Below are 57,671 nucleotides of genomic sequence, written 5' to 3' on the forward strand. Positions count from 1 at the left end.
ACTTAAAGTTGCAACCCTTTAAACTGCCAAAAAAGAAAATATACTCTCTAAGGAAGTTGTTTTTTAACATAGAAGGGGATCCTCTCTCTGTAGCAAAAAGATTGCATTCAGATCCCCGGAGGGGATCCTCTCTCTGTAGCAAAAAGATTGCATTCAGATCCCCGGAGGGGATCTTCTGTCTGTAGCAAAAAAATTGAAAATATATCGATCGTCATATTGCACGTCGGCGTCTTTGAGCATTTCAACATATTCTTCCCGGAAAGTCCGTTTTCGATGATGCTCTTCCTGATTTTCAATGTATCTCGCCAAATGGGGCAATGCCTCTCTTGAATAAGAGAACGCCGCATAACCCTCTTGCCATGAAAAGTGCCCTCGTACAAGGCGCCGTTCGTTTATCCAGCGTGAGGATACTTTCTTTATGTCCTGCACCAAAGCAGAAATTGACTGTGCGGGATTTACTCCGACCAGGATGTGGACATGATCCTCGACACCGTTGACACACAATGGCTTGTGTCCATTTTTTTTGATGATCCCGGTCATGTACTTATGAAGTTCGGACCTCCAGTGTTTCGCGATAACTCCTTCCCGATATTTTACAGCAAAGACCAATTGGACAATCAGCTGCGTGTATGTGTCTGCCATAATTAAAAAATATATATCTGAAATTAAGGCTTCCTGTGCGCTGATTGCAATCTGGAAATCCTTATCATTCTCGTTAGCGGATGCGTGCATTGATGCTGATTAAAACGTGCTTGCAATTGCGTGCGGGGAACGAATAATCGTTTTAACAAGACGTTGCAGACGCACGCCGCGCTTAAGAACGTTCAATGCTACACATGGAAGATCCCTCCGGGGATCTAAAGGCAATCATCAATTAAGAGCTACCCCAGAAGATCCGCTCCGCGGGGCTAATGCAATCTCTTCAATTACGTTTAAATTGATGCATGAACTGGAAGGACAAACTCTACGAAGTCATCTTCGAAGCCGACACGCCGGCGGGCAGAACATTCGACATCATGCTACTGATTGCCATCGTGCTCAGCACCATCATCATCATGTTGGAGTCCGTTCCCTCAATTGCCGCCGCAAACCGCGACACGTTTGTCGTCGTCGAATGGGTGTTCACCATCCTGTTTACTTCTGAATACGTGCTGCGGATCATTGCTGCCAGGCGAAAAGCGAAATATTTGTTGAGCTTCCTCGGCATCATCGACCTGTTGTCCATCCTGCCGACCTATCTGGCTATCTTCCTTAGCGGCGCGCAGATATTTCTCGTGATCCGTGTTGTGCGTCTGTTCCGCGTGTTCCGGATCCTCAAGCTTGCTCACCTGCTTGGCGCTGGAAATACGCTTCGTGCCGCTCTCATCGCCAGCCGGCATAAGATCAGCGTGTTCCTGTTTTCCGTCGTGCTCATCGTGATACTTTCAGGCGCGTTAATGTATGTGATAGAAGGATCCGAACATGGCTTCACCAGCATACCGCGAAGTGTGTACTGGGCTGTCGTCACGCTCACAACGGTAGGCTATGGTGACATCGCTCCTCAAACATTCCTCGGGCAATTCATTGCTTCGGTGATCATGATCCTTGGCTACGGCATCCTGGCTGTTCCAACGGGTATTGTTTCGTCGGAGATGATAAATCTGAAAAGCAAAGAAAAAATCAGCTCGCAGGTTTGCCCTCACTGCATGCGCGACGGGCACGACTCGGATGCAGTGTTTTGCAAGTACTGTAGTTTCAAGCTCAACGACCATACGGTATCTTAGATCGAACCGTTGCCGTGAAGCAATAAGTCCATTAGGCAATGGACGGGTACGTTCGTTATGAGCCGCTCGCTGCCGTGGTCGGTGCCATACTGACCTTCCTCACACCATGCTGATTCAATATCCTGCCAACTTCATTAACCAGGTATATTGATGCCTCGATTTCATTGGCCTTCGTCGCAACACTTTCAATATTGAATCCAAACGGCAACGACCTGCTCGCGCAGTGGGCTGCAAGCTCTGATGCGATATTGAGGCAAACATTCACCGACCGTTCAAGCATGTTATCTGAAGTCTTGAACTCCGTCTTAAGATCATCGGGAACATGAATGCCAAGCCAGTCCATAAAGTCGAGCGTCTTTTCTGACCCGCATACAGTCAGCGTAAAGACGAGCGTCGGGAACTTTATGCCGGTACGGGAACAGGTGCGTTCAAGATCGTCGATGACAGTCTTCGCGAAAGACAAATTGAACACGCACTGGGAAATGAAGTATGAAACACCGCAGCTTACCTTGTCAAGGATCCTTTGGTCTTCGTCTTTAAGAACTTCATGTCGTTCCGGAATTGTCACCGCTCCGATGACAGAAGTTTCCTTGTATTGGCTCCACAGTTGATACGCCTCTGGCAAGCTTGTTTTGACCGGATGATTCGGAGCCGGCAGCCCGACGAATACCGGATAGAAATTGTGCTTGTTAAGATCGTCGAGCCAGCGCTGCAGTTCGCTTGGTGAAAACATGCCCGCGGGTCTGTAAATAATTTTCGGAACCTTTAAGTCTTGCAGATGTCCGCTTGCAAACTCAAACGGGTCCTGTGCCTGAAGAAACGGAAATGGCCGCTCCGTAGCAGTGCGGGCAGATTCATCCTGTACATCGTAAACGATTAGGGCATCGATGTCCAGCGGCAGAAGTCTTTCGATAGTCTTTCTTGCTATTTCCGCTGTACGTTCAGGAGTAGTTCCCGACTTTGGAGGGGTAATGCCATAAGTTAGAATACCCGAATCTCCGGCCTTGATCTTATTGATAAACATTGAAACTGTTTGCTTGCTTGTTTTGTGGTTTCCTGGTAGTGATCAGCTTTTGCTTTCCCTGCATACTGCTCTTTGCCGATGCTGAAGGACAAGCCTGTGTGCTCATACCGATGTTTTTGACTTAGAGTTAACTTACAAAGCGCAATAATATGAAAAGATTTTGAAGCTTAAGTATTTTATGCAGCCATTGCTCGTGCTACTGTCCTGACTCCATTTATCAGGCTGATCTTCCAACGGGATGTCGAAGCTTTATCACTGCGAAAGCTCGCTTCTTATGAGCTTCATTTTGAATGTAAACATAGATCCCGGACATTTGCCTGGCGATATAATAACCTGTTTAATCTTCAACCTGAATAAATTCGACTTAAGCCATGATCAATAAACCTGTTTGCCTCTTACTCATTATCTCTCTTTTCCTTGTCAAATGCGGAAGCAAAGAAGATCCCAACAAAGAGGAGTGGATCAATCTCTTCAACGGGGTTGATATGAAGGACTGGAAACCAAAGATTCGCCACTACGCCCTGAACGACAACTTCGGCAACACGTTTCGTGTTGAGGACAGTGTATTGAAGGTGTCTTATGAGAAGTATGATTCGTTCCGCATGCGGTATGGGCATATATTCTACAAGGATAAGTTCTCTCATTATCTGATCAATGTTGAATATCGGTTTACCGGCAATCAGGCAACCGGAGGCGAGGGATGGGCACGGCGCAACAGTGGCGTCATGGTTCACGGGCAGTCTCCCGAAAGCATGGCCGTCGATCAGGACTTTCCAATTTCAATTGAGGTACAACTGTTGGGCGGCCTTGGAGAAGGCGAGAGAACCACGGCGAATCTTTGCACGCCGGGAACAAACGTGGTGATGCACGATTCACTACTGACCGAGCACTGCGTAAACTCAACGTCTAAAACTTACGATGGTGATCAGTGGGTGAGCGTGAGCATACTTGTTCTTGGTGACTCGCTCATTGCGCATATCGTTGAGGGCGACACGGTCTTACGGTATTCGAAACCTCAGGTGGGAGGGGGAGTCGTAAATGATTATGACAGTGCAGTTAAGATTGATGGCACCCCTCTTACCGAAGGATACATCTCTTTGCAAAGCGAGAGCCATCCTGTCGAATTCAGAAAGGTGAAGTTACTCAATTTGAAAGGCTGCAAAGATCCTAAGGCGACGAACTACAAGTCGTACTATGTGGCAGCAGACAATTCGGGCTGCGTTTACAAGTAACATCAGATAGTTTCAGCGGCGGACTGGCGGAGTGATTGTGTACTTCATGGCTGGATTGCAGAAGCGGCGCCCTGACGTGACCCGTTTTCTGATGCTATTCGACAGCACTAAGTATCAAGACTGCCGACTGTCCTTTCCACGGCGAAGTATACATCCCAAAGCCACCGCCCTTGCCGGTTACAACAGGCGTTGTGTCTCCGGAGAAGATGTTGAACCACGATGACATTACCTGTCCTGACTTTGGCGTTGGAATGTTAGTATATACGTTGTAGTTGTATCCAGGCACGTAGAAGAGATACAATCCCTTATCGTCCGACAGTGCATAACCGCTGAATGCGAGATTGTCATTGCCGGGATTCGAGTTAGTCGTAAGCTTGGGTTTGTGCGGATTTAGTTTGGTATAGTCGTAAGCGGTGAATAGCTTCTGCATGTGTTTGTAATAATCAAAGCGCGGCTTCTGTATCGTCTGACCCTGCCGCATAATATCGTAAATGACGATGTCCCACGAAGTATTCTGCCAGTAGTACGAACCGTACACCCCGGCAAACAGGCACGCGTAGGTGCGCTCAAGGCATACTTCCGCATTGGTATAGTTGCCGGTGAATGTTGAATACGGGCCCTCTTCATAACCGCCATGTTCTATGTTCATCACAGGCTTATCAGAATGCCTGAGGTAAGCCTCCAGGCTGAGCGAGTATAAGTCTGGCCGCCAGTTTTGAATGGAAATGAAGTCAACCTTATCGGGCTCACGGGAGCAGTACTCATAATCGTGCACGGTGATCAGGTGATTGTAGGTGTCGAGTCTTCGCGTGCGTTCAATTCTCTCGTTGATGTATGGGATGTCACATCGGCCATAGTCGAGCGCTTCCTTCGAAACATCCCAGATCACATTCGGATATGACTGGTAGCGTTTGATGATATAATCATAGTACCGGTTGTCGTCAGCGCTGTACATCGCGGGCCAGTTCACCTTCTTGTTCCAAACGTATATCATCATATGTGCCGCTATTCCACGTTCGTGCAAATGCTGGATCACGCGGTCGAAGTGTTTAAAGAACGGAACATTAAGTTTGTCGAACTGCGGCTTTTCGTTCGAACCCATGAACACCGAATAGGATGGATCTTTGAAACTGTATTGCTTAGGTACAGTGGCGTCCGTCTTCCACAAAGTTTCAAACGCATAAACATTCAGCACAATCTGGTTGAAGCCGTTCGCGCGGGCGGCGTCTACGATCTCCGTTGTTTTAGGAATGCCCGACTTGTTGTCGATGTCCAGGGCAAACAGCCAGTCCAGTTCAAAGGCAAGTGAAAAATAGGGAGTGCCATCCTGGTAAATGAATTTTTGACGATGTGATGACGCGACCTTCACCTGTCCGTGAATGTCGGGATTGGCGTTGGGCGATGCCGTAATCACACCGTTCAATGCAGAAAGCTTGTTCACTGCAGAGAAAGTTTGAAAGCGATATTCGCCTTCAGCCTCGGGAGAAAACCGTAATACATATTCCATATCGCCATTGTAGAATCCATGTATCGTATACGACTTACCGGAACTGTGTGTAACCAGCGCGCCAAATATGATATCGAACGGATTACCCGCAGGAAGTTTTGCTACTGTAAAAACGATATCGACCGGCTGATACACAGACGTCGTGATGTTTTTACCTGTTGTGTATGGAGATCGCTTTTGCGCTACCGATACCGTTGCCAGTGCCGACAAGAAAAGAATTGAAAGTACGGCAATGCTCTTATTCATAGAGAATGTGTATTACAGACACATACTACACATTTTTTTACAAATCATCCACGCCGAAGCAGCCGGGCAAATAACTGTCAATTTCTGCTCGCCGCCAGCTTCCGCCAGTCGAAATATCCAAAGCAGGCAACGATAAAAAGGAATAAAGTCAGCACAGCCAACAGAGGGAGTTGCTTCATCATAAGCAGTGGTATGGCAAAGATGTTGGAAACATTCAGCAACAACCAGTTCTCCACTTTTCGTCGCGTCAGCAGCCACGTGCCCGCCCATGCGGTTGCCGTTACCCACGAGTCCCACGCGGGGACGTTCGACGAAGTAAATGTAATCAGGCTCGCATAAAGAATGGCCCAGCTTACCAGCACGATGAAAATGGCAACAATCCACTCCCTGCGGCTTGTAAACGTAACCTGCACGACCGGCCGGTTCTTTTTCTTAACCCAGAACCACCAGCCGTAAATGCTCATTACGACGTAATACATTCCAAGCACACATTCGGCGTACAGTTGCACGGAATATAAACTGTAAATTGATAGAAGGCTTGAAACAAGGCCAGCTGCATACAACGCCACGTGATTAGCCCGCGCCAGTAAGACTTCAGCAACGCCCGTGATCAAAACAATCCATTGAATAGCATCAGTCTGCCTGAGTTGATCCTCAAATAAATAGTACCAGTCTGTTACACGCATAATATGAGTGATACATTTTCCGTCGCCAGGGTTATGCGCAGACATATACGAAATGTACCGGTTCCCTACGCTGGTATTACCCAGATCAGGTGCATGAATATCTGCAGTTGTCCTGCAGCAATATTCAATGGGTATGATCTCAGCCTTTATTCAGCTGTTCGATTGTTTATCGTTCAGCAAGGCACCCCGTTTAGTATCAGGCTTAAAAATACAAGTACATTCTGTACTATCACAACAAGTCCGGTTATAAGACGTACTTACTTTTACATTTTACATCTAGAGTTTTACATTTTGCGGTTAAAATTCTAAACTGCATTGCAGCTTACAAATGCACCTTAACTGATAACCCATGTACAAAAAGGTCACCCAAAATACATTGCTGTTGCTTTCATGCACCATTTTCCTGGCTGCACTGTTAGGATTCACGCTGCAGCAGGAGCCCTGGCGCAACGATCAGTTACTTAGTCCTGCCGATCTTGCAGCTACGATAAAGGACAGCGCAAAGGAACAACCACTGATTATCAGTGTTGGGCCGTCGGCAGTTATTCCTAAGTCTGTTGAGATCGGAGCAGCACATGAAGGCAATAACATTAAGACACTTGAAAATCGTCTTTCTAAAGTGTCGAAGGAAAAAGAAATAGTGCTCTACTGTGGATGCTGCCCATTTAACAAATGTCCTAACATCAGGCCTGCGTTTACACTACTTACCACGATGGGATTTAAGAATCACAAACTGCTGAACCTTCCGCGCAATGTGAAGGCCGATTGGATCGATGCAGGTTATCCGGTGGCTGATTAGGAGACGCTCTCTCTAATTCCATTTAACAAGCATCAAAAGCCCTTAAAAAGGGGCCTTTTTCGCTGCCTCACTTGAGGCCAGGAGCTTCCTTTTACTTCTGTACGGTTTGCTTTTATTTTCTAATGATTTCGAATATTTACGAAAATCTGCTATTATTGGTTGATTTTAATACCCATGCTGGCAAATCATCGAAGAGACAAGATTCTGGAACTCCTTCAGGAAGACGGCTCAGCCAAAGTGCTGGACCTGGCTAAGTTGTTCAAAGTCACAGAAGTTACGATCCGGCAAGACCTGGAAAAGCTGGAAAAGGAGGGACTCATAACCCGCGAACACGGCGGGGCTTTCATGAAAGGCGTGCCGGGGCAGGTGAAAGATTTTACGCTTACCCATCAGGAGCATCTCGACAAGAAGGAACTCATCGCCAGAAAGGCGCTCGAGTTTATTGAGCGCGGTGATACCATCATTCTCGATTCAGGTTCTACTACTACTGAGATCGCCAAGAAGCTGAAGGGCTTCAAGCCGCTTACGGTAATCACCAACGCACTCAATATTGCACTTATCCTCGGCGCTGAGCCTGGAATAGATGTCATCGTTACCGGCGGCGAATTCAAACCTCCAACGCTGTCGCTAACAGGACAGAAGGCCGCCGACTTCTTTAAAGGCCTAAACGTTCAGAAATTGTTTCTCGCTACTGCCGGCATCTCATTGAAGGCTGGCTTAACCTATCCGAGCATTAGCGACATCGTTGTGAAAAGGGCAATGATCGAAGCAGCTGAAACTACTTACCTCGTTGCCGACTCAACCAAAATTGGTAAGACGGCCCTGGCAAGTCTCGGTGCGCTGGCACTCATTGATTACATCATCACCGATCCGGATATCGAAGAGAAACATCGCCAGGTGTTTCGCGATCATGAAATTGAACTGATTATCGCTACGAATCAAAATGAAAAATAACCAACGGGAAGTTACGCTTGGAGTCATCATTGGGAACAGAGATTTCTTTCCCGATAAGCTGGTGGGTGAATGCCGTGCCGATCTGCTTGTTGCCTTCGAAAAAGCAAAGGTCAGGCCTATCATGCTTACAGAGGCCGACACCAAGCTCGGTGGCGTAGAAACTTTTCAGGACGCCCGGAAGTGTGCAGCACTCTTCAGGCAATTTGCTGATGAGATCATGGGCATCGTCGTTGTCCTGCCGAACTTTGGAGACGAAAAGGGAGTGGCCGAAACGATAAAGCTCTCGGGACTGGATGTTCCTGTTTTGATTCAGGCATACCCCGATGATCTGAACAAAATGGATGTCGCTCGCCGGAGAGATGCATGGTGCGGAAAGATCTCCGTTTGCAATAACCTGCATCAGTACGGAATCAAATACACGCTGACGACAAAGCACGTCGTTCATCCTTCGGATAAAACCTTTACGCAGGACCTCAATGATTTCATCGCTACGTGCAGAGTTGTTAAAGGATTGCGCACCGTGCGCATCGGCGCCGTTGGTGCAAGGCCGGGCGCGTTCAATACAGTAAGGTACAGTGAGAAGATCCTTCAGCGCAACGGTATCTCTGTGGTGACAACGGACCTTTCTGCTATTCTTGGTCATGCGAATCGGCTGACTCCGCAGGACCAGAGTGTAAAGGATCGCATCGACGCCATAAAGTCGTACACACCAACGGGGCGAACTCCCGAAGACAAACTGTTGCAGATCGCGAAACTCGATGTCGCGCTCAACTCGTTCATGTCAGAACATGCGCTCGACGCCACCGCCATTCAATGCTGGACTTCGTTGCAGCAGAACTACGGATGTAACGTCTGCACAAGCATGAGCATGATGAGCGAGAACATGCTTCCGAGCGCGTGTGAAGTCGATGTCACCGGAACGTTGAGTATGTATGCCATGCAGCTGGCTTCAGGCTCTCCAAGTGCATTGGTGGATTGGAACAACAACTATTCTGACGATGATGAAAAGGTCGTGCTGTTTCACTGCGGTAACTGGGCGAAGTCGTTCCTGCCGGACGTTGAAATCGCGACAGCACCAATCCTGGGAACTTCAGTGGGAGAGGAGAATACTTACGGCGCATTGGCTGGGCGCACTCCAGCCTCTCCGTTGACATTCGGTCGCATAAGTACCGACGATACGAGAGGAGTGATGAAAGCTTATGTAGGTGAAGGCGTGCTGACCGATGACCCGCTGCACACATTCGGAACCCGCGCGGTGGCACAGATCTCAGATCTTCAGAAGCTCATGCATTACGTTTGCCGGAACGGGTTCGAGCACCACGTAGTCATGAACGCTTCAAAGACGGCGGCCATACTTAAAGAGGCAATGGGTAACTATATGGGATGGGAGATCCATCATCACAACGAGAAATAGACCGACACAAGGGAACATTGCAGATGATGGCAGATCATAACTTAAAAAAGAAGTCGATCGAATATCGGAAGAGCATTGTGCGTTATATCTACCACGCCAATGCCGGCCACACAGGCGGAAGCCTTTCGTGTATCGATGTATTAAACGTTCTGTACAATCATGTGATGAACGTTGGTCCTGATAATTTTCAATCGCCCGATCGCGACCGGTACATCCAAAGTAAGGGCCACTCGGTTGAAGCGCTTTTTGTTGTCCTGGCCGACAAAGGATTCTTTCCGGAGACCGAACTGGACACGCTCTGTAAGTACCGGTCACACTTTATCGGTCACCCTACACGCAAAGTGCCTGGTGTGGAGCAAAACACAGGAGCCCTGGGGCATGGTTTGCCCATCAGCGTTGGCGTTGCCATCGGCGGCAAGATGGATGAGAAACCGTTTCGCGTCTTTACGCTTCTCGGCGACGGCGAACTGCCGGAAGGATCCAACTGGGAAGCCGCGCTCACTGCCTCACACTATGGATTGGATAATCTCTGCGCGATCATCGATAAGAACAACCTGCAGATCACTGGTCCGACTGCCGATGTGTGCAACACAGACCCCATCGATAAGAAGTTTGAGAGCTTTGGTTGGGAAGTTCGAACTGTTGATGGTCATGATATCGATGCGCTGAAAGAATGCTTCGATTCATTGCCCTTTGCGAAGGGAAGGCCAAGCCTGGTCATAGCGAATACGGTGAAGGGAAAGGGCATCAGCTTCATGGAGAATCAGTTGAAATGGCACCACGGTGTGCCTGATGAGAAACAGTATCAGGTGGCCCTGTCCGAGCTGGATGTTGCCAACACCACCGTTCCGGATGACTTCTGAATCGGGCGATGTGATTGTGACATGAACTTGATATCTGAACGATATTGAAGGTGTACGAAGAGAAAGTGAATTGAATTACTCAAAATAAGTGAAACGTGGGAACAGTTGTTGAACAGGGGTCCGGAGTTCTAAACGGCAGAGCTAATCTCGACGTCTTCTCCGAAACACTGCAGGCTCTGGCAGATAAAGACAAATCTGTGGTGGTAGTTACCAGCGACTCCCGCGGTTCCGGAAAACTCACTCCGTTCGGGCAGAAGTTTCCCAGGCAGATAGTTGAGATTGGCATTGCAGAACAAAATCTGGTAGGCGTTGCAGCAGGACTGGCATCAACTGGAAAGAAAGTGTTTGCCGTTTCACCGGCGTGCTTCCTCACCGCACGTGCTCTCGAGCAAATCAAAAATGATGTTGCCTATTCCGACAATCCCGTCAAGTTGATTGGTATCAGTGCGGGCGTGAGCTATGGAGCATTGGGTACTACTCATCACAGTCTGCACGACCTCGCTGTTTTGCGGGCGATTAATAATATCATCATCGTTGCTCCCGCAGACAACTATGAAACTGAGCAGGCAATTCGCAGGGCAGCAGAGCTTCCTCATCCTGTTTACCTTCGTTTTGGTAAGAAGGCAATGCCGCATCTGACGGCCGCGTCGCCCGATGATTTTGAGTTTGGAAAAGCGCGCATTATAAGGGAGGGAGATGATTTAACATTTGTCGCTACCGGAGAAACGGTTCATCCTGCTCTCGCGGCGGCGGAAAAGCTGGCGGGGCAGAACATTCAGGCTGGCGTCGTCAGCATGCATACCATCAAGCCTTTGGATCGCGACCTGCTGTCGTCACTGGGGCGGGCGGGTAGGCCCGTCGTTACGGTGGAGGAACACATGATCAACGGCGGTCTCGGCGAGGCATGTGCTTCATTTATGTTTCAGCAGGGTTTCAGGAATGCCTTCCGCATTGTTGGCATACCCGACGAATACACGGTCACGGGATCACAGGCTGAGATCTTCTCTCATTATGGCATATCGAAAGATGGATTATCTGAAGTCGCTTTGAACCTGCTTAACAAAAGGTTATGATCAGACACATCGCGCGATTGTTATTCCTGACTTCCCTTCTGTTGTGTTTCAACGGGTGTGGTCCATCGTCAGATGACAACACGAAACAAGTGGCCATAGTAATCTCCACACTTAACAATCCGTGGTTTGTATTTCTTGCAGAAACTGCGGCTGCCGAAGTTCGCAGGTTAGGCTATGAGGCGAAAATCTTTGACTCACAAAATAATACAGCTCTCGAGACAGAACATTTTGAAAACGCCTTGGCATCCGGATATGATGCCATTCTTTTCAACCCGACAGATGCCGACGGATCAGTGGCGAATGTCAGGCGGGCAAAGGACGCCAATGTTCCTGTGTTCTGTATGGACCGCGAGGTAAACACTACCGACGGAGCGACATCTCAAATCCTCTCCGACAACTATTCTGGCTGTGTCGCCCTGGGTAAATACTTCGTACAGAAGATGGCCAGGAAAGGAAAGTATGTCGAGTTACTTGGACTGGTTAACGACAACAACACCTGGAACCGTTCCAAAGGCTTTCACAGCGTGGTTGATAACTATCCCGAGCTGCAAATGGTGTCGCAGCAAAGTGCTGAATTCGATCGCAACAAGGCGATGGAGGTGCTTGAGTCCATATTGCAGGCACATCCTGACATCGACGCCGTCTTCTGCGGTAACGACGCTATGGCTAGCGGAGCTTATCAGGCACTGGCGTCAGCAGGGAAGACCAATGTACGCGTATTTGGTTTTGATGGTGCCGGCGATGTTGTAGAGGCCATCCGGAATGGCAAGATCGATGCGACGGGAATGCAGTTTCCCCAGCTCATTGCTGAGCATGCTGCCATCTTCGCCGATCAGTACTTCAAGGGCAAACGCGACTTCGCCAAGAAAGTGCCGGTAGCCGTAGAGTTAATCACGCGAAAAAACGTCGACAATTATCTTGCCTTCGGTGAGCGGGAGAACGATGGCAAAACGGAACAAAAGCAATAAGATTCCATGCGCAACAGGGTTGTTAAATACATTGTTATACTTGGCCTGTTGGCATTCCTTGGTTTCAAGTCCGTGTACTTCAGGAAGCTTGATGAAGTCAATTCGCAATCGGGCGTATCGAATTTTGATGCCGATGCATTTGCACGATCATTTTACAAGGATAAACTTCCGCTGGCGATAGATAGCGCTGTTGATCTGAACACTCTTGTGTCATTGCTTAATAAGGATCCTGAGGCAGCAGTTAAGCGATACGCTCACGCCCTTGCCATAGGTAATATTTGCTACTTTCTCGTAAGAGGTGAAGGCACTGTTGCCAGACTTACAGACACCGGTGTTACTGTAAATGCTACCAACGCGACCTCAAAGCCGGTTGCAACCATTGCCACGGAGTTCATATACGGAAATGCCATTCGCGATGCATCCGGACTTGTGCAGTTAAGTGATTTCAACAATACCGCTGAGCTGAACAGCGTATCAGAATCTGTCAATAAGATCGTAAGGGCGGAAGTCATTCCTCCATTTGTTGCTAAAGCAAAGGAGGGATCTGCTGTGCAATTTGTCGGAGCAGTTGAACTCAATAAAAAGTACCTTGAACTGGACACCATCGAGGTCGTACCTGTTAGACTTAATGTGTTGAATTGACCAGTAATGAGTAAACGAAAATATGTTCAGTAAAATCAGTGTCAGCGAAAAACACAGCACTAAAGACTCAGGACTCAAGACTAAGGACTAAAAATGCTTTTTGTCGAGAACATAACGAAGAAGTTCCCGGGCGTGATTGCGCTCAACAACGTTTCCATGCAGCTGCATAAAGGAAAAGTTACCGCGCTCCTTGGGGAGAACGGTGCGGGTAAATCTACGTTGATGAAGATCCTCTCGGGCGTGTACAGTGACTACGAGGGAAGGATCGCGTATGACGACAGAACATTAAACTTCAGTCATGTTCGCGACGCTCAGAACGCCGGTGTAACAATGATCCATCAGGAACTAAATCTCGTACCTCACCTTAACGTGATGGAGAATATTTTCCTGGGTCGCGAAATTGTAAATGACTGGGGATTTCTGGATAAAAGAGCGATGAATCAGAAGACTACCGAATTGCTGGCCCGTCTTCACCTGAACGTTAGTCCGCATACACCGGTCTCAGAACTGAAGGTGGGCCAGCAGCAGGTCGTCGAGATTGCCAAGGCGTTGCTGAATGACTCCCAGATCATCATAATGGATGAGCCTACTTCGGCAATCAGCGACAAGGAGGTAGATGTGCTGTTCGGTATAATTGACAGCCTTAGACAACAGAATAAGATCATCATCTATATCTCGCACAAACTCGACGAGTTATTTCGCATCGCGGATCATTACATTGTGATGCGTGATGGATGTTTTGTCGAGAATGGTGAAATGGGAAACGCGAATCATCAACACCTCGTCAATAAGATGGTTGGCAGGGAGATTAATCTTTCACGCGCTGCTGAAGTTATAAAACCGCATCAGCAGGAATTGCTGAGGATTGAGAAGCTGTGCCTTAAGAAGCCGCAAAGAAGGGGCGGGGCAGTATTGACCGATGTTTCATTCAGTGTAAAGGGTCACGAGGTTATTGGCCTCTTTGGATTAATGGGTGCCGGTCGTACTGAGCTAATGGAGGCAATCTTTGGCCTTCATCCAACTCTCACAACGGGTGAAATATTCGTAGACGGTAAGCAGGTGTCATTCCGATCGCCCGATGACGCGATCAAAGCCGGGATTGCCCTCGTGCCTGAAGACCGCAAGAAGGACGGACTTGTACTGGGACTCGACGTCACGACAAATATCAGTATCACCACGCTGCATAATCTGCAAAGGGGCATTTTCCTCAACGAGGTGAAGGAGAAAGAGCTTGCAGAAAGATATATCTCGCAACTCAGGATAAAGACTCCATCGGGAAAGGAAACGGTTAGAAACCTGAGCGGCGGTAATCAGCAGAAAGTGGTGATCGGAAAATGGCTTGCGAAACATCCGAAGATCTTCTTGTTGGATGAACCCACGAGGGGCATAGACGTCGGGGCAAAGAACGAGATCTATCGGTTGATACAGGAACTGGCCGCGGCGGGTATGGCTATCGTGGTAGTCTCATCGGAGTTGCCCGAGATCCTCGCAGTTTCCGACAGAGTGCTGGTGATGTCTGAAGGACGCCTTACAGCCGACATCCCCATAGCAGAAGCGACGGAGGATTCAATCCTGATGGCAGCCATTCCCAAAAATCTTAACTAATGGAGATAGAAATTCAGGTGAACACGGGTTTAAAGAGATATACCGCTCAGGTGAAGAGATTTCAGTCGTTGATCGCACTGTTTATTTTGTGCGTAACGCTGACACTGCTCACCGACAAGTTCCTCACGGTAGATAATGCCTGGAATGTCATGCGACAGATCTCAGTGAATATTTGCATCGCCACAGGAATGACGCTTGTTGTCCTCACCGCCGGGATTGATCTTTCTGTTGGCTCTGTGCTTGCGCTGTCGGGAGCAGTAGCCGCAGGGTTGTTGAAGAATGGTTTGCCTGTTCCTTCCATAAACCTCTTCGTGGGCTTCACGGTGTTAGGTGCAGTGCTCGCAGGTCTGATGGTTGGTGCTGCACTGGGTTTCTTCAACGGATGGACAATCACAAAATTTAAAGTGCCTCCATTTGTAGCAACACTTGCCATGCTAACTATTGCGAGGGGCTTGACTTTTCTGTGGACGAAAGGTTATCCTATAAGCAATCTTGGCAACGATTTCGATTACATCGGAATGGGGTGGTTTCTGGGAGTTCCATTGCCAGTTTGGATATCAATCATCGTCGTTGTCGTTGCCGTTTTGCTGACGCGGCAAACAAGATTGGGCCGCTACGTCTACGCTATCGGAGGAAATGAAAGCGCGGCCAGGCTCTCTGGTATCAACATCAACAAAGTAAAACTTGTTGTGTATGCTATTGCCGGTGGCCTCGCTGCTGTAGGAGGGATCATGATTACGTCACGACTGGATTCTGCACAACCGAATGCCGGTATCAGCTATGAGCTCGACGCAATTGCGGCAGTTGTAATTGGAGGTACGTCGCTCTCCGGCGGCAAAGGAAGTATACTGGGAACGGTATTGGGCGCCGTCATCATTGGTGTGCTGAATAACGGATTGGTTCTGCTGGATGTGTCGCCCTTCTGGCAACAGGTTGTGAAGGGAGCAGTTATTCTGCTAGCAGTAATTATAGACAGATCAGGTTCAAAGGCTGATGCATAGCAAACCAGAGAAATGAAATACATCTTAGCCATTGATCAGGGAACCAGCAGCACTAAAACCATTCTGTTTGATGAAAACGGAAGAGCCTTTGCCAAAGGAACAGAACCGCTGAAGACAAATTACCTGCCCAATGGATTTGTGGAACAGGACCCTGAAGAGATCTTTAAAAACGTATTGACTTCAGTTGAGCAGTGCCTTGCTGATTTTAAATCCAGGGGTGGCAACGCAGCGGATATCCGCACCTGTGGCATATCCAATCAGCGAGAAACGTTCGTGATCTGGGATGAGCATGGTGTCCCGCTCTGCAATGCGCTGGTGTGGCAATGCAAACGCTCCGTGGCCATTTGCGAACGATTAAAAGCGCAGGGACACGAGCCCGCTATTCGTTCGTCAACGGGACTGCTACTCGATCCATATTTCTCCGGAACCAAGCTTTGCTGGTTGTACGAAAACATTCCCGAAGTGAAGGAAGCCATCAATGCAGGCAAGGCCTACTTCGGAACGGTGGACACCTGGGTGCTGTTTAAGCTGACCCATGGTGCGAATTATTATACGGACTATACGAACGCGTCGCGAACGTTGTTTTTCAATCTGAACAAACTCGCGTGGGATCATGACCTGCTGGACCTTTTCGGCGTTTCCAAACTGAATCTCCCGAAGCCGAAGCCATCGTCGTCGTTATTTGGTGAAAGTGATTTCAATGGATTATTGCCTTCACGGATTGAGATCACAGCACTTATCGGTGATTCTCATGCCGCTGCATTTGGCGAAGGATGTTTCAACGCGGGCACGGCAAAGGCAACGCTTGGAACTGGCTGTTCAGTAATGATGAGTGTGGGCGATAAGGTGACGCGTTCAAACACGGGCATGGTGTCTACGATTTGCTGGAGCACGGAGACTGAGGTTCAGTATGCATTGGAAGGCGTCATTGTTACCTGTGGTGGCACTATAGAATGGTTGAGAAACGAACTCCAGTTGTTCACGGATAGCAAACAGACGGAGGCAATGGCGAAGGCCGTCTCTGACAATGGAGGTGTTTATATCATTCCGGGTTTCAGTGGTCTCGGCGCTCCTCACTGGCAGATGAGCCGGAGGGGTGAGATCAAAGGCCTGACTTTTGGATCCACAAAAAATCACCTCGTTCGGGCCGCGCTCGAATCCATACCTTATCAGATCAAGGATGTAATAGCCGCGATGGAGTCCGACACATCCATAAGTTTGCAGCAGTTGATGATTGATGGCGGCATCAGCTCAAATCAATTCATCGTCAATTTCCTTGCAGAGTTGCTCGGGAAGCCTGTGGTCAATATCGGAATTGCAGATGTTTCTGCATTAGGTGCTGCATACCTCGCTGGCCTGCATTGTAAGATCTTCCGTGATCTGAATCATCTCACTGAACTGAACAGTGAGAAAACAACGGTACGGCCATCCGGTGACCAGAATGTAAAAAAGTGGTATAAAGGATGGCAGCACGCCCTGGCCCACTGAGCGTAATCTTTTCAGACACTGAACGTAATCTTTAATAGCAGTAAACACGACAATCAATGATTAAGTCCACAAAAGGCCTGGTCCACAAGTTCTGCCTCTGCCTGAGCATGGCGGTCACGATTTTCATTCACAACGGCGCCTGGGCGCAGGGTCCAAATGACAGTCCACGCCCAAGAATAGTCATCACCGCCGACCCCGAATTGGACGATAACAACTCATTAATACGCTTCCTACTGTACAGCAGCGATGTACAGGTCGAGGGCCTGATCTATGCCAGCAGTGGATTTCACTGGAAGGGCGATGGTAAAGGCACCAAATGGTTTGTCCCTGGCAGAGAGTATAACCGCTTCGGCCAGGACAAATGTCCGTGTGAATCGTGGCGCTGGGCAAAAGACGAACGATTCATTCACGACATCGTAGAAGCCTACGAGAAAGCTTATCCAAACCTGAAAGTTCACAATGCTAACTATCCGACTCCCGAAGAACTGAAGTCAAAGGTCCGCTACGGCAATATTGATTTTGACGGCGACATCTCTAAAGACACACCCGGCTCAGATCTGATCAGATCATTGATACTCGATGAGAAGCCTGGGCAGCTGTATATAACCGCCTGGGGAGGGCAAAGTACCATAGCCCGGGCGTTGAAGTCAATCCAGGAACAATACGAGTACACAGCACAATGGGAGTCGGTCAGGAATAAGGTTTTGCGCAAAGTCGTGTTGCTTCCGTCGGGAGATCAGGATGACACATATGCAAAATACATCAAGCCTAACTGGAAGGGTATCGACTACCGACAGTTCCGCGAAGGTCCAAACTATGGATATGGAGCACAGCTGAGAGCAACACCTGGGAACGCGAAGTTGCTGACGCCCGCATGGATGAAAGAGAATGTAACAGACCGCGGACCGTTAGGCGCATTATATCGTGTATGGGGTGATGGAAAGCAGATGGTTAAAGGTGATATCATGGACTATTTCGGCATGACGGGTTACACCGATGACCAGTTGAGGAAGATGGGTTACGTTGTTTGGATGCCGGTTCAACCTAAGGGTTCGTGGCTGGGTGAGGGTGACAATCCAACGTTCATGAACATGCTGGGCAATGGCTTGCGCGCTCATGAGTTCGGACCTTACGGCGGTTGGGGCGGTCGGGAGCTGTCTGATCCGGGAGCTGAAAGTTTCTCCTTCAACTTAAGCGACACCTCTCAGCAGGCCATGGCCAATGCACTTGGCTCAGTGGGACAGAACAAGAACGTAAACACCTTTCCCGATTTCTTTGCCACGGCACAGCAGGATTTTGCCGCACGAATGAAGTGGACCACAAAATCTAAATATGCCGACGCAAATCACGAGCCACTGGTTAAGATCGAGGGACCACTTGAAGTGATGGCATCTCCGGGAGAAACTATAAGACTCAATGGCTCGGCGTCAGATCCCGATAACGACAAGATGGCGATCGGCTGGTGGCAATTTAAAGTCGGTACTTATACGAATGATGTTATCCTTTCGAATGCCAATACTTTGCAATGCAGAGTAACGATTCCCAAAGATGCGAAAGCAGGGCAGACCATTCACGTTGTCCTGCAGGCAAGTGACAACGGTACGCCTTCTCTAACCAGATACCAACGTGTGATTGTTACCGTTAGAGCAAAATAGTAAATGATTGCTCAAAAATGACCGCGATCGCTCTCTCTGTCGCTATTGCGGTTGTTAGCGGACCCGTTCTTGATCATATTGATTTCAGCTTTCGCAAGAAATTTGGCGTCTTTTAGGTTATTCGATTGAAGGTAAGAATCAATTCGATCCTCGATCAGCTTGAAATCTTCGCCACATTCCTTTCGTACCTCGTCAATAAAATATGACTTGATGCGGGTCTCGAGTTTTGTCCTTGACTTATAATCCATGGAAGAATCATTTGATAAAAAAAGTGCCTCGAAGGGTAAGTCTAAAGTGCAATACTACGCCATTGAAATTTTACAGGCATCCGTATTTCCCACGATGCCGTTTTCTTTAGGAAAATTCCGGGATTGCCAGATAGAATACCGAGCCATACTTCTCACTGCTTGTAAACCAGATTCGTCCGCCCATCTGGTTCGCGAGTTGTTTACAAATTGATAACCCAATGCCGTGTGAAGGTTCGCCATTCAATCCGGTACGCCCGGCAATCGTATGGCGATCGAAAATATAGGATTGAAGCTCTATCGGTATGCCTATGCCTTTGTCGGCTACTGAGATTACTACACTTTTGTTCTCCGTAAATACGCGGAGGTCTATGGGGTCATCAGGACTGCTAAATTTTATAGCATTAAACACAAAATTGTTAATGACCTGAAGGAGTTTAAATTCATCAACCTCAACGATAATCTCCGGATCCTTGGTATAAAAAGTAAATTGCCTCTGCGGATAAGCTGCAATAATATTTTCCAGGATATATTGAAGTTTCTCAATCAGACTAATCCGTGAAGCTTTGATAGCCACCAGAGGTGACTTGTCGTATTCGTTACGCGTTACGCTGTTAATAATATCCAGACAATGCTGGCTGTTTTGGTTAATCAAGTCGAGAAGATCTCTAAGATTGTCTTTATCAAATATCTCCAGGTTCCGCCCGGCTTCAATGTAAAAATGTTGGGTCAGCGTGATTGCACCGCTTACAAAGTGCAGAACACTGTCTAGCGTCGTGTTTTTCTTCGTCCCAAATTCAACAAGATAATCCTCATGAGCTTTTGCCGTACTGATGTCATCGACATATACTACGATGTATTCGCCATTGAATAGTTGCACGGCAGATATGCACAGGCGACTTGATCTGGTTTCGTTTCTCCAGGCTGTTTCAAATTCTACGTATGCTTTGCCTGATTGTAAAGCTGTCCAGTGTTCCAGCAAAAGTGTTTGATCGTGCGACACCAATGCATTGCGAAGATTCTTAAGTTCAGCGAGATGCATTCCACTTTGAATCCCGGTAATTCGCCCGACTTGTTCCGAAACAAACAGTACTTCGTGTTTGTGCGGATTCACCACCATTGCGTTTGGATGCTTGCGCGCAAGTTCCAGCACGAATTCTTTGGTAACAGACGGTACAGTCTCAAGTGACATGTAATACAGGTATATGGTTAGCGGCGCACAAAACCCTTTGTTACAGCAAAAGCGATCAGTTCTGCAGTATTCTTTACTTCCGCTTTCTCAAGCATATTCTTGCGATGCGTTTCAACAGTCCGTTCAGCAATCCTTAATTTCTCGGCGATCTCTTTTGATGAGTAGCCGGTTGCAATAAGCTCCAGTACTTCCCGTTCTCGCGACGTAAAAATCTCCTCCCTTGCTATAAGAGTATCTTCCAGTCCGGATAGAAATTCATGAAGGTTCTTCAGCTTTCGGGAGGCGTCTTCACAGATGAAGAATTTCTCAGATGCAACTGCCTTTATACCATTTAACAATTGTTCGAATCCCGATTTCTTGGAAACGAAACCCAACGCACCTGCACGGATCACTTTTGCAATTTTTTCAGCGTCGTCATACATCGAATGAGCAAGTACTTTAATCCGTGGATATTGTTGTTTAATTAATCTGCAAATTTCAAATCCGTTGTATTGTGGATTATCGTCATTCGAATCGAGGTAAACGTCCATAATCAGAACATCGACGTCAAGCGATGCTACCCGACTAAAAAGTTGTTTCGCAGTGCTCGCCTCACCCACAAAGGAAATCCGCGAGTCATCGCGAAGGAGTCGCCGGACACCGTCACGCATGATTTGATAGTCTTCAAGACTTTGATTTCATGCTTGTCGGTGATACTCGTCATCTTGGTTTAATTATAAATCCTGGATTATAGCATTATCTGGTAAAGAGGCTTTTTATTATCGGAGCAAACGGCGCGCCGTTAGACGTAAATGATTTTTGTTGAAAAGCCCCATGTAAATGGATTTTGTGAATGCACTTCGATATTGCTGCGGGGTTATTATTCTACATTGATTTGACTTACATCCCCTTTTTACTTTAGAATGGCTTTCGCCATTCCTTGGGTCCGGTCAATCTCGTTATAGCCGGGATCGTCGCGACGGCAGCAATGACACTTTTTACCGAATTGGTTTTTCGGTTATTGAAGCGTAAGTACCACGTCATTAGAGTGCTTGCAAATATGATTCGCTTCGATCGGGTTACGCCCGTCCATACCACGCCTCAGCCACAGATGATTGTCGCTGGCGTAGTTCACTACTTTATTGGGATCATCTTTGCGTTTCTCTATAGTTCATTTATTGTATGGGTGCCGGATTGGAATCCATCGCTGAGAGCTTTGGTTTTGGCGTGATCATTGGGTTGATTGCAGTAGGGGTATGGCGTCTCTTCTTTGACCTGCACCCGGGTCCTCCTGCAATATCACTTCCGGACTACCTGACCGTCATCGCTCTTGGGCACTTTGTGCTAAGCTTTGTACTGGCGGGTATGTATCAATAATGTTTCTATTTATTCGTCCCGCAACACGTCGACCGGATTGGTCAGTGCAGCCTTAAGCGAATGATATAACGTAATGCACAACGCAATTACTACGGTAGCAGTACCGGCACCAATAAATGTCCAGGGCGATGGCGCTATCCTGTATACGAAATCTTTCAGCCAGAGCTGCATGCAGTACCAGGCAACAGGAGCACTGAAGATGAATGCAATGAGGATGAGACGCATATATCCGCGAGTTATCAGCGACAGTATATTGGCGACGGATGCGCCGGATACTTTGCGTATACCGATTTCCTTTGTTCTTTGTTCAAGTGAAAACACCACCATGCCCAGCAATCCTAGCGCAGCGATGACAATTGCAAGTGTCGCCATCACGGTAAGTATTTTTCCAAATTGTCGCTGCGTAGCAAATGTCTCTTCAAAATTCTCATCAACAAACGAGTATTGAAATACAGTGTTTTTTGCGTGAGTTTTCCAGGTACTTTCTATCGATAACAATAGCTTGTTCCATGCTTCCATATCAGACCGGCGTGCCTTGATCACAATGTAGTCTCGGTCGCTGTCCCTGATATACTTGTTACCCATGTTGAACATGGCCATCGGCTCGATAGCATTCTCGATCGACCAGTAATTAAAGTCGGAAACAATCCCGATCACCTCAAATCGCGCAAATCCTGACCCACTGTTTGGATAGGTAACAAACTTGCCAAGTGTTGATTCATCGACACTCCAGCCAATACTGCGAACTGCACTTTCATTGAGAATAACGCGATTCGAATCCGAAGGACTGTCCGGCCTGAAATTTCTCCCAAACTTTAGTCTGATATTGAGCGTAGGTATATAGTTTGCATCGATCATCGCGAAATTCAGTGCCAGTTTCTTATCTCCAATGCCCTCAACCGAAAATGAGTCGCCACCATATAAATCCGGAGGAACTGAAGAACACCACGATGCATTCAATACTCCGGCAGAGGAAATAAGGGCGTTGGTCAGGGTCTCGATGTGTGCGACCGCCTCGGCATGATGTAATACAATCAGATTTTCCTTGTCAAACCCTAGATCCTTTTCAGATACATACCTGAGCTGCTGGAAAACTATCGAGGTACAGATTATCAATACGATCGATACGCTGAACTGAAATACGACCAGTCCATTTCGAAATGCCCTTCCCGTGTTGCCTGCCTTCGACTTACCTCTCAATGCGTTCACGGGATTAAATGATGCAAGGGAAATCGCAGGATAGATGCTTGATACCAATGCCATGAACAGAGCGAGTAGCAACATCACAATGATCAGCGTGGGTTGCTGCCACAGGGACAGCTTCAAATGCTTGCCCGCAACAGCATTGAACGCCGGAAGCAACATCTGTATCAATGCCAGGCTTATGATCAGAGCAATCAGGCAAAAGGCAAGCGCCTCAAAGAAAAAGGTAAGCCTTAATCTGTTTTTGTCCATCCCCAGGATCTTACGGATACCAGCTTCGCGGATGCGCTTCGTAAATTGTGCTGTCGACAAATTCATAAAGTTGATGCACGACAACAGCACTACAAAGACGGCGGCTCCAACAAATGAGTATATCACTTTGACACTGGCAATGTCAGAAAAGGATCCGGCCACCGGCGTTTCGGGGATGTGCAATTTCGTGATAGGCTGAAGAAAGAGGTCCCAGTTCTTGCCGGACTTTATGTATTCATCGTACGAAACACCCATTGCCGCCCTAATACTTTCATCAGCACGTTTGCGGGGAATATCTTTTAGTTTTTCCCGTACCGCCTCTATGTCGGCGTCGGGCCTCAGGAGTACGAACGTCTCCAGCTGCGTCCATACCCAGCTCCAGTAACGATTTTCAATTGCAGGAAAACTCCTGGTTGAAAGTAGAATATCAAAATGTATAGTCGAGTTTTCAGGCACGTCTTCGATCACGCCGGTAACTTCAAACGTCTTTGCCTCACTGCCCCGAAGTCCTCCCAGCGTCACCATTTTGCCTATCGGGTCCGTTGTGCCGAAGTATTTCTTCGCAGCCGAACGCGTCATTACCAGTTGATTGGCCTCTCTGAGTGCCGTCACCTCATTTCCCGCGACAAGCGGAAAGTTCAAAACCTTAAAGAAGTTAGTATCGGCCGCAAGAACCTTGTCTTCTTCAAACGATATCACGTCGCCATCCGGCTCAACATACGATACTATAAAATTGCCAGGAGTATGAATGCTGGTAATTAACTCCACTTCCGGCAGTTCCTCTTTCAGTGCATGAGCCACCCCCGGGCCTGTTCTGGAAAACTGGCTTTCTTCGTTTTGCGCCCAGATGAACGTCTGGTTCACGCGGTACAAACGGTCCGTGTGCTGATGAAATGAGTCGTAGCTTAACTCGTGAGAAACATACAGGTAAATCAACACCGCGCTGGTCATACTGACCGTAATACCCAGTAAGTTAATAACAGAGAAAAGTTTCTGGCGTTGGAGTATACGCAGGAATACGCGGACGTTGCTTAGCATACTATTGACCTATTCCGACCGCAGACTTTTCACAGGCTTCATCATCGCTGCCTTTATTGCCTGGTAGCTTACCGTTGCCAGTGTTATCACGAGCGCACCTGCACTGGCGGCCGCAAATATCCTCCACGATATTTCTGTTCTGTACTCATAATTTTTCAGCCAGCCTGTAATTAAGTAAAAGGCTATCGGACACGATACGACGCACGAGATGATAACAAGCGAGATAAAATCTTTGGACAGCATCTGCCAGAGGCTGAACACAGATGCTCCCACAACCTTACGAATGCCGATTTCCTTGGTGCGCTGCTCTGCTACAAATGAAGCAAGTCCAAACAAACCAAGGCAACTGATAAATATTGCGATTGCAGAGAAAATGGAAGCCAGTTGACCAACGCGTTCTTCAGCGGCAAACTTCAGAGCGTATTCCTCGTCTGCGAACTTATAATCGAACGTCGCTGAAGGAACAACTTTCTTCATCGTCGTTTCAATTAATGGTAAAGCTGCAGCGGCACTCATCTCCGGATTGATCCTTACATTAACCCAGTTCGTGCCGTACTTGCTTATAAAGAAAACAGAAGGCAGTGCAGGTGAATAAGGAGACTGCATCACCATATCTTTCACAATACCAATAATGGTAAAGCTGTTATACTTGCTTCGCCAACCTCCTTGCCAGCGAATGGTTTCGCCAACAGGATGATCAAAACCTAGTAATTTTGCCGCGGCCTCGTTGATAACAAATGCAGCAGAGTCGCTTGCTATGTCTCTTGAGAAATCACGGCCATCGACAAATTGCCATCCAACGGTCTTCCCATACTCAGGCGTAACAGTTAGTGTTGCCCATTGTGGAATGAAGCCTGGATCTTTGCCATTCCAGTCGAAGCCGCCATTCTGCGTCCATACAGCCGTTGGGGGACTTGAAGATTCACTTGCTTCAATCACGGCGCCGGACCGTTTTAATTCCGTGAGCATAGCATCGTACTTGCCGGAAAACTCCGGTGAAGTCATTCGAAGCATCATCAGCCCTTCACGGCTATAGCCAATAGGTCTGTCTTTCGCAAACTGAATCTGCTTATAAACGATGATGGTTCCAATGATCAACGTAACCGATACAGTGAACTGTGTAACCACGAGAACTTTTCTGGGCAATGAAGCCAGTCGCCCGACACGTACAGTGCCTTTCAATACTTTCACTGCATTGAATGATGAAAGGTACAACGCAGGATAGCTGCCCGCAATAAGTCCCGTTACCAGGATAAATGCGGCACTGATCAGCCAGAAGTAAAGATTATTCCACGGCATAGCCATCTGCTTGCCGGATAGTTCATTGAAAGAGTTCAGCGAGGTGGATACGGCAACCAAAGCGCCGGCAAAAGCGAGTCCAACCATAACAAACGACTCGATAAAGAATTGTTGTATCAGTTGTTTTCTCGCGGATCCTACGGCCTTGCGAATACCAACTTCTTTAGAGCGCTTATCGGCGCGGGCCGTACTGAGATTCATGAAGTTGATACAGGCGAGCAGCAGTACAAATCCGCCGACAAAGCCGAAGAGCCACACGATACGAATCGCACCACCGGCAACTACTCCATTCTTCCATTCCGATCTGAGATGCCAGTCCTTCATGGCGTGCAACGTAAGCTGGGGATTAACACTAACATACTGTTTGTTCTCGCGGACATTGTTCAGTATTACATCTTTGATCTGTTCCGCGGCGACAGCAACATTACTTTGATCGGTGAGAGATACATAAACATTCAGGAAGTCATTGGTGAATATGGCATCACGCATCCATGGATTAACAGATTCAGCAAGCTTGTAGGGCGCGTAGAATTGCATCCCATAAAAAGAGCTATTGTAGGGAAAGTCTTCGAAGATGCCTGTGACTTTCACGTCCATACGGTCGTTGTTCGATAACCGGATAACTTTTCCCATGGCAGTCTCATTTCCGAATAAAGCTTTGGCCGCACTTTCAGAAAGCAGAACAGAATGCGGATCATTTAATCCCGATCTTGTACCCTCAATCATGCGAAATGAAAATAGCTCAGGGCCATCTGTTTCGATGTAGCCGCCGTGAAGGGATAATCTTTCATCTCCTGCAGAAACCACGTGGTCGCCATCCAATGCTTCCATCACGACCCGGTCAAAATAATTTCCATATTTCGTACGAAGTTCGTCACCGATGCCAGTTGGAAGAATGGGTGTTGATAATGTCTCACCGTTCATATTGAGATTCCGCATCACACGCGCTATGCGGGCATGGCCATCATGATATTGGTTAAAAGTGAGTTCATCGTTTATCCAAAGACCAATCAGTAAGGCGACAGCCATTCCCATAGCCAGGCCGCCTACATTGATCGCTGAATAACCTTTGTGCTTGAGCACGTTTCGCCAACCACTCCTGAAATAACTTCTGACCATTACTTTCTGTTTAAGGTTGTTTGATAGTCCAATGCCATGCCAGACACGCAGAACCGCCCTGGAAGGCCGTTTTCCCGGTATTTTCTAAATTCTTCGTTCATGTACGGTCGTATCTCGTCCGTAAGCGATCATTTCCATTGCACTCGAAAATAGCGCATTCAGACATCATTTGCCTCACATTTCACATGGCCATCCCCGACTCAAAGTCTCTGAATAAGTGAATCCAGAAAGTCTCCAAAATCATGGTCTTTGTTTGCACCATGAGAATAGTTCCGTCCTTTCGCATTCAACCAGGCCGCTTTGGACTGTGGATTTTACTGATAACGTTGCTGGTGGTGGCGTCGACGATCACACGGGTTGCACTTTTAGTTAAATCGTTTTCAGACGTAGATCTTACATTGACGCACACGGTGGCGATCTTCAGTATTGGCTTTCTATACGATCTTGTAAACGCACTTTACTTTAGTCTGCCATTCGTCCTCTATCTGTGGCTCATGCCCAAAAGATTATTCATGAAGCCAGGACATCGATATGCTCTCTATGCATGGTTCTTTGTGATGACCTCTATAATTGTTTTCAACGGCGTTGCCGAATGGCTGTTCTGGGACGAATTCCATGTGCGTTTCAATTTCATCGCAGTTGATTATCTCGTCTACACAACAGAAGTCATCGGAAATATCACGCAGTCGTATCCGCTCGGTTGGATAATTGCTGCGATCGTGCTGGTGACATGCATCGTTTGCTGGATGATCAGTTCGTGGATTGATTCATCGTCTGCTGATGCCACATCGCTGCAAAGAAGAACTTCTTTCGTTGCCTTCTATGGAGCAGCCTTTGCCATCACACTGTTTATCGTGCGTAGCGAATACCATCACTTCAGTGACAATGCATATGCAAATGAGCTGGCAGGCAACGGTCTTTACGACCTGTTCGCCGCATACCGAAATAATGAGATCAGCTATGACCGGTTCTATGCAGGCATCGAAGATGATTCTGCTTTTGGACGACTGAGAAGATCCGTAATAACGCGTGAAGCCCGGTACATAGGAGACGATGCTCACAGCATCGTGCGAAAAGTTGTAAATGCGGGAGAGGAGAAGCGATTGAACGTAGTACTCATGAGTGTTGAAAGCTTTAGTGCCGACTTTATGAAGACCTTCGGAAACCAGGAAGGGATAACACCTTTTCTCGATTCTCTGGCGAACGAAAGCCTGCTCTTCACCAACCTCTACGCTACAGGTACACGCACGGTGCGCGGACTGGAGGCGCTTTCTCTTTGCGTACCACCGACTCCCGGTCAGTCAATTGTTCGGCGTCCAGGTAATGAAGACTTATTTTCGATAGGCAAAGTATTCCGGGATAAGGGCTATGCTACAGAGTATATCTATGGCGGCTACAGCTACTTCGATAACATGGGCTACTTCTTTTCTCACAATGGTTATAATGTTGTTGATCGTTCCGCCCTTGACGAAGATCAGATCGACTACGAAAACATCTGGGGCGTGGCCGATGAAAACCTTCTGGATCTTGCATTGCGGGAGCTTGATAGTAAAACTTCCAACGGCCCGGTGTTTGCCCACGTTATGACCACCTCCAATCACCGGCCTTTCACGTATCCTGAGGGCAGGATCGACATTCCTTCGCATACAAACCGCAGTGGTGCCGTAAAATATACCGACTACGCTATTGGTCGTTTCATCAAAGAAGCACGAAAGCGCCCGTGGTTTAACAATACCATGTTCATCATCGTGGCCGACCATTGTGCCTCAAGCGCAGGAAAGACGGAACTGCCTGTTAGCCGGTACCACATTCCAATGCTAATTTATTCACCTGCCAACGTCCAGCCGGGCGTGATGAACAGGCTGATGAGTCAGATCGATATCGGGCCAACCTTGCTGGGCATGCTAAACTTTTCTTATACAAGTAACTTCTATGGCTACGACATTTTTAAATTAGAGCCGGGAAGAGAAAGGGCATTCATAAGCACCTATCAGAGCCTGGGTTACTTGCGCGATGGTAAGCTGGCTATTCTCTCACCTCAAAAGAAAGTGCAGTTGTTTCGTCTCTCCAACAGCCAGGAGCCACTCGGACCGATACGGGACCCGGAGTTGGAGAAGGATGCGATTGCCTGGTACCAGTCGGCGAGTTATTCGTTCCGGCACGGATTGATGCGATAACAGAGCGGTGAAACGATGAAGATCCTGATCATTGAGGACGAAAAGGAACTGGTAAAAAGCATGACTCAGTTCCTTAGGCAGGAGAGCTACGTGTGCGAGGTTGCAGAAACGGCAACAGAAGCAGGAGAGAAGATCCTCATGTATGACTACGACTGCATCCTGCTGGATCTCTCGCTTCCGGACGGAAATGGACTTAAAGTTCTGGAAAGCCTCAAGGCCAGTAAGAAGACGGATGGCGTGATCATCATAACAGCAAAGAATTCATTGGAGGATCGTGTGGCAGGCCTTAATCTCGGTGCGGATGACTACCTGTCCAAGCCATTTTACATGCCTGAACTCATGGCCCGTGTGTCCGCAGTTATCAGGCGCAAACGGTTCGACGGCAACAATACCCTGACTTTTCACGAAATTACGATCGATCTCATGGGCAAGATCGTAACGATCAACGGCAAGTCTCTTGAACTCACCAGGAAGGAGTATGACCTGCTTCTTTTTTTGGTATCAAACAAGAACAGGGTCGTGTCCAAGAACGCCATTGCTGAGCATCTCTCTGGTGATGATGCCGAGCTCCTCGATAAATTTGACTTCATCTATTCCCACATGAAAAATCTTAAGAAGAAGATATCAGAGGCGGGCGGAATGGATTACATTAAGACCGTATACGGCCTGGGATATAAATTCACTTCGTGAGACTATTACAAGTCAACTTACGCACACTGTTGCTATGTGTTCTGGTACTCGTTGTTATCAGCATACCGGTGTCATTCTTCGCAATACGGGAGATCATGTACGAAGAGGTTGACGAGTCGCTGGCGGTTCAGAGCGAAAATTTTTTCAAGCACATCAAAACATTTGAGTATCTGGACGATCTCGAAATGGATATCGGGATTTGGGACCAGCTCTCCAATGATATTACAATTACACCGACTTCGGATCACGCAATCGAACGTCATTACAGCAACGTGTCGCTTTTCGATAGTGTTGAGCATGAACTCAAGCCGTATCGGATTCTGTCGACTCCAGTTGAGATCAAGGGCAAGCACTATTTGTTTGCTGTTCGGATGTCTTTGGTTGACAACGATGATCTGGTCATGGTCCTGGCATCTGTTCAGGTAGTCATTGTGGTATTACTTGCCGTTGCCATGCTGTTCGTGAACAAAAGATTGAGTGAGCGACTATGGCGTCCTTTCTATCATACGCTCAACCAACTCAAGGCCTATGAGCTGGATAAAAGCGAATCGATTCAGCCAGCGAATACTGCAATTGTTGAATTCAATGATCTGAATAAAACCGTGGCCCATCTTACCGATCGTAATCGGAAAGTATTCCTCCAGCAGAAGGAATTCATCGAGAACGCTTCGCACGAGCTCCAGACTCCGCTGGCGATATTTCAATCCAAGCTGGATGTGTTGATGCAAAATACAACTCTGAACGAGGACGCAGCGGCCACTATCGGAGAGCTTGAGGAAGCAACGCATCGTATGATGCGACTGAACAGAAACCTGTTGCTGTTAAGCAAGATTGATAATGATCAGTTCACGGAATCGTCAAATGTTGATCTGTCCGTGGTAGCCAGTCGGATTTTGGATAACCTAAGGTCGTTTGCCGAAGTGGGAGGGATCACGTTTAATACGAGTCTTTTTCCGGTAGTGGTGAATGCAAATTCAACGTTGATTGAAATATTGCTGAGCAACCTGTTTCAGAACGCCGTTCGCTACTCGGGGAATAACGGAGTGGTAGAAGTCCTGCTGGCAAACGACGTCCTGACAGTGTCCAACATGGGGCAGCCTCTGAAAATGATCAGCGAAACATTGTTCAACAGGTTCAGCAAGGAAGGCGTGAGCGAAAGCAGTACAGGGCTAGGGCTTGCGATTGTCAAAAGGATATGTGACTTCTATGGTTACAACATCAGATACAGTTATGTTAATGGCAAGCACGTTTTTGACGTAGCCTTCAGACAAGTTGAGGCGTCGCCCGTGGCGTAGACCGCGTTGTCCGCTCTGTTAATTCATTACATCATCAATCATCCTCGCCTTGTAGCCATATTCTGCAACCTTAACGGGTCGTCACTTCAGGTTCTTATGGCGCTCCGATGTACAGGTTCATTAATAAGAAAGCATATAACACGTCCGATTTGCTTAATCGTGTTTTGCAATCGCAGACTGTCTGTTGAATCAGTTGCAACAACCCGGGCCACAGCACGCATCCGGTTTTTCACCGTACACTGTGATGCTAACTATGCCACTTTTTCCGTCTGAATATTCTTCTAATTCTTCGACAGTCAAAAACTGTTGGAGAGTCTCTCCAGGAAGGTCAATTCTTTTTTCAGATTGCACATTTATGTTCTTAAAACCAGCAAGGCGGATGATATCGAGATACTCATTTTTTTCTATGGCTCCAGCTACGCATCCGGCATACATTTCTGCACTCTTTCTGATGCTATCCGGAAGCTTGCCCTTAAAGACAATGTCAGATACGCTAAAGTGTCCACCGCTCTTGAGTATGCGGAAGGTTTCTGCAAACGCCTTCTTCTTGTCCGGCACAAGGTTCAGAACGCAATTGCTTACCACCACATCAGCAATGCCTGACGCCATAGGCAGATTCTCTATGTCCCCAAGCCGGAACTCAACATTGCTGTACTCAAGTTTTTTTGCATTAGTACGTGCCCTTTCAATCATCATCTCGGTCATATCGACGCCTATTACTTTGCCGTGGGCTCCAACGACCGAACGTGCTATAAAAGCGTCGTTACCTGCTCCGGATCCAAGATCCACAACGGTATCACCAGCCTTCAGCATTGCAAATTCAGTTGGTAGCCCGCATCCCAGGCCAAGGTCGGCATCTGGAACATAACCTTTCAAGGCGGAATAGTCGTCTGCCATTGTGAATGTATCAGCAGTGGAGCAGCCACAACTGCTGCCACAACATCCAACTGAACGGTCGGGATTGCCAGCCAGCTGTGAATACTTCTCGTTTACAATTTCTTTGAGGTTGTCTGTGTTTTTCATAATCGTAATATTGCGATGAATTTGTGTAAAAAAATTAACAGCAGCTTTGTCCTTCGTAACTATCCAGCAACGATCCAATTAGCTTCTTTGCCTTGTTCCAGTTTTTTTCGTCAATGCAATAGCATACACTGGGGCCATCGACGTCGCCTTTTATCAAGCCTGCAGTCTTCAATTCTTTGAGATGCTGCGACACTGTAGATTGCGACAGCGGCAATTCATCTACAATATCGCCGCAAACACAAGCCCTTGATTTGATCAGAAATTGAAGAATGGCAATCCGCGCCGGATGCCCCAGCGCCTTTGTAAACAAGGCGAGTTCGTTCTGTGTCTTTGAGAATTCTTCTGTCTTCGTCAGTCCCATATATTACCTTTATCGTAATATTACGATATTTGTTTCGCGGGACGACCTCGAAAGGAAAAGTTTTTTTTATGAGTTTGATTGCTACAGCGGACGGCCGTAGCAACTAGCATGTGGTCCTATGGCTTGGGTCATACTTTAATTCCCAGGCGCTCGTGCCATTGTAGTACTGTCTTATAGACGTCGTCGGATATCTTTATTTGCTCGGCAGTGAGGGGAGACTTCGACGCACGATTAACGACCTGCAAATTAAGTCCCCGTTTGTTGAGCACATACCGTGCATTCAACGAGTAGCCGTTACCAATTACGTCGTCGAGGCGGGTGATTTCCTCCTGAATCCAGCTGACATCGGCGGACCTGGCAGGATTGTTTACGTTCTCGCACAACCATGAAAATATCTCGGGGTATAAATTACCGGCTATGCAGGACAAACCCTTAGCGCCATTCTGCAAAGAGAAAACACCATTGGGGGCGTGGGCATCGTAGAACTGAAGTCCGGTTCCTCTGCAAAGGTCAAGCTTCACTTTAATTTTCGCCTGATCCAGCGTGGTGTCTTTGTGGTAGATAAAGCGCTTACTGTCGATGAGATGTTTGAAAGTGGCAGGAGTTAATATTCGCTTGTATGGCGAAGGACACTCATATGTTCCCAGGGGAATACCTTCAGTCAGGGCAAGGAACTTGTCGATGTTAGTCATCATAACATCATCGCTTTCCTCCCTGGAAGCAAAGTGACTGGTAATGAGGATAACGCCGTCAACACCTGTCTGATGCATTTTCTTTGCGAATTCAGCCTGAGCGGTAAGATTGTTGCCGAATGATCCCGTCGCTACCACGGATACCTTGTGGTTCACATGCTTCACGACGTGCTTCACCAATTCCAGACGCTCTTCGTCAGAGAGATAATACATTTCACTGCTCAGGCAATTGGCGAATAAACCTTTCGCGCCAGACGCCAGGTAAAGATCCGTCAGCGCCGAAAGTCCCTTGTAGTCAATTTTGAGGTCGCTCGTAAAGGGCGTAATCATTACCGGGACAAAGCTCTTCTCGCCGGCAGGTGCGAATAATGTTGATTCCATAGCGCGTGCGTATTGTGGTACCGTTGTGACAGCTGCGCCAAGCGCGGCAAGTTGTCCAAGGAACTGGCGACGGGGATATTTGGAAGCCATAGTTGAATATTTATATAGACCCTTAGAAAATCATGCAACACCTCATGTACGGTATGCACAGTCTTCCCGACAAGTTGTCAAAGGAACGAAATCGTGGCAAAGTCCGGGGAACAAATCCGGTCGGCCAACTCTTACTTTGCGAAAACTTGCTGAGACGGGAAAAGGAAGAGTAACTGGAATCGCTCTTAACTAATTGCGAAAGTCAGGATATGCTCCCTCGTAATAAATTGGGATTTATGAACCTCCCGGTTGCTAAAATTGATAGATGATCTCAGAGGGATTCGATGAACTTGACCAGTGCATCGCGATCGCTCCTGGAAAGCGAGCGAACGTAGTCTTTTGAGTGTGCGGCTTCGCCTCCGTGCCACATGATAGCTTCGATAAGAGTACGCGCACGACCATCGTGCAGAAAGTTTTGATGCCCGTTTACGATACGCGTCAAACCAATGCCCCACAGGGGAGATGTTCGCCATTCCTGACCATTGGCATCAAAGTCGGGGCGGTTATCTGCAAGGTCCGGACCCATGTCGTGCAGTAACAGATCGGTATAAGGATAGATAACCTGGTTGGAAACTTCGCGAAAAGCCACGTCGGTTGCAGTGCGCAATCGGGGTACGTGGCATGCTCCGCATTTTGCGTCGGCAAAGATTTGCTTTCCTGCCAGAACAGCGACGTTGTCCGCTGCGCGCCTCGCAGGAACTGCCAGCGTGCGGATATAGAATTCAACACTGTGCAACAGACTGTCGGATACTTCATATTCGTCAGAAAGGCCATCATATTGTGGTTGGTCCCAGGAGGTCTCCCTCTCAAAAACAAAATTGGTAATGCCCATGTCTTCGTTGTAAGCACCGGCGCTTTGCTGCAAAATTGTGGGATTGTTGGCCTTCCATCCGAAGCGGCCCAGTGTTCTCTTGCCCTCAAGTACGTTCCAAACGTAGTTGGGTTTTCCCGATATGCCATCATCGTTTTTATCGTCGGCATCCGCGAGTGCAACGATGTCACTTTCAGCAACGGCCTGCAGCAGGCCAAGCCCAAATACCGGAGGGGCTATACGCGGTGAGACCATGAGTCCCGGGGGCAGCGATGTGTACGGATTCTGTAATTCGTATGTTGGAAATCGCAGCGAATAGCTTTCACCATCGCCAAACGTATAACTCTTTTCCACGTAGGTAATCTTTACCTGCGCCTCCGCGGTCTTACCATAGACGCTCCGTTGTTGCAGCTGTACGCCAAAGCCGGGAGCTGGGTTTGGACCTCCGTGTGAGTCTTCGCCGGCAATGCTTACCCTGATAAGTAACGACGTGATCTGTTCCGCACCAACTGGTGGTTTGCCTCGCCCGTCATTAATATGGCACGACGTACATGATACGTTGTTGAATATCGGACCCAGTCCAGGATTTACTGGCGAAGGCACTGTGACAAAGGTTTGCTCGAAGGCAACGTCGCCTGCTTCATGCACGGCCTCGTGCGCCTCTGTCATCGAAGGGAAGGCAGTGCTGAATGCGCCCGCACCATTGTCAAAAATAGTCTGCGAGCCCCCGGATAACCATTCGTTATAAGAACCAGGATTGTCGGTGTCAGGATCAACACATGCGTATACAGTGATCAGCGCACCGACCACAATACACGCATGTTTAATGATTCTTCCCACCCGCATCACAAATCCAGCTTCTGTTCAATTAATTGGAGTGTAACTTTACGAAAGGAAGAAGCTCTTCTTCCAGAGTAGCTTGCAGCGCTTTGATCGCGTCAATTGCGTTCTGAACTTGCGTCTTTTGTGTTTTGATCGCTTCTCCGAACGGAACGGTGATCTTGCCTAATGCTTCGATCGCTGTGCTCATTTTCAGCTTCACATCGTTATCCAGACCAAGATTATACGCCCGCACCATGTCCTCAAGTCCACGGCCATCGGCAGCATATTTGCCCAGGTAAACATTCTGAACTCCCTTGATATTGTTTGTAAAGTCGGTGATAGAATTTTTGGCAAACGGCGACTCCTCAAGGGTTGGATCCTGTGCGGCGTATACTTCGCCGATCTTTCCATTGGCCACTTCATCGCATATGCCAGCCATCGCTATTACCAACTCTTCAAAAGCAGCAGCCTGAGTAGGATAAATAGAGTTGCCGCTACCCGCCGTGGTGAAAATAGTGTGATAATTTCCGGAGCTGCTGGGGTCCCACGACTCATCGAGATCTGATGTCAGCGACTTAAGATTAAGCGCCAGTCCCTTCAGATATTCGATGTCGCGCGCCGACAATTGCTCAGCAGTTTTGGCACCGTTCTCACCGAAGATCAGATATTCAATGGGATGAAATCCTTTGAGCGCGTCTTCAAGATCATCAATGTATGCTTCTGTAAATTCGTTGTCGCTGTTGAGCTGAGCGTCAAGGTCAGTGAAGTTCACCGGCCAGGTATCGATACGCGGATCAATGTTGTCGGTAGATACCGGCCCAAACAGAAAGGATTCTGATTGCTCCCAGGCCTGTCGTGCTGACTTCCATGTTGCCCGGCATGCATCCAGCTCAGTGTTCGTTGCTCCGTCTTTTGCCAGCTCGAGCACCTGGCTATAAAGTGTTGTGGTCTTTGCGGCGAGATCATTGTAAGTGGCCTGGGCGATCGCTGCCGAAAAATCGTCGAGCACAGCAGTGTTCAACGTAACGTCTACACTTGAACCATTTTCATTATCATCGTTGCAGGCAGCGAACAACATTAGCGTACTCACCGCAAGAACCTTAGTGTATGTATTTTTCATTAAGCCTGGTATTAAATTAGTTCGTTATGAATTCAGATCTATCGTCACAGAGCCTTCCCCTACAGACGTTGTGAATCGCTTGAGCGGCGCGGGCGCCGGCTCCTTGGTAACATTACCTTCGAGGTCGAACGTGCTGCCGTGTTCGGGACAGTAAAGCCCGGTCTTTGTTGCCGATACAGGATTTTCCCGATGCGTGCATTTCAGGTACAGCGCGTTGTATTCTGTTTCAGATTTTTTCACAACCAGAATGTCGAATGGCGTTTGCATGTCTCTTACGATCACAAGATTTGACTCAGCGAACGACGTAAACGGAACATTCACCGTCTTTGCACCGAGGTTGGTCTTGTATACAGGAAGTGATGAGCAGGCACTGAGTTGTGTCATCAGTAATCCGAGTACAGAAGTACCCGCACAAGCCTTGCAGCTGTCTTTAAGAAAATCTCTTCTGGTTTGCATATGGATCAGAAACTATAGCCAATTCCCACGTTCAGAAATCCGTTTGATGTATAGTAGGGTAACTGTTGTGGGAAGGGAGTCACTATAAGATCTTCATTTCGCTCGTCAGTCTTGCGCAGCACGTAATCAATCTTGACAACTACACCACTCACTGGTTGAAAGGTGACACCTGCTACCGTATAACTGCGATGATTTGTACCGTTCTTAATGCCGTTCGATGGGATCTTATAGTTTAGATCCATGAATTCCTGGCGCGCAAATACTGTAAGATTCTTATGGGCCTCCGGATTGATCAGCTCGTAGAAGTTGTATCCAACCTCAGCATAACCACCGATCATCGTGCTTGGCGTATTGTTGGCATAAGCGCGATTGATCTCAAAGGCATCGGGAATGCTCACTATGCTTGCCAATGCGCGGAATGAAATTCCGTGATCGTGATAAACCGTATTCGCTTCTACAAGTGCAACAGGGGTTCCGAACGGACCGGATTGTAACTGAAGACTATCAGCCTGACGCTTGATTAGTCCCGCACTTCCTCCGTAGTAACCGGAAGCCTGCAGGCGCCACGACTTGATGTAGTATAATAGAGAGCCAGTGATTGCAATGTTAGAAGCAGTGGCCATGCTGCCTTCCTGTTTACCTTCTGCTATGCCAGTGCCATTTACAAAGGCCGACGAGTTCAGTCCATTCATAATGGCCAGCGTATAATTGAGTCCTGGCATAGAACGAACGCGTCCATAGATGCCGACGCCCAGTTCACGCCAGGTTGCAGGGATCAGAAATGTCTCTACGTAAGGACGATCATTTCCATTGAAAGTCGTGGGAAGGTGGTTCTCGTTGATTAACCCGATACGCGGAATGAACAGTCCTGCCTGAAGGTACAGATCACGATTGATGTTAAACTTCAGGAACAACTGTTCCATAGAAATCTCTCCGCCGGGCTTACCGCCTTCGACGCGCGCATTCTCGAGTTCCAGTTCAGAAAAGAAGTAAATCCGGTTCGAGAACTTGTGACCTAAGAACAAAACGTTCCGGGTCAGATTGGCCGTGGCCGTTCTGGTTCGGAAGTCATATTCGACTTTCGCCTGCCCGTAACCCGAAATAACAGTCGTATTATTCGAGCGTATCAGTCCCGCCGAAAGGGAATCCTCCCGGGTCAGAACTTGTGAAAACAGCGAAAATGAACAAAAAACGAAGGTGCCTAGTAAAATACTGCGAAACATATCCTTGTTGAAGGAGCCCGCAAGGTTAGGGGTTATTTGGAATTAATCCAAATAACATTGGGCAATCTTATGCTCACGTTCTGCCATTATAATACCGTGATGCTTCGTGCGCTCAGACCGTTGTGCTTAATCTTGTCTTGTTTTTTGAACTCGCGGGCCAGCTCATTTTGGTTCGTCCGATAACATTTTCAGCCCGTCGTTTTTCTTCAGATATCTGCTACTCGTTTCGCGGACCGTAAGGGGGTAGAGGGTGTCCGTATTCCAACGCCCCAAGATCCGGCGCTTTACCTGTATATTGATCATTGATCGTTGGCAGCATGCAACCTGCATCTATCGCCGCGCTGCCGGGCTTCAATCTGAAGTCGTATCCTTCACGTTGATAAATGTGCCCTTTCTTCGCCGGATCTGGCAATGGCACATTTATAAAAATCTCACTACCCAGCTCGCGGCCATGTACTTCGTATCCGGTTTGTTTGCTGAAGTCTTTGAGCGTTTTAAACTCATATTTCGTCATATACTTTTCATCAGCGTTGTTTAGCGAATCGACGGACGGATAACGCCAGGCATATTTTGGTGAATTGCCTGCCTTTTTTCTGTAGCCGTTATAGTCGAGCGAAGTGTAGCGCGTAAATGTAGTGCCACTGAAGGCTCGGTTGTCATCAGGTCCGATGAAAAGATTATTCCTGAAGTGACCATTCGAAAAATTGCTGATAGCGACGTCCATCACGAACGTATTCTGGTAGGTAAAAATGCCTGACGGCCTTACGGTATACTTGAGCGCAGTACCGGGTACGTTGTAAAGGAGGTTCCTGAAGAAATACACTGGGCCGCCAAAAACAGGTTGCGCACTCAATGCGGAATGGTATGAGTTAAATCCCCGGTTCTCAAATATCCTGATGTTGTGTACGCCGCCGTCTGATTCTATAAAGTCATCGGCCATGTTGAAGATGTCGTTCCTGTAGAAGTCTATACTGCTGCAAAGCGGCTTGTCTTTTTCCGGAAGTCCATGGGTATCGATGCATATACCATCGTGGAAATACGAGATTGAGTTGTGGCATACGACGTGACTTTGACCATAAACTTTAATGGCGTAGTAGGAGGTCAGGGGAGCAGGCTTTTCAAGACCATACCAACCGACAAGCGTGTCGGGATCGTGGCGTCCAACCAGTACGTTATCGGCAATGTAAAAGTCTTTAGAGTCGGCGCTGTAGGTAACTACTCCTATCCCGATATCTTCCATTTTGCAATTCTTTACCGTAAGTCCGCTACAGCCCATCACGCGCTTCAGCCCGGCGTAAAAGGCTATGTCGGTATTTCGAATGGTAAGACCTTCGAAATAGTGGTAGTCCGCAGCCATCACATCAAATAGTCGATAAGATCCGTCGCCATCAAAAATCACTTCACCATCTCCGGCCGCTTTAATGGTAATGGGACGTTCTGGAGTTCCTTTTTGTGTCAATACATATGCGCCGTGAAAGTCTAGTGCGAGTGAGTCCGCATACTTTAGCCTGTTTCCCTTGTATCGGCCCGCATGAACAAGAATAACATCGCCAGCCTGCACCCGTGGCTCGGGTACGTCCCACCAATCTCCTGTATTGCCAATCCCATAGTAGGCTTCGTTCAGGCCCGTGAATGCGGGTTGTTGTTTCTCGCCCTTGTATCCGGGTGGATAGACATGATAAACGCTTCCCCCAGCATAGGGCATGGGCTCGGCTTTGGTTTTAACAGATACAATTTGCTCTGACTTACCGCTAACGCCGTCTTTGTCGGTCAGCTGAAACCGGCATTCATATTCAGTCGCCTGTTCAAGTCCAAGAATGCTGCCGGCAAACATGTTCCTGGTTACATACACCCACGGCTGGTCATGACCGTAGATCTTTTCGCCTCCGATCCTGAGCAACGGTAGCGCTGAGCGCCAGTTGACTTCACCTTTTTTTCTATACGATACCTCAACGGTTGCGCTGCGATTGTCGTCACCGGAGATGTACCACTCGAACCCCGCACAAAGAAGCGTGGGTGACTCAATCACAAATTCACCGGTTTCAGTTTGATTGTTGACCTTCGTCTGGGCCACCGAAGCCAATAGTGGAACTAGAACAAGAATATGTACAAGTGCAAGTCTGTGTATGAAGGCTTTCATGTCAGTTTTCAATTCTATTTCACCTTCCTCAATACCGCCGTCGTATACGGTGCATAGTCTTTACCCGGTTCAGCAAGATTGAACTCCTCTTTCAATACACCCTGTTCTATTGAATATGTCTCCCGTGCCCTCCATCCGGATGGTATGTTTTCTATAGCTTCTGACTCAAACACCAATGTCCTCCGATCATTACTCGTATTCTGTAGTACATATTGATTGACAAAACCTTCACCATGGAACTGCCGGAATACAAAAGTCTTCCGTGCTTTGTCGTAACTGATATAGCCTACGTCTTCATGGTGATATCCTTTTGGATTTTCTTTCGACGGCTGATAGTCTGTCTTGTTCCTGACCTCGATAAATTTGCCGTTCAATACGAACTGATAGTTCTTTTCGTAAGTTCCTTTGCCGTCTGCACCGTCGCCCTCACCGCGCCAGTGCCCGACCAAAGGTCGTAATGGATTCCAGATGGTGTCAGCCTTTATTTCCTGAGCCGGCGACAGCAGCGGAAAATGGAGCATTGCGAGAAGTAGATATGTACCCGTTGTGGTTTTCATCGATGTAAAAGTCTTTAGAGGTTGGGCTAACTAAAATAGCGATATCTCCTAATTTTACAGAATGCAATCGTACGAACATTACATTACCGTTCAGCACTCCGACATCGATGCGATGAACCATGTCAACAATGTTGTTTACGTTCAATGGGTACAGGATGCAGCATCAGCACACTGGAACGCCTTAGCACCACCTGAAGTAAAAGGAAAATATAATTGGGTCGTATTGCGTCACGAAATAGACTATCGCAACGCTGCTGTTTTAAACGACCGGCTCGTTGCCAGGACCTGGGTTCAGGATTATGAAGGTGTCAGATCTACCAGAATCGTGAAGATCTTTCGTGAACAGGACAACAAGGTTCTTGTGGAAGCGCGCACCATCTGGTGCCTGCTCTCGGCGGCGAACAATCGCCCAACAAGAGTTGGCGACGACATCAAAAACATCTTCTCGCCTCCTGACTTTTAAATTTTACATTCAGAGTTTTACATTTTGCGGTTGCATTGACTGCATCACGCTATTAAAAACATTGCCGTTAGTCTTTCTTACCCCGATCCCGTCTCTTGCATACTCGCATCCACCGGTTTTGATTCAGGTGATCCTTGCTGTCTCAGAAAGATCGACAACACCACGATGGCAGCAACCGATACAAATTCACTTTGCCAGTTCTGAAACGACTCAAACCAGAAGCGCGACTTGGCCAGGTAACTCCCCATGTCGATTCCAGCCTTGCCTTTCATGGCCTGTTCGGCGTTGTAGTGATGAAGGCTGCCATTGGCGTGAAGGATGAAACTAACTATGAAAAGCAGTCCGAAGGCAATTGACAGTGAACTCTTATAAAGCCTTAGAATAAATCCGTCCTGTTTAACTGGCCACGGTGCCCCTGGACGCCGCGGATCAGGTTCCCGGTCAACTTCTTCTTTCTTTTCAAGGTCTTTGGACTCGCTTGATCCCCTTTGTCTCAACCATATGGTGAGCAGTACATATGTTGCCATCTGAAGAAATTCACTCTCCCAGTTCTCAAACGTCGTTTCAATGAAATGACCGGTTCCCAGGTACTGGGAAAGATTCGCCGGAGGGTATCCATAGTCAGCGAGATCATTGTTGTACTCAGTAAGTCCCGTGACAATCTGACCACATAGCGAGAGTGCGAACAAAAGCATAAGTACGAGCGTAAGCCCGTTTCTTTGGAAGAAGTTGAACTCTTTCTTCATCAGCAATAGATATAGGCATGCCGGGAATCATGCAGTCGCACCGATCCCCGGACATTATGGTCAGGAAACAAAATCCAAAAAGAATGCCAGTGAAGGTTTATTGTTTTGGCGTTGAAGTTGAGCGTTCACAACCTTGAAATCGAGCAAAAACGAAATGGCCGCGCAACTCAAAACACTCGAGCTGATATCCCTTCACCTGATCGACAGGAATGAGACAATTGCTGTCGCCGAAAGTGTTACAGCAGGACTCTTAACACGTTCATTCTCACTTGCTGAAAACGCAACTTACTTTCTGCAGGGGGGAATTATTGTCTACAACCTTGGGCAAAAGGCGAGACATCTCAAAGTGAATCCAATTCATGGTGAGCGCACCAACTGTGTATCAGCGGAGATTGCCATCCAGATGGCCCTCGCTGTAGCAGACCAGTTCTGTTCGGAGTGGGGTCTCGCTATAACTGGCTATGCAGCTCCCGTTCCGGAGCTGAAAATTGAATCATGCTTTGCACACTATGCCATTACCAACGCCGGCCGGGTTGTGCATTCAAACATCCTGGAGACGAAATTACTCGGGCAGGCGCGCGTACAACAATACTTTGTCGATCAACTGTTGAAAGTTTTCAAAGATCAATTGAGCTAAGGCGACTGCCTTACTTTTTTTACGTTCCTCACTATCTTTGATAATGGCGAACTTAAATCTCCGCGAAGCAGCGATAGCGCTGTTAAATGCCAATGGTCTGGCTAATGAGCGTTTGAACTATGTCATGCATCTGATCAACACTGATCGTCTTAAAGATTTGCCGTTGAAGCAGCGTGAAGATCTTGCAAGTGCCTTATTGTCTTTGGAAGCAGTATTCGAACAGCTGCAAGGCACGATGCAGGCATTTAACGAGGTCAGATCGGTTTTTGATCAATCACAATGAGCAAAGCAACCACCACACACAATAGACAAAGGCAAATCATCGCTTCGTTCCCCGTTCACAACCTTTAACAGGGAAGGCGCCATCATCGAATCTGTAAAGCTGTCGCCGGCAGTTCCGTTTATTTGACTAATTTATGTCGGATACAGCCGCGGCGCGGGGACGTTACCTTTTGCGCCGGGATACGCGCAAGAAAATAAAACATGCTTCACAATGTTAAGATCGTATTTCATCATCGCCATTCGGCAACTCACAAAGAGCAGAATATTTTCGGCAATTAATGTACTGGGACTTGCTGTCGCGCTTACGGCATTCATGTTTATCATGCAATACGCTGCCTTTGAATCGTCGTTCGATAAACATTATACCAATGCCGATCGTATTTATCGTGTCGCCCTGAGGCAAACTGACATCGGGACAGTTAAACAGGAATCTGCTCATAGCTACCCTGGGATTTATGATTTCGCGATCGAGCACCTTCCTGAAGTGGAAGTAGCAACCCGGTTTGCCAAAATTCCAGCCAACACTGGTTTTTTGTTTGGATACCAGGATAAAATTTACAATGAAACCGGCGGGTTCATAAACGCTGATTCCAACTTCTTTAAAGTCTTTCCGGAACTCCTCCTGCGCGGCGATCCGAAAACCGTACTGAAGACGCCACATGGTATTGTCATCGCTGAATCGATCGCCCGGAAAGTATTCGGCAACGTTGACCCTATAGGCCAGCAATTTGATTCAGTCAGTGAAAGAGGCAGTGAAGCACCGGTTATTACGGGAGTGATGAAGGACATGCCGGCAAACAGTCACTTCCACGCTAAATTCGTCGCCCGTATCGAAGACAATTGGCGCGAAGTCGTGGACGCGAAGTGGCTGCCCTCAACGGTGTTCAATTACCTATTGCTGAAAAACGGCGCGTCACCCAACGTTGTGAGTTCAGAGATCAATGACATGCTTGAAAGCATTGCAGCAAATGTTCCGGACGTGAAGGGAGCTGCCGTGCATCTTCAACCGCTCACAAGCATTCACCTCGAATCTCATTTTAGTGATGAGTTTGAAGCCAACGGTAGCATTATGCTGATTTACCTGCTTCTCGGTGTCGGCGTGGTTATTATGTCAATGAGTTGGATTAATTATATCAACATAGAGACGGCACGCTTCCTTCGCCGGGCACGTGAAGTAGGAGTGCGCCGTGTGATTGGCTCGGGAAAGTCAGACCTGGTATTGCAGTTTCTCGTCGAGTTCCTTTGTATTAATTGCTTCGCTACTGCTGTTGCTGGTTCATTGATCTATATGTTTTCGGGTGTATTTACTGATGTCACGGGTGTTCCGTTCGACCTCGTTTCGCTGCTTCATTGGGACAAGATGTGGTTGGCACTTTTATTTCTCTTAGTCGGTACCGTGGCTACTGGAATCGGTCCGTGCGTTTACATCATCAGGTTGAAGCCGGCGCTCGCATTAAAAGGAAGTTTCAATCCGGCGAACGGTCGCGGTCTGCTCAGAAGGCCGTTACTGGTTATCCAGTTCAGCGCCTCAATGTTCCTGTTTGCTTCATTGCTGGTCATCAATGCGCAACTCGACTACATGCGCGTTTCAAACAGGAAAGTTGACGTCGATCGCGTGATTGCTATCAAAAATCCTATCGCCTATGCGGCGCAGGAAGTTGTCGACAAGTACAATAATTATAGCCGGTTGAGAAATGCGCTCGATCAGCTGCCTGCCGTTGAGCGCGTGGAAACATCATCGGCTATTCCAGGTACCGAAATTGGCTTTACATATGTTAATCTCATTAAGCGCACAACCAATGATGCGTTTGATCCGACCCGCTACAAGGTCATGTTTGTAGGGGAAAACTTCCTGCCGCTGTATGGAATAAATCTGCTTGCCGGTCGGAATTTTGAAATCGAAGGGGGAGGCTCCTGGAAAGAACCATGGGAGCGCGATGATTGGTATAAGATTATCATCAATGAAAAGGCTTCCAGGATACTGGGATTCAAGTCACCCCAGGAGGCGGTTAATCAGGTGGTGAAATTTCAAGTGTTCGATGAATTTCAGGACCATGAAATCATCGGTGTTGTGGAAGACTATCATCACGAAGCGCTAAACAGGGAAACCCATCCAATGATTTTGAAGTCGAACTTTAATAGTTACCAGCAGGTGTATTATTCTATTCGGTTTCAAACTGGCGCAAATCCTCACCAGGCCATAAGTGACATCGAAACCTCCTGGCGCGGGATATTCCCAGAGCATCCGTTTGAGTATTTTTTTCTGGATGATTACTATGATCAGCAGTTTAAAAATGAGCGAAAGATCAGTGCGGTCTTCTCCTTCTTTGCTGCAATCGCAGTCTTCATCGGATGCCTGGGTGTGCTTGGCATGGCCTTGTTCGAATCGCGCGCACGGATCAAAGAAGTTAGTATAAGGAAAGTTTTGGGAGCGTCATTGGCAAGTCTTCTGGGCTTGCTATCACGCGAACAAATGAAATGTCTGGTTATCTCATCAGCCTTAGTCTTGCCGGTCATCTGGTACGCTGCAGAAAGCTGGTTAAGTACTTATCCCTATCGTGTGGATATTTCGGTCATCGTTCTGTTCGTCCCGGTGCTTATAGTTATTGGTGCTGTATCGCTGGTCTCCAGTCTTCAGGCATTGAAAGCGGTTAATGTCAATCCGGTGGAGCATCTGAAAAATGAATAGCACCGCCCGCCGTGATTATTGGCAACCTTGAAAGCTTTGGCCGGAATGTTTATTTTTCAGCTTAACTATTTTCATGCGTGCATATAACTTAAAATCCATCTGTCTTCAGCTGACTCTATGGTTTTCGGCTTTTACGGCCGGGGCCCAACATATCGAGATTTTACATTCCGACAAAGCCGTAAGTCTCCGCGGCCTGAGTGTTGTTACAGACAACGTGATATGGGTAAGCGGCAGTAAGGGTACCGTTGGAAGGTCAACTGATGGCGGAAAGAACTGGGAATGGATGACGGTCCCAGGGTACGAAGCCCGCGACTTTCGCGATGTCGAAGCGTTCAATGACAAGGTCGCGGTGATTATTGCAATAGCCACGCCGGCACACATTCTCCGTACGACGGATGGCGGCAAAACCTGGAACCTTACCTATGAAAATAAAGGAAAGGGAATGTTTCTGGATGCCATGGATTTCACCACAAGGGAGAATGGTATTGTCGTGGGTGACGTATCCAACGGTCATCTGTTCATCGCACGAACACGGGATGGAGGAGCGACCTGGAGCGAGTCAGTTGAGCCATATGCGACAGCTGACAGTACCGAAGGTTGCTTTGCATCAAGCGGCACGAACATTCGTCTGAGTAAAGATGGCAGCTACTTCTTTGTTACTGGTGGCCGGAAATCGAGGATCGTTTCGAATAGGGCAGCAGTTGTGCTACCGTTCGATGACTCAAAGTCTTCGACCGGTGCGAATTCCATAGCTGTCGCTAAGGGCGGCAGAATGATTGTAGTGGGTGGAGATTTTGCTGCGGATACGGTTCGCAGCAGGAATTGCTTCATCAGCAATGACGGCGGCAGTAACTGGATCATGCCGAAGATATCACCTTATGGCTACCGGTCTTGCGTTGAATTCGTGACCGGGGAACAGGCGATAGCGTGCGGATTAAATGGTGTGGATGTCAGTTATGACGCTGGCATTACCTGGCGGTCGGTTTCAAACGAAAGCTTTCACGCTTGCAGGAAAGCTAAGAAGGGAACTGCGGTGTACCTGAGCGGAAACAACGGAAGGATTGGAAAGCTTGTGAAGTGACTGGAGACGCTTCACACTACCTGAGTTGTGTTGCAGAAGTACTTTTATCAAAATAAATGAGCCTGTCGAAGAAACCAGGTTCAAATGTTCCGTAGTAATCCTGGGGACTATTATTGTAGACTGCTCCCATCTGGAAATACTTTATACCCTTATTGAATTCACTTGCCCATTCACCGTGACTGGTAAGTTTCTGCATACTCACCGAAAACGCCGGTGTGCCTGTCTTATGCATAACATCGTTTAATGACGCGGGCGCCGGATCAGTGTCAATGGTTTGCGAAGTTAAACCCTTGAATTGGTCACCCTCCTGAGTTACCGCGGTGAAGCTGCCTGTAGAAAACAGAAATCCGACTTTTGCATAGTCATCCTGATACGTTGTAGCGAGGTTGGAACCTAGTGTCTGGGATATTGGATAGTTTGATATGTGATAGTTGTGCGCCCACAAAACTATCTTTCTGCTACTGAGGTGTTGAAATATCCATTCAGTATTCTCGGCCATATAGATGTCGCGATAGTTCTTTGATTGGGTTTGCTTACGTGAGTAGTAAGTAACTTCCGAGACTTGCCGGATGACACGTGCCAGCTGAAGTGTAACCTCGTACTGATCGGCCGAACTGTGTTCCGTTATGCGCGTTTCATATTTATGTATTGAGTCCGTTAATGCGTCAACATTTTTCAGATAGGCATCGAACGTTGCCTGACTATAATCTTTAAAGCCATTGGCGGATGCATTCCGGACCTCATTTAATACGCTTTGCGCGAATGTCCCGAAGGTGATGTCGGATGTTGACAGAACGTTCCAGACCTGATCGGGATGATAAGTATTAAACTGGCAGTCAATTCCCCAGTATTGTAGTTTTTCATTCATTGGTTTTCCGACGTTGTAGTCACACATCCAGTAGAGAAGGTCTCGTACTTCGCTGGTTTTCCAGGTCCAGAAGTGCATCTTGTTTTTCATCAGCGACTCAATCTGGCTTTTGTCGCTTTTCATCACTGCCTCGTTGATGAAGAGCGATTCTCCGAAATCTGCCTCAATGGCAAATACTTTGAATCCATGCTTCTCTGCCAGATACTTCAATATTCGATGCTTTGCCTGGAAGAACTCCGATGTTCCGTGAGTTGCTTCTCCCAACCCTACAACCTTCTTGCCTGCGTATTCATCAAGAAATTCAAGTTGACCATCTGTCCATACATTGGGGTCTACTGGCAATGAAGTTAGCTCACTACCGAGCGATTCGACGAGTGCCCTCGTTTCCTCCGTCATCGGAGGTTGATCATCATCTTTGCAGGCCGCGAATACAAAACTAGCGAAGAGTAACAGGATGCTTATTCTCATAGGTATGCCAGAGATGAAAGTTGTATTGCTAACGGTTCTGACTTAAGCTACAAAAAAGATCCTTAAACAACCAGTACAACTTTATTGACATTCCCCTCTAAGATTTGCGCCTTTCTTGTCTACGCTCTTCCCGTTCCTTCTTTTTTTCTTCCCGTTTCTCTTTACGGTGCTCTTTCCTTTGCTCACTCTTAGACGCTATTTGCTTGTCTTCGGAGTCAGCCTTCTTTTCGTCTTTGTCTTTGCCATCGAAGACTCGTTCAAGGAATCCCTTATTTTCTTCGTCTTTTTTGTTCACGGCAGCTAAATTGATCTCATTGTCGATGGATGGCTGGATCGCTTGTATGAATGCGTTCTGAAGGACGTTCACAACGGTGGTCCACACGTCTGCGTCGGGCTTGTTCAAATCTCCCTCAAAAGGTATCTTGGTTGCAACCTGGTCCTCAGGTTGGTTCTTGAAAACCTGACCCGCAGCTCCCACGACGGCCTCCCACAGTTGACGAAATATGTTGTCATCACGGTCTTCATGTCCCAGCACGTCCAGATCTTTGATGATCGGTTTAACGTAGCCTTTAAACTTTCCTTCCTTTGAAGCAACTTCGGTATACATACCAAAGCGTCCCTTGTTTACGTCGATTTTGGCATACGCTTTAAAGAAGTCGTTCAGGAGAACAAGATTCGTGTTTTGAAGTTCTGCATTAAGGTCAAAGGTCGGACGCTCAGCCAGCGGATTTAGCTTCATTGCCATGGTAAATTCCCCCTCGTAAATGTTCGCTCGTGCCATAACTTTCGCTGGCAGCACCTGGGCTGAGTCATAACTGTTCCGCAGGTTCAGTGCAACGACATGCATATCTGTCATCTTAATGTCTACGGCAGGCTTAGCGGTGTGATCAACATAGCCAAGCCTGCCATCTTCAATTTCAAAGCGGTTTACCTGAAGCGGCATGAAGTCGTCAAGCACTTGCTTGAAATCACTCGAGTCGTTTTTTACATCCTTAGGTTCGACTTTATCCTTTGTAAACATTACTTCAGGATGCTCGAATACAAGTTCGCCGACAATGGAGCCGTGAAACAAGGCGCGCCATTCAACGGAAAGGTCAATCGCCCGCGAGGAGAAAAACGGTGTTTGTTTGTCCGTTGCGCTGTCGTACTTGTTAATATAAATACTGTCGATGCGGTATGCCCCGCGTATTAAGGCGATGTCTATGTCATCAACACGGCCATAGTAGCCGTCCATATTGGCCAGCGTCTTGTTCGCATAGCGCAGGACGAAGTAGGGCAGAAGCAGCCGCGCTACTACCAGCAATACCACTATTCCCAGGAGGATCCTGATTCCGGTTCTCTGGAATAATCTTTTCTTCTTCACTGTTTCCATTTTCTCGTAGTGATTATTAGCGGGCTGATCTTGTTGTGATCGCCTTGATTTTTGATCTGCCTATTTTCGTGCCGTTTTACTTCGGTTTCTCTGTAATCGTCTTATTCATAGGTTCTCAACAACAGCTCATGGGTTTTAAACAACAGATTTGTGAGGACTAACCAATCTGGTGAACGTTGACTGCAGTGGGGCTGCCTTTACAGATGTTGTAGATGATCATACCCATGACGTGGCATTAATACGGACGTAACTGATATTAACTTCCACTCAACTTGTGTTCGAGCGTGCGGCATATCGTTTGCGTCCCTGACACCTGGAAGTTGGATCTTTAATTAACGCTATGCCGGTATTTACAATCGGAGGACTTGGTATGCCCTCATCCAGAAAACCTCACCGCCAACAGCATACAGATATGCTGCCTTTTATTCTGCTATGCGTTGCGTCGATGATTTTCGCGACGTATCCTGGTGTTGCCCAAAAGGGTTCACCGCCAGCCGAAAAAACCAACGCATCAGTAAGCACGAACTTTCCTCAGCACGAAGTGTTTGATGAGTCAATGCTTTCGCGACTAAAAGTCCCAACGGGCTTTGTGATATCAGTTGCCGCGTCCGGCCTTGGTAAACCACGTATGATGGCTTTTTCAGACCGAGGTAATCTTTATGTTACGCGCCGCGATCAGGGCGATGTATTACAACTCATCGACAGCGACAATGACGGGCGATTCGATCAGATGCATACAGTAGTTTCAAAATTTCCGGGTGTTCACGGTATCACTATACGCGATAGCTATATTTACCTGATTTCAAATCGCGAACTTAGACGCGCAAAGCTTCAGGGCGACGGCTCTGTTGCCGAACCAGAGATACTTATTAAGGATCTTCCTGATGGAGGACAGCATGGCAACCGCACCATCGCCTTTGGTCCTGACGACATGCTTTACATCAGTATTGGAAGTGATTGTAATGATTGCAATGAATCCAACCCGGAGCACGCTACCATGGTTGTCGTTAAACCAGACGGTACAGGCCGGCGCATTTATGCACGTGGTCTTAGAAATACTATCGGTTTCGACTGGCATCCGCAAACGCGCGAGTTGTGGGGAGCTGATAACGGAACGGACTGGCGTGGCGATGATATACCGCCCGAAGAATTGAATAATATCAGAGATGGTGCGCATTATGGATGGCCTTTCGTTTATGGAAAGCGCATACCCGATGAAACCAGAGAGGAACCAGCAGGAACTACTAAAAAGCAATTTGCAGAAAAGACAGAACCGTCGATAATTGATTTTCCTGCGCATGCTGCTCCAATCAACCTGTTATTTCTTGGCAAGACTAAGAATTATCCAAGCGACTATCTGGATGATGCCTTAATCACATTCCATGGTTCATGGAACAAGAAAGAACCCGATGGATTCAAAGTCGTCAGAGTGAAATATGACAACGGCCGGCCTGCTGGCGTCGAGGATTTCCTCAGCGGTTTTCTTAGCTCCGATGGACGTTCGCGATTTGGAAGACCCGCGGGATTAGCAATTTCTCCGGCTGGAAATGTCTACGTCTCTGATGATGCAAACGGCGTAATCTATTACATCAAACCCGCGTCAAAATGAAAAGCATTTGCAAAACGATAGCACTGTTATATTCAATAACAATGTTGTCTTGCTTCATCATATCCGAAGGCAACGCTCAGATCAAACGCATTTCTTTCGTTGCTCCAAAGGTCTACCCTGAGGGTATAGCAATCGATGCTAAGGCGAACGTGGCATATGTTAGTTCTGTAAGGACGGGTAGCATAGGCGTTGTCGACGCGCAAGGCAAGTATTCCGAGTTCTACAGCGATCCTGGCCTCAAATCGAGCTTCGGCATGAAGGTCGATGAAAAGCGAAACTTACTTTGGGTATGCGTCGGCGATCCTAACTACAGTCGATTTAAGTCACCGGATACATTCAAAAAGATGGCCCGTATCGTAGCTTTTGATTTGTCTTCCAGAAAGAAGGTAAAGGATATCGACCTGTCCGGATTGCACGAGGGGAATCACTTTTTGAATGATCTCGCTTTCGACAATGCAGGAAACGTTTATATAACGGATAGCTTTTCTCCCGTTATATACAAAATCGACACCAGGGACAAGCCATCCGTGTGGGCAATGAACGACCTGTTCAAATCAAAAGAAGTTGGTCTGAACGGTATAGCTGTGCATCCGGCGGGAGTGCTGTTAGTTGCCCACAACACTGATGGCGCTATACTGCGTGTAGATATGAAAGACCCCACTAGAGTACAACGTGTAAAACTTGCGGCATTCTTCCCGGGCGCTGATGGCATGTCGGTAGATAGCGACGGTAATCTTATCGTTGTTCAGAACAAAGGTGTTAACACGGTATTTAAACTTTCGAGCACAGACAAGTGGATGTCAGCAAAAGTCACCGGTAGAACCGCGCCGGAACAGTTGCTGCAAAATCCGACGACACTATCGTGGAACGGCACCGAGTTGTTCGTGCTTAATGCAAAACTCAATGAACTTTCCGATTCGACGAACAAGCCATCGGATGAGTTTTCCTTTCAGAAGGTTGAGTTTCAGGGAAAGTGAATTGATTACATATGCTGTGCTCCCGATCGCTGTTTCGAATTATCGCTATTTCGGACTATCGCTATTTAGACCCGGATACACGTGCTACTATTCACCCGAAATTGACATTCACTCTCCGCTGCATTCATTCGCACATGGAGCGCAGGAGGAGCGCATCATCAAAGGCGGTACCCATGGTATTATTAAAATAAACAAACACGTCCTTCCGTCGGCCAATCCACTCGCGAATCTTTTGCGCGTAGGGTGTTAATGCATCCTGCGTGTAGCTTCCACGGTAGTCCCCGCGAGGTCCGTGGAACCGGATATAGGCTGCAGGATAGGATGTTTCAATAAGCGGCGTGCGCGATCCCCGCTTGTCGTGTAACACGATCGATGCTTTTAGCTTCGAAAGCATGGAATAAACATGCTCTGAGTACCAGCTGTCGTGCCTGAACTCAACAAACACAAGCCACTTCGGCCTGACGTTATATCGGCGGATACGCTTGAGTATTTCTTCTACAGGACCTAAGTATTCTTCGGTGATACTTGCGGGGAACTGCACCAGCAGGCAACCTTTCTTGTTGCCGATTGCATTGCTCAAAATCATAAAGTCATCAATGGCCGGTAATTGATATTTCAAAGCTTTTTGATGAGTGACTTTGCGCGTTAGTTTTAAAGTGAATCTGAAATCAGGCTGGGTTTCCGTAACCCATCGTTCAAGAGTCTTTTGCCTGGGCGCCTTGTAAAAGGTAGAGTTCAATTCTGCAGAATTGAAAAGTGTGCTGTAATAACCGAGCCGTGACAGCGATTGAAACTCGGATGGGAACGTTGTTTTTGGTCCGGGCAACACAATGTTGCTGGTGCCGATGTACAATTTTCCAAGCTTCATATTTTGGCTGCGGCAGAATCCTGGATATTCAAACTGTCATCGCATGACCACGGTAGGCATCCAGTGACAATAGTACCCTTCTGTTCTCTATAGCAGATTCGTAGATCGCCATGATAATCTCTACATCGCGCATACCCATTTCGCCTGGTACTATACTTGGAATATTTTTCCTGACTGTTAATGCGAAGTCATCCATCTGAGCAGCCTGCTGGCTTATCGTTGGATAATCAAACTCTCCCTCAGATGTTTCTCCGTGCAGGCCCTTGTATTCGTATGCCGGTTCAAGTTTAAACCAGCCATTGGTTCCCTCCGCTCTGAGAATATCGCCTTCATGATTGTATGTGCTCACGCAGGTGGCAAGCCTGCTGTCGGGAAATTCCAGCTCCCATTCTATTCCGGCTTCCACGGTTTTAGCCATCCCGGTTTCATCCTTAAGAAATCTCGCGGTCACACTGATGGGCAGGTCGTGCATCACATAGATCGCGGCCTGAATGCAATAGATGCCATTGTTCATCAAAGGTCCACCACCCGCTAGCTTGGCATCAAGCCGCCATTCAGGCTTTTCAAACAGCATGCTGTCGTCAGCATACACCTGAGTCACGCGTCCGAAACTCTGTTCTTCGGCCATGAGCATCATCTTTAGATTGTAAGGATCATAATGAAGTCGATAGCCAATTCCGAGATGGACACCTGCTTTCTTGCACGCATCAATCATAGGCCTGCAGTCGTCGAGGGTCGTGGCCATTGGCTTTTCGCAGATAACGTGTTTGCCTGCGCGCGCCGCCTTAATCACATATTCGGCATGCATGGCATTTGGCAAAACAACATAGACGATATCGACGGATTTGTTTTGAGCGATGTCGGCAAAATCACCGTATCCATATAAGCTGTCTGTGTTAAGTCCGTACTGCTGCTGCCATTTCTCCCGTTTCCCGGGACTTCCGCTAACCACTGCAGCGAGCCTGCAATGTTTTGTCTGCTGCAACGCTGGGGCTAACTGCCCTCCGGCATAACGACCAAGCCCGACGAGTGCTACGCCCAGCTTCTGATCACTTCGCTTTGTTTTCGTAGTTTTCATAGGAGGTTTATTGTGGCCTTTACTCGTACCAATTGAAGACTTCATTTTCAATACGTTGTCAATCCCCCCGGGCTAGCCGTCAGGACGCGACATTTTTGTTGCGCAAAGGAAATGCCACAGCACGAAGATGTGCGACAAACAACTTTGGCAGCTCTCTTACGTGAGTAAGATCAATTGATAGGCGAGCAGGATGGATTGATAAATTGAAATAGCGCTGCTTATGCTTAGAGCGCTTTAAGAGTGTTCCTCTGATGCTGCGAAGTGTGGAGCTTTGTCATCGAAACTTGCTCGTCATTATCACTGCTTTTTAACTGACAACTTCTGGGAATTTCCTTCTGCTATTGTTTGTGGCTTCTTGAGTTTCAAAACACCAGTACCGCGCAAATTTAAGCTTCCAAGCTTGAGCGATCCTGAACTTACTGTTAAGGTGACTTCTGTAACGGCACCGGAAGCCGCTGCCACATGCACATTTCCCCACGCATACCCATTCGACCAAAAGTAATCTCCCGGCCGCGATGTAATACTAAACGCACCGGTATGCGCATCGTAATCAAACTCGCTCCAGGCCACTATGGACGCCCAGCTTGCCATCGCCCTTGCATAATGATTACCACATTCTTCTTCGTTGAAAGGACTTCGTTTCAATCCATCATATCGCTTTCTTACGTCTGTGATCGTCTTCAATGCCTCATCGTGCATTCCTTCAAAGATCATCCCTGCAGCAGCCGTATATTCCAATCCGCTCCATGCCTCAGCGAAATAGGAGAGTGGCACCTCCGGCCGCTTTGATGGATCAGGATATGCAGTGACTGACAATCCAGGCTCACCACCTAATGCAAATGAGCGCATGTTGTTAAAGTGCTCGCCAAACGACGGAACATAATTGTACTTTACAATGCTCTGTAAGGCAGTCTTCACATGTTCCGGTTTTGCGAGATATCCAAGTCCGCAGAGGTGTGCCATATATTGACCCACAAGCTGATCGATGAGACATCCTTCGCCGATTTGAAAATCCGGATGTTCGGTCGTCTTGGAGCCCATGTCGGATTTCAATCCACGGGCGATTTTGCCCGCGTCAGCGATGGGTTGTATCTGGTGGATGTAAAATTCTCCGTTGAAGAGATGTGTATCCATATAGGCGCTGCCTGATTTGAACAATTTGTCACAGGTGTTTTGGAACTCCTTGTCTTTCATATAGGCGGCCATCGTTGATGCAGCTTTCAACGCACCGAGATACCAGAAGCCTACCTCGGGATTCGGACCATAATATTCTATGTCCATGGTGTTGTGCTGACAACCTTCCATAACGCCGTCCTTATCGGCGTCCCATCCACCCGGGATCCACGCGAAGGCAAGCGCCTTCTTGACCTTCGGATAAAGCGCCCTCAGGAAATTGTCATCACCGCTGTGTTTCCATTCACGATAAACTTTCATCACCGTTCCCATCTGTCCATCCGCGGCAGCCAGCTTCCAGTTCTTGTCTACATCGTAGGGCAGCGACACGCGGAAGCTCATGAGCCCGGTGTTCTCTTCCAATCCATAGTTGTACTCCACTTGTCGCATCGTAGTGGCCAGGGCACCAAAAAGAAATGGCGTAGCCTGTTCATAGTTCCACACATGCGTGCAGCTGCCATAACACGAACCGATCTGACTAAAGATTCCTTCCCACCCGAAGAAGTTTCCGTCTTTCAACCTGAATGCCGTTTGCGTTCGCAACGTGCTTACGTTGAAAAGCGCCGCTTCCTTTATAGCGTCAGGATAAGAACTATTCACAAAATTGTTTACAAACTCCGCAGTCTTCTTCTCAAGAGCGGGTAGCCTTGGCGTTAGCTGCTCGGCAACATCCCAGGCGTCGCGATAAGTATTGGCGTAGTAATTGCCAAGGATCTGATCGCCTTTGGCAAACCAGTCTTTGCGGTTAGGAAAGTGCCAGGTGAGCAGGAACTCAATAGTCTTCGTCTCGTTCGGCGCAAGCTGCGTCTTCACCGACAACCCACCGCGCGGTGAATCAGATCTCGTGTCAAACGTGACATCACGGAACATTCCATCATCAGAGAAGTCGTCCCACATGTCGGTGATGTTGGCATTCCATCCCTTGGGACTCAACTCGCGACGAAACGTAATAGTGTTCGAATCATCGACGCGTGTTGTTAAAGCAATCGTACCCCAGCTGTCGAGGGTATTGTCAACGCTATCCGATGTCATGTACAATCCGGCAAGCGAGGCGGATTTTTTGAACTCATTTCGGTTCTTCCGCGCGCCGTTATAATACGTTGCCTTGTTGAAATCGGAAACTTCATATCGCGACGCATCCATTCCAATAAAGTTGTTGAGCGTTCCGGCCACAGCAATGGTAAGCGGATTGGATGTTGTGTTGTGTACTTCGTATCGGATGATGGCCACGGGTATGCCGCTCGCATCGGCGTCGCCGGGAATCAGCGGATTGAATGCCCTCAGTTTAACCGATACCGGCATCTCATTGTCTTCGAGATTTACGGTCATGAAAGGATAGGCCGCATCGACCGTTGTTGAAGCAAACCTTGGAAGTCCATGATTCGGCGCAGTACTTCCCTCGCTGCCTGCATAATCGCTGATAGCAACCGGGCCCAGCAGCGCTTTCGACTTCCTGGTTCCTCGCCCGTCGTCGGTGAACAGAAGGAAACAGGGAGCTTCTTTCGATGTTGATGCCCCATAAAAACCTTTGCCGGGTTTATTCTGCACCTCTACGTCCCGCCACTGACCATTACCTCCAAGTGAGATGGTGCCAGTGCCTATGCCGCCGATGGGCATCGCTATCCTGGCAACATGTTCCTTATCGTAATGTTTCAGTACAGGCCATGCAGGCTGTTGTGCGTGAACCGTAAACGATAGGATGGCAGCGACAATCCAAATGAAATGTTTCATAAGCATCCGGTTGGTGGGGAGGCGGCGAGCTTACCCTTAGGCCATGTGGCAACGGCACGCGTCGTACGCTAATTGAATGTACTCGTTTGCCTGCGGATTCTCAACCGGTCCAGGAATGGTATGCCTAGTTTTTCAGCCGCACATAGCGCTCAATATTGAGGCGCTCTATGCCGATATCTTCGAGCTTCTCCACGCCCTTCTGAATGAGCGTATCGTTGCTTACCGTAACGGTGAATTGGAAGTCGCGACCTTCCCATTCACGTGCGCTGCAGTACTCGAGTGATTCTGTATACTGATCACCAGTCAACGTGTACTTCCCACCGCCTGCACTAAACGAAGCTGTGGAATCCTTGCCGTGACTCAGGTCGTGATTCAGAAAAGCAAAGTGCGTACCGTTCAGTACTTTGATCATACTGATGCTCTTCGTGTAGTCTGTTACACTCGTATCACCCTTTTCAATTAGTGTTCCTGAGATAAGCTGCCATGTTCCTTCAATAGGATTTGCTGGCGTAGTCTGAGCAGGCGACTGATCGCGTGAACAAGACGATAGCAACAGAGTGGCTGATGCCAGGATTACTGATGCCAGGTTGAAATTCATTGAAATGGAGTTTGTCAAGGGGTTACGCATGCTGGATTTTTGACCAAAGATATTCCCTGAGCTGAAACCATCAAATGTTGTTGATTATTGCTTTGCGTTTATTATCGACTTTGAATTCTAACCTATTTCTTGTTGACGATCAGAAGAACGTCCCACTGCAGGGCAAACGCGATGATGGTTGCTATCAAAAACACTATGACCACAAGTTGGTGAAGCCATGGTTGTCGCAGTTTAAACACGACGAGAATAGCAGCCACTGTGGCCACGATCATTTGAGCGATCTGCTGGCTTAGTGATGATCCACCGATAAACAGGTTCTGAACAATTGACAAAACAGACAATGACAAAACAAAGGCGAATAGCTTTCCGGAATTTTCGAAGTAGAATATTTTTAGATCGGTCGCATTTCTGCTCCATCTTAAAGGGAATAGAAGCCGTGCGAGAATGAATAGATTCACTGGATACAGGATGATGAACAAAAAGACCGGCAACCTCCAGTATTCATATGTCCGGAGTTCGTAGGTGATCCACCACTCCTGAATATGGAAAACAAATACGAGCAGGACCCA

The 57,671-nt window shown here is 47.7% G+C and carries 50 protein-coding genes (1 of these 50 running past the window's edge); 24 read left to right on the forward strand and 26 right to left on the reverse strand.

Annotated elements, in window-relative coordinates:
• Positions 1–153: 153 nt before the first annotated feature.
• Positions 154–642: an IS200/IS605 family transposase gene (gene tnpA / locus WBG78_RS16860; protein ID WP_337327631.1), complete on the reverse strand. Its 489-nt coding sequence runs from the start codon at positions 640–642 to the stop codon at positions 154–156.
• 302 nt (positions 643–944) lie between these two features.
• Between tnpA and WBG78_RS16865 the strand changes: the two genes are divergently transcribed.
• Positions 945–1,763 (forward strand): ion transporter, encoded by an 819-nt coding sequence (locus tag WBG78_RS16865; RefSeq protein ID WP_337327632.1) that lies wholly within the window; start codon positions 945–947, stop codon positions 1,761–1,763.
• A gap of 55 nt (positions 1,764–1,818) precedes the next feature.
• On the opposite strand, the gene WBG78_RS16870 is transcribed toward WBG78_RS16865, so the two are convergent.
• Positions 1,819–2,787, reverse strand: coding sequence for a methylenetetrahydrofolate reductase (locus WBG78_RS16870; protein WP_337327633.1), 969 nt, complete (start codon positions 2,785–2,787; stop codon positions 1,819–1,821).
• Between the two features lie 371 nt (positions 2,788–3,158).
• Here WBG78_RS16870 and WBG78_RS16875 point away from each other — a divergent pair, with 371 nt between their 5' ends.
• Positions 3,159–4,019, forward strand: a complete 861-nt coding sequence (locus WBG78_RS16875; protein WP_337327634.1) for a 3-keto-disaccharide hydrolase — start codon at positions 3,159–3,161, stop codon at positions 4,017–4,019.
• A 94-nt stretch (positions 4,020–4,113) separates the two neighbouring features.
• On the opposite strand, the gene WBG78_RS16880 is transcribed toward WBG78_RS16875, so the two are convergent.
• Both WBG78_RS16880 and pnuC read right to left on the reverse strand, forming a co-directional pair.
• Positions 4,114–5,772, reverse strand: a complete 1,659-nt coding sequence (locus WBG78_RS16880; protein ID WP_337327635.1) for a DUF5060 domain-containing protein — start codon at positions 5,770–5,772, stop codon at positions 4,114–4,116.
• A 77-nt stretch (positions 5,773–5,849) separates the two neighbouring features.
• Positions 5,850–6,458 (reverse strand): nicotinamide riboside transporter PnuC, encoded by a 609-nt coding sequence (gene pnuC / locus WBG78_RS16885; protein ID WP_337327636.1) that lies wholly within the window; start codon positions 6,456–6,458, stop codon positions 5,850–5,852.
• Positions 6,459–6,807: 349 nt separating this feature from the next.
• Between pnuC and WBG78_RS16890 the strand changes: the two genes are divergently transcribed.
• From WBG78_RS16890 to WBG78_RS16940, 11 genes are all read left to right on the forward strand, one after another.
• On the forward strand, positions 6,808–7,257 hold the full coding sequence (locus tag WBG78_RS16890) for a rhodanese-like domain-containing protein (RefSeq protein WP_337327637.1): 450 nt from the start codon (positions 6,808–6,810) through the stop codon (positions 7,255–7,257).
• A gap of 174 nt (positions 7,258–7,431) precedes the next feature.
• Positions 7,432–8,211: a DeoR/GlpR family DNA-binding transcription regulator gene (locus WBG78_RS16895; RefSeq protein WP_337327638.1), complete on the forward strand. Its 780-nt coding sequence runs from the start codon at positions 7,432–7,434 to the stop codon at positions 8,209–8,211.
• Entirely contained in the window at positions 8,201–9,625 is a 1,425-nt protein-coding gene (locus WBG78_RS16900) for an L-fucose/L-arabinose isomerase family protein (RefSeq protein WP_337327639.1), read from the forward strand. The genes WBG78_RS16895 and WBG78_RS16900 overlap by 11 nt, the downstream gene beginning before the upstream one ends.
• A gap of 26 nt (positions 9,626–9,651) precedes the next feature.
• A complete protein-coding gene (locus tag WBG78_RS16905; RefSeq protein ID WP_337328047.1) occupies positions 9,652–10,488 on the forward strand; it encodes a transketolase in 837 nt (278 codons plus the stop codon).
• Between the two features lie 95 nt (positions 10,489–10,583).
• Positions 10,584–11,561: a transketolase family protein gene (locus WBG78_RS16910; protein ID WP_337327640.1), complete on the forward strand. Its 978-nt coding sequence runs from the start codon at positions 10,584–10,586 to the stop codon at positions 11,559–11,561.
• Positions 11,558–12,529 carry a D-ribose ABC transporter substrate-binding protein gene (locus WBG78_RS16915; protein ID WP_337327641.1) on the forward strand — a complete coding sequence of 324 codons (972 nt, stop codon included), beginning with the start codon at positions 11,558–11,560 and terminating at the stop codon, positions 12,527–12,529. Before WBG78_RS16910 ends, WBG78_RS16915 begins: the two co-directional genes overlap by 4 nt.
• Positions 12,530–12,535: 6 nt before the next feature.
• A complete protein-coding gene (locus WBG78_RS16920; protein ID WP_337327642.1) occupies positions 12,536–13,171 on the forward strand; it encodes a DUF2291 domain-containing protein in 636 nt (211 codons plus the stop codon).
• Between the two features lie 93 nt (positions 13,172–13,264).
• Positions 13,265–14,776, forward strand: a complete 1,512-nt coding sequence (locus WBG78_RS16925; RefSeq protein WP_337327643.1) for a sugar ABC transporter ATP-binding protein — start codon at positions 13,265–13,267, stop codon at positions 14,774–14,776.
• Positions 14,776–15,777 (forward strand): ABC transporter permease, encoded by a 1,002-nt coding sequence (locus WBG78_RS16930; RefSeq protein ID WP_337327644.1) that lies wholly within the window; start codon positions 14,776–14,778, stop codon positions 15,775–15,777. The genes WBG78_RS16925 and WBG78_RS16930 overlap by 1 nt, the downstream gene beginning before the upstream one ends.
• 12 nt (positions 15,778–15,789) lie before the next feature.
• A complete protein-coding gene (locus WBG78_RS16935) occupies positions 15,790–17,265 on the forward strand; it encodes an FGGY family carbohydrate kinase (protein WP_337327645.1) in 1,476 nt (491 codons plus the stop codon).
• A gap of 56 nt (positions 17,266–17,321) precedes the next feature.
• On the forward strand, positions 17,322–18,920 hold the full coding sequence (locus WBG78_RS16940) for a DUF1593 domain-containing protein (protein ID WP_337327646.1): 1,599 nt from the start codon (positions 17,322–17,324) through the stop codon (positions 18,918–18,920).
• Between the two features lie 11 nt (positions 18,921–18,931).
• On the opposite strand, the gene WBG78_RS16945 is transcribed toward WBG78_RS16940, so the two are convergent.
• The 3 genes from WBG78_RS16945 to WBG78_RS16955 all read right to left on the reverse strand — a co-directional run bounded on the left by WBG78_RS16945 (position 18,932) and on the right by WBG78_RS16955 (position 21,010).
• A complete protein-coding gene (locus tag WBG78_RS16945) occupies positions 18,932–19,168 on the reverse strand; it encodes a hypothetical protein (protein WP_337327647.1) in 237 nt (78 codons plus the stop codon).
• A 106-nt stretch (positions 19,169–19,274) separates the two neighbouring features.
• The gene (locus WBG78_RS16950) at positions 19,275–20,357 is read right to left on the reverse strand and encodes a sensor histidine kinase (protein ID WP_337327648.1); all 1,083 of its coding nucleotides are present in this window, start codon (positions 20,355–20,357) and stop codon (positions 19,275–19,277) included.
• A 17-nt stretch (positions 20,358–20,374) separates the two neighbouring features.
• Positions 20,375–21,010 carry a response regulator transcription factor gene (locus tag WBG78_RS16955; protein ID WP_337328048.1) on the reverse strand — a complete coding sequence of 212 codons (636 nt, stop codon included), beginning with the start codon at positions 21,008–21,010 and terminating at the stop codon, positions 20,375–20,377.
• Positions 21,011–21,518: 508 nt separating this feature from the next.
• Here WBG78_RS16955 and WBG78_RS16960 point away from each other — a divergent pair.
• Positions 21,519–21,713: a hypothetical protein gene (locus tag WBG78_RS16960; RefSeq protein WP_337327649.1), complete on the forward strand. Its 195-nt coding sequence runs from the start codon at positions 21,519–21,521 to the stop codon at positions 21,711–21,713.
• Between the two features lie 9 nt (positions 21,714–21,722).
• Here WBG78_RS16960 and WBG78_RS16965 read toward each other — a convergent pair whose 3' ends face one another.
• Together WBG78_RS16965 and WBG78_RS16970 are read right to left on the reverse strand one after the other, a co-directional pair.
• Positions 21,723–24,206 (reverse strand): ABC transporter permease, encoded by a 2,484-nt coding sequence (locus tag WBG78_RS16965; protein ID WP_337327650.1) that lies wholly within the window; start codon positions 24,204–24,206, stop codon positions 21,723–21,725.
• A gap of 9 nt (positions 24,207–24,215) precedes the next feature.
• On the reverse strand, positions 24,216–26,624 hold the full coding sequence (locus WBG78_RS16970) for an ABC transporter permease (protein ID WP_337327651.1): 2,409 nt from the start codon (positions 26,622–26,624) through the stop codon (positions 24,216–24,218).
• 260 nt (positions 26,625–26,884) lie between these two features.
• On the opposite strand from WBG78_RS16970, the gene WBG78_RS16975 reads away from it, so the two are divergent.
• The 3 genes from WBG78_RS16975 to porY are packed head-to-tail and all read left to right on the forward strand — an operon-like array spanning position 26,885 to position 30,786.
• The gene (locus tag WBG78_RS16975; protein ID WP_337327652.1) at positions 26,885–28,801 is read left to right on the forward strand and encodes an LTA synthase family protein; all 1,917 of its coding nucleotides are present in this window, start codon (positions 26,885–26,887) and stop codon (positions 28,799–28,801) included.
• Between the two features lie 15 nt (positions 28,802–28,816).
• On the forward strand, positions 28,817–29,491 hold the full coding sequence (locus WBG78_RS16980; RefSeq protein WP_337327653.1) for a response regulator transcription factor: 675 nt from the start codon (positions 28,817–28,819) through the stop codon (positions 29,489–29,491).
• Positions 29,488–30,786 carry a sensor histidine kinase gene (gene porY, locus WBG78_RS16985; protein ID WP_337327654.1) on the forward strand — a complete coding sequence of 433 codons (1,299 nt, stop codon included), beginning with the start codon at positions 29,488–29,490 and terminating at the stop codon, positions 30,784–30,786. The genes WBG78_RS16980 and porY overlap by 4 nt, the downstream gene beginning before the upstream one ends.
• A 189-nt stretch (positions 30,787–30,975) precedes the next feature.
• On the opposite strand, the gene arsM is transcribed toward porY, so the two are convergent.
• From arsM to WBG78_RS17030, 9 genes are all read right to left on the reverse strand, one after another.
• The gene (gene arsM, locus WBG78_RS16990; protein ID WP_337327655.1) at positions 30,976–31,809 is read right to left on the reverse strand and encodes an arsenite methyltransferase; all 834 of its coding nucleotides are present in this window, start codon (positions 31,807–31,809) and stop codon (positions 30,976–30,978) included.
• A 34-nt stretch (positions 31,810–31,843) separates the two neighbouring features.
• On the reverse strand, positions 31,844–32,170 hold the full coding sequence (locus tag WBG78_RS16995; RefSeq protein ID WP_337327656.1) for an ArsR/SmtB family transcription factor: 327 nt from the start codon (positions 32,168–32,170) through the stop codon (positions 31,844–31,846).
• A 128-nt stretch (positions 32,171–32,298) separates the two neighbouring features.
• Positions 32,299–33,333 carry a dihydrodipicolinate synthase family protein gene (locus tag WBG78_RS17000; RefSeq protein ID WP_337327657.1) on the reverse strand — a complete coding sequence of 345 codons (1,035 nt, stop codon included), beginning with the start codon at positions 33,331–33,333 and terminating at the stop codon, positions 32,299–32,301.
• A gap of 271 nt (positions 33,334–33,604) precedes the next feature.
• Positions 33,605–34,990, reverse strand: coding sequence for a di-heme oxidoreductase family protein (locus WBG78_RS17005; protein WP_337327658.1), 1,386 nt, complete (start codon positions 34,988–34,990; stop codon positions 33,605–33,607).
• A gap of 22 nt (positions 34,991–35,012) precedes the next feature.
• Positions 35,013–36,086 carry an imelysin family protein gene (locus WBG78_RS17010; protein WP_337327659.1) on the reverse strand — a complete coding sequence of 358 codons (1,074 nt, stop codon included), beginning with the start codon at positions 36,084–36,086 and terminating at the stop codon, positions 35,013–35,015.
• Between the two features lie 24 nt (positions 36,087–36,110).
• Complete coding sequence (locus WBG78_RS17015) at positions 36,111–36,542, reverse strand: QcrA and Rieske domain-containing protein (protein ID WP_337327660.1); 432 nt, start codon at positions 36,540–36,542, stop codon at positions 36,111–36,113.
• Positions 36,543–36,547: 5 nt separating this feature from the next.
• Positions 36,548–37,765, reverse strand: coding sequence for a hypothetical protein (locus WBG78_RS17020; protein ID WP_337327661.1), 1,218 nt, complete (start codon positions 37,763–37,765; stop codon positions 36,548–36,550).
• Positions 37,766–37,982: 217 nt separating this feature from the next.
• Positions 37,983–39,905 (reverse strand): hypothetical protein, encoded by a 1,923-nt coding sequence (locus WBG78_RS17025; protein WP_337327662.1) that lies wholly within the window; start codon positions 39,903–39,905, stop codon positions 37,983–37,985.
• 14 nt (positions 39,906–39,919) lie between these two features.
• The gene (locus tag WBG78_RS17030) at positions 39,920–40,462 is read right to left on the reverse strand and encodes a heme-binding beta-barrel domain-containing protein (RefSeq protein ID WP_337327663.1); all 543 of its coding nucleotides are present in this window, start codon (positions 40,460–40,462) and stop codon (positions 39,920–39,922) included.
• Between the two features lie 61 nt (positions 40,463–40,523).
• Between WBG78_RS17030 and WBG78_RS17035 the strand changes: the two genes are divergently transcribed.
• The gene (locus WBG78_RS17035) at positions 40,524–40,925 is read left to right on the forward strand and encodes an acyl-CoA thioesterase (protein WP_337327664.1); all 402 of its coding nucleotides are present in this window, start codon (positions 40,524–40,526) and stop codon (positions 40,923–40,925) included.
• 77 nt (positions 40,926–41,002) lie between these two features.
• Here WBG78_RS17035 and WBG78_RS17040 read toward each other — a convergent pair whose 3' ends face one another.
• The gene (locus WBG78_RS17040) at positions 41,003–41,671 is read right to left on the reverse strand and encodes a DUF6766 family protein (protein ID WP_337327665.1); all 669 of its coding nucleotides are present in this window, start codon (positions 41,669–41,671) and stop codon (positions 41,003–41,005) included.
• A gap of 133 nt (positions 41,672–41,804) precedes the next feature.
• On the opposite strand from WBG78_RS17040, the gene WBG78_RS17045 reads away from it, so the two are divergent.
• The 4 genes from WBG78_RS17045 to WBG78_RS17060 all read left to right on the forward strand — a co-directional run bounded on the left by WBG78_RS17045 (position 41,805) and on the right by WBG78_RS17060 (position 46,360).
• Positions 41,805–42,308, forward strand: coding sequence for a CinA family protein (locus WBG78_RS17045; RefSeq protein WP_337327666.1), 504 nt, complete (start codon positions 41,805–41,807; stop codon positions 42,306–42,308).
• 43 nt (positions 42,309–42,351) lie between these two features.
• Positions 42,352–42,591 carry a hypothetical protein gene (locus WBG78_RS17050; protein WP_337327667.1) on the forward strand — a complete coding sequence of 80 codons (240 nt, stop codon included), beginning with the start codon at positions 42,352–42,354 and terminating at the stop codon, positions 42,589–42,591.
• 210 nt (positions 42,592–42,801) lie between these two features.
• Positions 42,802–45,279: an ABC transporter permease gene (locus WBG78_RS17055; RefSeq protein ID WP_337327668.1), complete on the forward strand. Its 2,478-nt coding sequence runs from the start codon at positions 42,802–42,804 to the stop codon at positions 45,277–45,279.
• A 73-nt stretch (positions 45,280–45,352) separates the two neighbouring features.
• Complete coding sequence (locus tag WBG78_RS17060; protein WP_337327669.1) at positions 45,353–46,360, forward strand: WD40/YVTN/BNR-like repeat-containing protein; 1,008 nt, start codon at positions 45,353–45,355, stop codon at positions 46,358–46,360.
• 16 nt (positions 46,361–46,376) lie between these two features.
• Here WBG78_RS17060 and WBG78_RS17065 read toward each other — a convergent pair whose 3' ends face one another.
• Complete coding sequence (locus WBG78_RS17065) at positions 46,377–47,696, reverse strand: erythromycin esterase family protein (protein WP_337327670.1); 1,320 nt, start codon at positions 47,694–47,696, stop codon at positions 46,377–46,379.
• A gap of 97 nt (positions 47,697–47,793) precedes the next feature.
• Positions 47,794–49,068 (reverse strand): DUF748 domain-containing protein, encoded by a 1,275-nt coding sequence (locus WBG78_RS17070; RefSeq protein WP_443092788.1) that lies wholly within the window; start codon positions 49,066–49,068, stop codon positions 47,794–47,796.
• A 340-nt stretch (positions 49,069–49,408) separates the two neighbouring features.
• Here WBG78_RS17070 and WBG78_RS17075 point away from each other — a divergent pair, with 340 nt between their 5' ends.
• Positions 49,409–50,677: a PQQ-dependent sugar dehydrogenase gene (locus tag WBG78_RS17075; RefSeq protein WP_337327672.1), complete on the forward strand. Its 1,269-nt coding sequence runs from the start codon at positions 49,409–49,411 to the stop codon at positions 50,675–50,677.
• Entirely contained in the window at positions 50,674–51,654 is a 981-nt protein-coding gene (locus WBG78_RS17080) for an SMP-30/gluconolactonase/LRE family protein (protein ID WP_337327673.1), read from the forward strand. The genes WBG78_RS17075 and WBG78_RS17080 overlap by 4 nt, the downstream gene beginning before the upstream one ends.
• A 124-nt stretch (positions 51,655–51,778) precedes the next feature.
• Here the strand turns inward: WBG78_RS17080 and WBG78_RS17085 are convergent, their stop codons facing one another.
• The 5 genes from WBG78_RS17085 to WBG78_RS17105 all read right to left on the reverse strand — a co-directional run.
• Positions 51,779–52,522: a DUF72 domain-containing protein gene (locus WBG78_RS17085; protein ID WP_337327674.1), complete on the reverse strand. Its 744-nt coding sequence runs from the start codon at positions 52,520–52,522 to the stop codon at positions 51,779–51,781.
• A gap of 28 nt (positions 52,523–52,550) precedes the next feature.
• Positions 52,551–53,600 carry a Gfo/Idh/MocA family protein gene (locus tag WBG78_RS17090; RefSeq protein WP_337327675.1) on the reverse strand — a complete coding sequence of 350 codons (1,050 nt, stop codon included), beginning with the start codon at positions 53,598–53,600 and terminating at the stop codon, positions 52,551–52,553.
• A gap of 297 nt (positions 53,601–53,897) precedes the next feature.
• A complete protein-coding gene (locus WBG78_RS17095; protein WP_337327676.1) occupies positions 53,898–56,504 on the reverse strand; it encodes a GH116 family glycosyl-hydrolase in 2,607 nt (868 codons plus the stop codon).
• 124 nt (positions 56,505–56,628) lie between these two features.
• A complete protein-coding gene (locus WBG78_RS17100; RefSeq protein WP_337327677.1) occupies positions 56,629–57,102 on the reverse strand; it encodes a hypothetical protein in 474 nt (157 codons plus the stop codon).
• 122 nt (positions 57,103–57,224) lie between these two features.
• Positions 57,225–57,671 carry the 3' portion of a hypothetical protein gene (locus WBG78_RS17105; RefSeq protein ID WP_337327678.1) on the reverse strand. The gene runs 324 nt beyond the window's last position, so the window shows 447 of its 771 coding nt (coding positions 325–771); its start codon lies beyond the right edge, outside the window; it ends in the stop codon at positions 57,225–57,227.

Origin of the sequence: Chryseolinea sp. T2 (assembly GCF_037203685.1) — a bacterium.
Classification (GTDB): Bacteria; Bacteroidota; Bacteroidia; order Cytophagales; family Cyclobacteriaceae; genus Chryseolinea.

What these genes read in the sequence shown, in the direction of transcription:
- tnpA (WP_337327631.1), bottom strand. Translation starts at nt 642, where the DNA reads ATGGCAGACACATACACGCAGCTGATTGTCCAATTGGTCTTTGCTGTA.
- WBG78_RS16865 (WP_337327632.1), top strand. Translation starts at nt 945, where the DNA reads ATGAACTGGAAGGACAAACTCTACGAAGTCATCTTCGAAGCCGACACG.
- WBG78_RS16870 (WP_337327633.1), bottom strand. Translation starts at nt 2,787, where the DNA reads ATGTTTATCAATAAGATCAAGGCCGGAGATTCGGGTATTCTAACTTAT.
- WBG78_RS16875 (WP_337327634.1), top strand. Translation starts at nt 3,159, where the DNA reads ATGATCAATAAACCTGTTTGCCTCTTACTCATTATCTCTCTTTTCCTT.
- WBG78_RS16880 (WP_337327635.1), bottom strand. Translation starts at nt 5,772, where the DNA reads ATGAATAAGAGCATTGCCGTACTTTCAATTCTTTTCTTGTCGGCACTG.
- pnuC (WP_337327636.1), bottom strand. Translation starts at nt 6,458, where the DNA reads ATGCGTGTAACAGACTGGTACTATTTATTTGAGGATCAACTCAGGCAG.
- WBG78_RS16890 (WP_337327637.1), top strand. Translation starts at nt 6,808, where the DNA reads ATGTACAAAAAGGTCACCCAAAATACATTGCTGTTGCTTTCATGCACC.
- WBG78_RS16895 (WP_337327638.1), top strand. Translation starts at nt 7,432, where the DNA reads ATGCTGGCAAATCATCGAAGAGACAAGATTCTGGAACTCCTTCAGGAA.
- WBG78_RS16900 (WP_337327639.1), top strand. Translation starts at nt 8,201, where the DNA reads ATGAAAAATAACCAACGGGAAGTTACGCTTGGAGTCATCATTGGGAAC.
- WBG78_RS16905 (WP_337328047.1), top strand. Translation starts at nt 9,652, where the DNA reads ATGGCAGATCATAACTTAAAAAAGAAGTCGATCGAATATCGGAAGAGC.
- WBG78_RS16915 (WP_337327641.1), top strand. Translation starts at nt 11,558, where the DNA reads ATGATCAGACACATCGCGCGATTGTTATTCCTGACTTCCCTTCTGTTG.
- WBG78_RS16920 (WP_337327642.1), top strand. Translation starts at nt 12,536, where the DNA reads ATGCGCAACAGGGTTGTTAAATACATTGTTATACTTGGCCTGTTGGCA.
- WBG78_RS16925 (WP_337327643.1), top strand. Translation starts at nt 13,265, where the DNA reads ATGCTTTTTGTCGAGAACATAACGAAGAAGTTCCCGGGCGTGATTGCG.
- WBG78_RS16930 (WP_337327644.1), top strand. Translation starts at nt 14,776, where the DNA reads ATGGAGATAGAAATTCAGGTGAACACGGGTTTAAAGAGATATACCGCT.
- WBG78_RS16935 (WP_337327645.1), top strand. Translation starts at nt 15,790, where the DNA reads ATGAAATACATCTTAGCCATTGATCAGGGAACCAGCAGCACTAAAACC.
- WBG78_RS16940 (WP_337327646.1), top strand. Translation starts at nt 17,322, where the DNA reads ATGATTAAGTCCACAAAAGGCCTGGTCCACAAGTTCTGCCTCTGCCTG.
- WBG78_RS16945 (WP_337327647.1), bottom strand. Translation starts at nt 19,168, where the DNA reads ATGGATTATAAGTCAAGGACAAAACTCGAGACCCGCATCAAGTCATAT.
- WBG78_RS16950 (WP_337327648.1), bottom strand. Translation starts at nt 20,357, where the DNA reads ATGTCACTTGAGACTGTACCGTCTGTTACCAAAGAATTCGTGCTGGAA.
- WBG78_RS16960 (WP_337327649.1), top strand. Translation starts at nt 21,519, where the DNA reads ATGGGTGCCGGATTGGAATCCATCGCTGAGAGCTTTGGTTTTGGCGTG.
- WBG78_RS16965 (WP_337327650.1), bottom strand. Translation starts at nt 24,206, where the DNA reads ATGCTAAGCAACGTCCGCGTATTCCTGCGTATACTCCAACGCCAGAAA.
- WBG78_RS16970 (WP_337327651.1), bottom strand. Translation starts at nt 26,624, where the DNA reads ATGGTCAGAAGTTATTTCAGGAGTGGTTGGCGAAACGTGCTCAAGCAC.
- WBG78_RS16975 (WP_337327652.1), top strand. Translation starts at nt 26,885, where the DNA reads ATGAGAATAGTTCCGTCCTTTCGCATTCAACCAGGCCGCTTTGGACTG.
- WBG78_RS16980 (WP_337327653.1), top strand. Translation starts at nt 28,817, where the DNA reads ATGAAGATCCTGATCATTGAGGACGAAAAGGAACTGGTAAAAAGCATG.
- arsM (WP_337327655.1), bottom strand. Translation starts at nt 31,809, where the DNA reads ATGAAAAACACAGACAACCTCAAAGAAATTGTAAACGAGAAGTATTCA.
- WBG78_RS16995 (WP_337327656.1), bottom strand. Translation starts at nt 32,170, where the DNA reads ATGGGACTGACGAAGACAGAAGAATTCTCAAAGACACAGAACGAACTC.
- WBG78_RS17000 (WP_337327657.1), bottom strand. Translation starts at nt 33,333, where the DNA reads ATGGCTTCCAAATATCCCCGTCGCCAGTTCCTTGGACAACTTGCCGCG.
- WBG78_RS17005 (WP_337327658.1), bottom strand. Translation starts at nt 34,990, where the DNA reads ATGCGGGTGGGAAGAATCATTAAACATGCGTGTATTGTGGTCGGTGCG.
- WBG78_RS17010 (WP_337327659.1), bottom strand. Translation starts at nt 36,086, where the DNA reads ATGAAAAATACATACACTAAGGTTCTTGCGGTGAGTACGCTAATGTTG.
- WBG78_RS17015 (WP_337327660.1), bottom strand. Translation starts at nt 36,542, where the DNA reads ATGCAAACCAGAAGAGATTTTCTTAAAGACAGCTGCAAGGCTTGTGCG.
- WBG78_RS17020 (WP_337327661.1), bottom strand. Translation starts at nt 37,765, where the DNA reads ATGTTTCGCAGTATTTTACTAGGCACCTTCGTTTTTTGTTCATTTTCG.
- WBG78_RS17025 (WP_337327662.1), bottom strand. Translation starts at nt 39,905, where the DNA reads ATGAAAGCCTTCATACACAGACTTGCACTTGTACATATTCTTGTTCTA.
- WBG78_RS17030 (WP_337327663.1), bottom strand. Translation starts at nt 40,462, where the DNA reads ATGAAAACCACAACGGGTACATATCTACTTCTCGCAATGCTCCATTTT.
- WBG78_RS17035 (WP_337327664.1), top strand. Translation starts at nt 40,524, where the DNA reads ATGCAATCGTACGAACATTACATTACCGTTCAGCACTCCGACATCGAT.
- WBG78_RS17040 (WP_337327665.1), bottom strand. Translation starts at nt 41,671, where the DNA reads ATGAAGAAAGAGTTCAACTTCTTCCAAAGAAACGGGCTTACGCTCGTA.
- WBG78_RS17050 (WP_337327667.1), top strand. Translation starts at nt 42,352, where the DNA reads ATGGCGAACTTAAATCTCCGCGAAGCAGCGATAGCGCTGTTAAATGCC.
- WBG78_RS17055 (WP_337327668.1), top strand. Translation starts at nt 42,802, where the DNA reads ATGTTAAGATCGTATTTCATCATCGCCATTCGGCAACTCACAAAGAGC.
- WBG78_RS17060 (WP_337327669.1), top strand. Translation starts at nt 45,353, where the DNA reads ATGCGTGCATATAACTTAAAATCCATCTGTCTTCAGCTGACTCTATGG.
- WBG78_RS17065 (WP_337327670.1), bottom strand. Translation starts at nt 47,696, where the DNA reads ATGAGAATAAGCATCCTGTTACTCTTCGCTAGTTTTGTATTCGCGGCC.
- WBG78_RS17070 (WP_443092788.1), bottom strand. Translation starts at nt 49,068, where the DNA reads ATGGAAACAGTGAAGAAGAAAAGATTATTCCAGAGAACCGGAATCAGG.
- WBG78_RS17075 (WP_337327672.1), top strand. Translation starts at nt 49,409, where the DNA reads ATGCCGGTATTTACAATCGGAGGACTTGGTATGCCCTCATCCAGAAAA.
- WBG78_RS17080 (WP_337327673.1), top strand. Translation starts at nt 50,674, where the DNA reads ATGAAAAGCATTTGCAAAACGATAGCACTGTTATATTCAATAACAATG.
- WBG78_RS17085 (WP_337327674.1), bottom strand. Translation starts at nt 52,522, where the DNA reads ATGAAGCTTGGAAAATTGTACATCGGCACCAGCAACATTGTGTTGCCC.
- WBG78_RS17090 (WP_337327675.1), bottom strand. Translation starts at nt 53,600, where the DNA reads ATGAAAACTACGAAAACAAAGCGAAGTGATCAGAAGCTGGGCGTAGCA.
- WBG78_RS17095 (WP_337327676.1), bottom strand. Translation starts at nt 56,504, where the DNA reads ATGAAACATTTCATTTGGATTGTCGCTGCCATCCTATCGTTTACGGTT.
- WBG78_RS17100 (WP_337327677.1), bottom strand. Translation starts at nt 57,102, where the DNA reads ATGAATTTCAACCTGGCATCAGTAATCCTGGCATCAGCCACTCTGTTG.